At 46.6% G+C, this 57,671-nt stretch carries 43 protein-coding genes and 1 riboswitch (1 of these 44 running past the window's edge); of the genes, 4 read left to right on the top strand and 39 right to left on the bottom strand.

Annotated features, from left to right (window positions below; genetic code table 11):
- Nucleotides 1–98: 98 nt before the first annotated feature.
- The 28 genes from yqeB (VN447_RS01250) to VN447_RS01385 form a co-directional block, all read right to left on the bottom strand.
- Nucleotides 99–881: a selenium-dependent molybdenum cofactor biosynthesis protein YqeB gene (yqeB, locus tag VN447_RS01250; RefSeq protein WP_325522000.1), complete on the bottom strand. Its 783-nt coding sequence runs from the start codon at nt 879–881 to the stop codon at nt 99–101.
- A 313-nt stretch (nt 882–1,194) separates the two neighbouring features.
- Complete coding sequence (locus VN447_RS01255) at nt 1,195–1,434, bottom strand: hypothetical protein (protein ID WP_325522002.1); 240 nt, start codon at nt 1,432–1,434, stop codon at nt 1,195–1,197.
- A gap of 44 nt (nt 1,435–1,478) precedes the next feature.
- Nucleotides 1,479–2,774 carry an amidohydrolase family protein gene (locus tag VN447_RS01260; RefSeq protein ID WP_325522004.1) on the bottom strand — a complete coding sequence of 432 codons (1,296 nt, stop codon included), beginning with the start codon at nt 2,772–2,774 and terminating at the stop codon, nt 1,479–1,481.
- A 47-nt stretch (nt 2,775–2,821) separates the two neighbouring features.
- Nucleotides 2,822–4,156 (bottom strand): NCS2 family permease, encoded by a 1,335-nt coding sequence (locus VN447_RS01265; protein WP_325522095.1) that lies wholly within the window; start codon nt 4,154–4,156, stop codon nt 2,822–2,824.
- Nucleotides 4,157–4,361: 205 nt separating this feature from the next.
- Nucleotides 4,362–4,463, bottom strand: a riboswitch (purine riboswitch).
- Nucleotides 4,464–4,523: 60 nt separating this feature from the next.
- A complete protein-coding gene (locus VN447_RS01270; protein ID WP_325522006.1) occupies nt 4,524–5,345 on the bottom strand; it encodes an FAD binding domain-containing protein in 822 nt (273 codons plus the stop codon).
- Nucleotides 5,339–5,809 (bottom strand): (2Fe-2S)-binding protein, encoded by a 471-nt coding sequence (locus VN447_RS01275; RefSeq protein WP_325522008.1) that lies wholly within the window; start codon nt 5,807–5,809, stop codon nt 5,339–5,341. The genes VN447_RS01270 and VN447_RS01275 overlap by 7 nt, the downstream gene beginning before the upstream one ends.
- Nucleotides 5,806–7,920 carry a xanthine dehydrogenase family protein molybdopterin-binding subunit gene (locus VN447_RS01280; RefSeq protein WP_325522011.1) on the bottom strand — a complete coding sequence of 705 codons (2,115 nt, stop codon included), beginning with the start codon at nt 7,918–7,920 and terminating at the stop codon, nt 5,806–5,808. The genes VN447_RS01275 and VN447_RS01280 overlap by 4 nt, the downstream gene beginning before the upstream one ends.
- A 150-nt stretch (nt 7,921–8,070) precedes the next feature.
- Complete coding sequence (locus VN447_RS01285; RefSeq protein ID WP_325522013.1) at nt 8,071–9,012, bottom strand: NTP transferase domain-containing protein; 942 nt, start codon at nt 9,010–9,012, stop codon at nt 8,071–8,073.
- Between the two features lie 107 nt (nt 9,013–9,119).
- Nucleotides 9,120–10,511 (bottom strand): dihydropyrimidinase, encoded by a 1,392-nt coding sequence (hydA, locus tag VN447_RS01290; protein WP_325522015.1) that lies wholly within the window; start codon nt 10,509–10,511, stop codon nt 9,120–9,122.
- 91 nt (nt 10,512–10,602) lie between these two features.
- Nucleotides 10,603–11,922: a nucleobase:cation symporter-2 family protein gene (locus VN447_RS01295; protein ID WP_325522097.1), complete on the bottom strand. Its 1,320-nt coding sequence runs from the start codon at nt 11,920–11,922 to the stop codon at nt 10,603–10,605.
- 99 nt (nt 11,923–12,021) lie between these two features.
- Nucleotides 12,022–13,734 carry an adenine deaminase gene (gene ade / locus VN447_RS01300; protein ID WP_325522017.1) on the bottom strand — a complete coding sequence of 571 codons (1,713 nt, stop codon included), beginning with the start codon at nt 13,732–13,734 and terminating at the stop codon, nt 12,022–12,024.
- A gap of 151 nt (nt 13,735–13,885) precedes the next feature.
- Entirely contained in the window at nt 13,886–15,208 is a 1,323-nt protein-coding gene (locus tag VN447_RS01305) for an NCS2 family permease (protein WP_325522019.1), read from the bottom strand.
- Nucleotides 15,209–15,328: 120 nt separating this feature from the next.
- Entirely contained in the window at nt 15,329–16,681 is a 1,353-nt protein-coding gene (locus VN447_RS01310) for an 8-oxoguanine deaminase (RefSeq protein WP_325522021.1), read from the bottom strand.
- Nucleotides 16,682–17,194: 513 nt separating this feature from the next.
- Nucleotides 17,195–18,022 (bottom strand): selenium-dependent molybdenum cofactor biosynthesis protein YqeB, encoded by an 828-nt coding sequence (yqeB, locus tag VN447_RS01315; protein ID WP_325522023.1) that lies wholly within the window; start codon nt 18,020–18,022, stop codon nt 17,195–17,197.
- Between the two features lie 473 nt (nt 18,023–18,495).
- Nucleotides 18,496–19,521: a molybdopterin-binding protein gene (locus VN447_RS01320; protein WP_325522025.1), complete on the bottom strand. Its 1,026-nt coding sequence runs from the start codon at nt 19,519–19,521 to the stop codon at nt 18,496–18,498.
- Nucleotides 19,522–19,554: 33 nt separating this feature from the next.
- On the bottom strand, nt 19,555–21,534 hold the full coding sequence (locus VN447_RS01325; protein WP_325522026.1) for a methyl-accepting chemotaxis protein: 1,980 nt from the start codon (nt 21,532–21,534) through the stop codon (nt 19,555–19,557).
- Between the two features lie 151 nt (nt 21,535–21,685).
- Nucleotides 21,686–23,014, bottom strand: a complete 1,329-nt coding sequence (ssnA, locus tag VN447_RS01330; RefSeq protein WP_325522028.1) for a putative aminohydrolase SsnA — start codon at nt 23,012–23,014, stop codon at nt 21,686–21,688.
- 12 nt (nt 23,015–23,026) lie between these two features.
- The gene (gene ygfK / locus VN447_RS01335) at nt 23,027–26,137 is read right to left on the bottom strand and encodes a putative selenate reductase subunit YgfK (protein ID WP_325522030.1); all 3,111 of its coding nucleotides are present in this window, start codon (nt 26,135–26,137) and stop codon (nt 23,027–23,029) included.
- 98 nt (nt 26,138–26,235) lie between these two features.
- Nucleotides 26,236–26,610: a RidA family protein gene (locus VN447_RS01340; protein WP_325522032.1), complete on the bottom strand. Its 375-nt coding sequence runs from the start codon at nt 26,608–26,610 to the stop codon at nt 26,236–26,238.
- A 24-nt stretch (nt 26,611–26,634) separates the two neighbouring features.
- Nucleotides 26,635–29,190, bottom strand: a complete 2,556-nt coding sequence (xdh, locus tag VN447_RS01345) for a selenium-dependent xanthine dehydrogenase (RefSeq protein ID WP_325522034.1) — start codon at nt 29,188–29,190, stop codon at nt 26,635–26,637.
- A 33-nt stretch (nt 29,191–29,223) separates the two neighbouring features.
- On the bottom strand, nt 29,224–30,537 hold the full coding sequence (locus VN447_RS01350; protein ID WP_325522099.1) for a nucleobase:cation symporter-2 family protein: 1,314 nt from the start codon (nt 30,535–30,537) through the stop codon (nt 29,224–29,226).
- 700 nt (nt 30,538–31,237) lie between these two features.
- Nucleotides 31,238–32,197: a carbamate kinase gene (arcC, locus tag VN447_RS01355; RefSeq protein WP_325522036.1), complete on the bottom strand. Its 960-nt coding sequence runs from the start codon at nt 32,195–32,197 to the stop codon at nt 31,238–31,240.
- 2 nt (nt 32,198–32,199) lie between these two features.
- On the bottom strand, nt 32,200–33,204 hold the full coding sequence (locus tag VN447_RS01360) for an ornithine carbamoyltransferase (RefSeq protein ID WP_325522038.1): 1,005 nt from the start codon (nt 33,202–33,204) through the stop codon (nt 32,200–32,202).
- 79 nt (nt 33,205–33,283) lie between these two features.
- Nucleotides 33,284–34,525, bottom strand: a complete 1,242-nt coding sequence (locus VN447_RS01365) for a YgeY family selenium metabolism-linked hydrolase (protein WP_325522040.1) — start codon at nt 34,523–34,525, stop codon at nt 33,284–33,286.
- Nucleotides 34,526–34,667: 142 nt separating this feature from the next.
- Nucleotides 34,668–35,888, bottom strand: coding sequence for a diaminopropionate ammonia-lyase (gene dpaL / locus VN447_RS01370; RefSeq protein WP_325522042.1), 1,221 nt, complete (start codon nt 35,886–35,888; stop codon nt 34,668–34,670).
- 524 nt (nt 35,889–36,412) lie between these two features.
- On the bottom strand, nt 36,413–38,185 hold the full coding sequence (locus VN447_RS01375; RefSeq protein ID WP_325522044.1) for a sigma 54-interacting transcriptional regulator: 1,773 nt from the start codon (nt 38,183–38,185) through the stop codon (nt 36,413–36,415).
- A 112-nt stretch (nt 38,186–38,297) separates the two neighbouring features.
- A complete protein-coding gene (locus VN447_RS01380; RefSeq protein WP_325522046.1) occupies nt 38,298–38,624 on the bottom strand; it encodes a DUF1904 family protein in 327 nt (108 codons plus the stop codon).
- 117 nt (nt 38,625–38,741) lie between these two features.
- Nucleotides 38,742–39,326, bottom strand: coding sequence for a peptide deformylase (locus VN447_RS01385; RefSeq protein ID WP_325522048.1), 585 nt, complete (start codon nt 39,324–39,326; stop codon nt 38,742–38,744).
- A 256-nt stretch (nt 39,327–39,582) separates the two neighbouring features.
- Between VN447_RS01385 and VN447_RS01390 the strand changes: the two genes are divergently transcribed.
- Entirely contained in the window at nt 39,583–40,794 is a 1,212-nt protein-coding gene (locus VN447_RS01390; RefSeq protein WP_325522050.1) for a hypothetical protein, read from the top strand.
- Between the two features lie 110 nt (nt 40,795–40,904).
- Here the strand turns inward: VN447_RS01390 and fliB are convergent, their stop codons facing one another.
- Nucleotides 40,905–41,810 (bottom strand): flagellin lysine-N-methylase, encoded by a 906-nt coding sequence (fliB, locus tag VN447_RS01395; protein WP_325522101.1) that lies wholly within the window; start codon nt 41,808–41,810, stop codon nt 40,905–40,907.
- Between the two features lie 672 nt (nt 41,811–42,482).
- Here fliB and VN447_RS01400 point away from each other — a divergent pair.
- The 3 genes from VN447_RS01400 (at nt 42,483) to VN447_RS01410 (ending at nt 45,678) form a co-directional block, all read left to right on the top strand.
- Nucleotides 42,483–44,939 (top strand): FAD-dependent oxidoreductase, encoded by a 2,457-nt coding sequence (locus tag VN447_RS01400; RefSeq protein WP_325522052.1) that lies wholly within the window; start codon nt 42,483–42,485, stop codon nt 44,937–44,939.
- Between the two features lie 25 nt (nt 44,940–44,964).
- Nucleotides 44,965–45,234, top strand: a complete 270-nt coding sequence (locus VN447_RS01405) for a metalloregulator ArsR/SmtB family transcription factor (RefSeq protein ID WP_325522054.1) — start codon at nt 44,965–44,967, stop codon at nt 45,232–45,234.
- 180 nt (nt 45,235–45,414) lie between these two features.
- The gene (locus VN447_RS01410) at nt 45,415–45,678 is read left to right on the top strand and encodes a TetR/AcrR family transcriptional regulator (protein ID WP_325522056.1); all 264 of its coding nucleotides are present in this window, start codon (nt 45,415–45,417) and stop codon (nt 45,676–45,678) included.
- Between the two features lie 266 nt (nt 45,679–45,944).
- Here VN447_RS01410 and nuoB read toward each other — a convergent pair whose 3' ends face one another.
- From nuoB to fdhF, 10 genes are all read right to left on the bottom strand, one after another.
- Nucleotides 45,945–46,670 carry an NADH-quinone oxidoreductase subunit NuoB gene (gene nuoB / locus VN447_RS01415; protein WP_325522058.1) on the bottom strand — a complete coding sequence of 242 codons (726 nt, stop codon included), beginning with the start codon at nt 46,668–46,670 and terminating at the stop codon, nt 45,945–45,947.
- Between the two features lie 11 nt (nt 46,671–46,681).
- Nucleotides 46,682–48,184, bottom strand: a complete 1,503-nt coding sequence (locus VN447_RS01420) for an NADH-quinone oxidoreductase subunit C (protein ID WP_325522060.1) — start codon at nt 48,182–48,184, stop codon at nt 46,682–46,684.
- Nucleotides 48,185–48,188: 4 nt separating this feature from the next.
- Nucleotides 48,189–49,622, bottom strand: a complete 1,434-nt coding sequence (locus VN447_RS01425) for a hydrogenase 4 subunit F (protein ID WP_325522061.1) — start codon at nt 49,620–49,622, stop codon at nt 48,189–48,191.
- 34 nt (nt 49,623–49,656) lie between these two features.
- The gene (locus VN447_RS01430) at nt 49,657–50,292 is read right to left on the bottom strand and encodes a hydrogenase (RefSeq protein WP_325522063.1); all 636 of its coding nucleotides are present in this window, start codon (nt 50,290–50,292) and stop codon (nt 49,657–49,659) included.
- 15 nt (nt 50,293–50,307) lie between these two features.
- The gene (locus tag VN447_RS01435) at nt 50,308–51,213 is read right to left on the bottom strand and encodes a respiratory chain complex I subunit 1 family protein (protein WP_325522065.1); all 906 of its coding nucleotides are present in this window, start codon (nt 51,211–51,213) and stop codon (nt 50,308–50,310) included.
- Nucleotides 51,214–51,217: 4 nt separating this feature from the next.
- A complete protein-coding gene (hyfB, locus tag VN447_RS01440) occupies nt 51,218–53,242 on the bottom strand; it encodes a hydrogenase 4 subunit B (RefSeq protein WP_325522067.1) in 2,025 nt (674 codons plus the stop codon).
- Between the two features lie 149 nt (nt 53,243–53,391).
- Nucleotides 53,392–53,967: a 4Fe-4S dicluster domain-containing protein gene (locus VN447_RS01445; RefSeq protein ID WP_325522069.1), complete on the bottom strand. Its 576-nt coding sequence runs from the start codon at nt 53,965–53,967 to the stop codon at nt 53,392–53,394.
- Nucleotides 53,968–53,973: 6 nt separating this feature from the next.
- Nucleotides 53,974–55,356, bottom strand: a complete 1,383-nt coding sequence (locus VN447_RS01450; RefSeq protein ID WP_325522071.1) for a [FeFe] hydrogenase, group A — start codon at nt 55,354–55,356, stop codon at nt 53,974–53,976.
- A 39-nt stretch (nt 55,357–55,395) separates the two neighbouring features.
- The gene (locus VN447_RS01455; RefSeq protein ID WP_325522073.1) at nt 55,396–55,971 is read right to left on the bottom strand and encodes a 4Fe-4S dicluster domain-containing protein; all 576 of its coding nucleotides are present in this window, start codon (nt 55,969–55,971) and stop codon (nt 55,396–55,398) included.
- A 42-nt stretch (nt 55,972–56,013) separates the two neighbouring features.
- A protein-coding gene (gene fdhF, locus VN447_RS01460; protein ID WP_325522075.1) for a formate dehydrogenase subunit alpha crosses the window boundary here: on the bottom strand, nt 56,014–57,671 show its 3' portion. 382 nt of this gene lie beyond the right edge of the window; only the last 1,658 of its 2,040 coding nucleotides appear in the window; the start codon falls outside the window, past its right edge; it ends in the stop codon at nt 56,014–56,016.

Raw genomic sequence — 57,671 nt, forward strand, 5'->3', positions numbered from 1 at the left:
ACTTTTATATAGATTTAGAGCTTTGATACTCTTGCTAATGGCGAGAGTATCAAAGCTCTAAAATCACTCCATAAATCCAAGCATGCACCTTCCTTTAATCACCCTAGGTGCAACAAGGCTTCCAATACACCGCCAGCCACAGCTCTTGCTTTGTCTGAGATGCTATAGCAGTGTTCTTGACGGCAACGCGGGTCCACGTCACCAATCTTCATACCCGTTTTTACCATCAATCCATCCTGAATAAGACCGCGCAATATACCGGGAATGGCTGCTTTAACTTCGGCGCCACTCACTGTTCCAACTACCTCACCGGCACAAACCTTATCCCCAATATCCCGTAAACTTGCAAATCTGCCTGTCGCCGGAGACCTTAATAACCGTTCCACCGTATAGCCCGCAATCTCGCCAGGAATTCCGGTGTTGGCAATGGCACTGCCTTCGTAATAGACGCGCCCTAAGTCATGACCGCGCATAGTCTCGACTACCGCTCCCACATCAACGCCAGCCGTAAAACCAGGTCCGACGCCAATCACTACGGGAGCACTGTTTAAGGCGGTACCAGTATTGCATTTGGCAATGATAGCGTCAACAATTGCGTAAGGTTTTAATTGTGAAACGCACTTACCAAAAGGATCGATCAATACAGGAATCAAGCCTTGAGATAAAGCTTCATAAATATCATAACTTTCAGTTCGTTTCGCTCTAACCCCTTCTACAGTAACTTCTCCGCTGAATATTGCCTGGGCAAAAGCTACCGTTCGCCTGACTACGGTAGGTTGAGCTACCTCAGTGATCACAATCGGAAAACCACTCTGAAACAAACGGTGCGCAATCCCTGTAGCTAGATCGCCACCGCCTTTTATAACCACTAAACCATTCATTATACCACCCCAAACCGAAAGACTCTGTTGAAATATTTTTCGAATGCACCAAGTCGCTTCTCTAATTACAGTAGGAGTTTCAAGGCTCTTTTGAGGGCGATTGGGGCGTGGATAGCCATCTTTTATTCCCGTTAATTCCGGTAAACTCCTTTGTTATTTACCACAAAAGCCGAGACGTATTTTCGCAATTTTTGGGAAATACTTTATTGTTACTTATATGTTTGTCCATGTCCGTGCACCATATCTTGGGCGAGCTTGGTAGCTTCCATAAGAGCAAAACCCCGCTTAAAGCTTATCGTATTAAGCAGGGTTTTTAGGTATTTACTTGCCAAACGGGCAATGTGGATACACACATTCTTACAAGATGCCCGTAATTACAGGCTGGTACTGTATGACACTTGCTGACCTGTTGTATCAGTTCCCCAGCGGCCACGATTGCCCCGGCCTCAACCACAGTGCCGCTGTGGAGCGTAGCCAGCGCCACAAATATCCCGCCCAATCCTATTCGCTTATGCCAAGGCTGCCGCTCCGCCGGGGGTTGGGGCTTGTCCAAATTCTCCTTTTTCTGTACTTAACCAAATGTCTTTTATAGTTGAGCTAAAATTGAGGTTGTTCAATTTTAGCACCAGCTATATACCTTGCAACAATATTTTTATAATCACCAATATAAATGAACCTGCTTAACCTGTCTTCTATAGAATATTGATTACACGCTGAGACCTCCAGGCAACTGTCGTCAATAACTAAGGCATCAAACTCGTACCCTTCTTCAAAGCTGCCTACTTTGCCGAAGAAACTTCCTCCACCCTTTGTAGCCATGTAAAATACTTCAGGTATAGTAAAGAATCTCTCTTTTTTATCTGTTGCCAGCCATTTCAGTTTCGAAACTTGTACTGCCATCGCCATAACCTTGGCCATAGATACCTCATGTCCGCCGGCTACATCAGACCCTAGACCTACGCTTATTCCTTTATCAATATACTTCCTGATAGGAGCTATCCCGCTTGCTAAGTTATTATTTGAATAGGGGCAATGAGCAACATGTACTTTATTTTTTGCCATCAATTCAATCTCTGCATCATCATTATAGATACAATGAGCCATTATAGTTGGTCGTTGTCCAAATAATCCGAATTCTCGATATACACTGGCATAGTTTTGACATTCAGGATGAAGCTCTTTAACCCAGGCAATTTCACCTGCATTTTCCGATAAATGAGACTGAACCGGCAAATTATACTTTTTTGCCAGCTTGGCAATACCAGTCATTAACTCCGGTGTACAGGTAGGTACGAATCTTGGCGTTATAATTGGCTTTACCAGTTGATACCTGTCAATAGTATCTTTAATATAGTCTTCCGTATCAGTTAGTGATTGTTCAGTAGTCTCAATGAGAATATCAGGCGAATTTCTATCCATATTTACTTTGCCGACAAAGCCGCCAAGACCCGTCAGTGCTAATAACTCCATTAGCTTGGCCGTTGCTTCTTTATGAATGGTTCCAAAAAGCACCACCCGGGTTGTGCCCCACTTCCAGAGTTCCGTGACTACCTTTTTATAAACCTCTTGTGCATAAGCTACATTTATAAATTTTGCTTCTTCCCGAAATGTATATCTTTCCAGCCAGGGTAAGAGTTCCAGATCAAACCCCAGCCCTCTGTTGGCAAACTGCGGTGCATGGAAATGCAAATCGACAAATCCGGGAATGATTAAGGCATCTTTATAATCAGTTACAAAAATATTTTTGTACTCTGCCGGAAGTTCACAATAACCCCCCTTAACCTTTTTCCCTTCAATAACTATAAAGCCATTTTCAAAAATCTCCAATTGCCCAAAACTGGGAGTAAAAACTATATTACCTTTTATGATTTTTATGTCTTCTTCCATCACCATCTACCAATTCCTTTCATCCTATACAATGCAATCATTACACTTGCTGCTTATTTCATATATAGATGAACAGCGAAGATTACTGATAAAACATACATTAAGGGATGTATTTCCTTAGTTCTGCCGGTAACTAGTTTGAGCAGTGTAAAAGCGATGAACCCGAATGCCATTCCCTCAACGATACTGCAGGTTAAGGGCATGAGAATAATAGTTAAAAACGCCGGCAATGCATTGGTGAAGTCAGTAAAATCAATATGGACAATTTCACCGATCATTAAAGCGCCGATGATAATCAAAACCGGTGCAGTTGCCGCTCCCGGAACTAACCCCGCTAACGGCGTTAAGAACAAAGTAGCTAAGAATAATATGCCTGTAGTGACTGAGGTTAACCCAGTCTTGCCGCCTGCAGCAACACCGGCAGCACTTTCTATATAAGAAGTTACCGTACACGAACCGAAAAGACCGCCGATCATCGTAGCAACAGAGCCGGCCAACAAGGCTTTATTAATATCAGGCAAATTGTTGTTTTCATCAAGCAACCCGGCCTTACCCGAAATGGCAATCAAAGTCCCGATATTATCAAACAAATCAACAATTGTAATAGTAAAAATAATGGATATCAAGCCATACCCTACTGCAGCACCAATATCCAATTGACCAAGTGTGTCAGTCGGCATAGGTGGAACAAACGAAATTATGTCACCCATACTGGTTGGTACCTTAGCAACCCCCATAAACATACCTAAGATTGTCGTCGCTAAAATGCCTATTAAGAAAGCACCTTTTATATTTTTTGCTATCAATAAGCTGGTAATGATTAAGCCGATTACGGCTAACAAAACGCTTGGTTGCTTTAAACTGCCTAAGGTTAGAATGGTACCCGGTGCGGGAACAATGATCCCTGCACCTTTAAAACCAATATAGGCAATAAACAAGCCCAAACCAACGCCTATGGCCGATTTTAAAAGCGTTGGAATAGCCTCAATTACTGCCTTTGTTATATTGGTAATCGCCAAAATAAAAAACAGAACCCCGGAAATAAAAACCGCCCCTAACGCTGTTTGCCAACTTAACCCCATACTGCCAACCATAATAAAAGTAAAAACAGCACCGAGCCCCAGACCTGAGCCCATAGCAATCGGCAAATTAGCATAGATGCCCATAAGTAAAGTTGCAACAGCGGTGGAGAGAATGGTAGCAGCAGTTGCACTTGCCTGTGGTATTCCGGCTGCAATTAAAAACTGACCGGGAATAACAAAAATCAGATACGCCATGGCAATAAAGGTGGTTAATCCAGCCACTACTTCTGTCTTCAGACTGGTTTCTCGTTGTGATAATTTGAAATAACGATCTAAAAAACCATTTTCAACATACGTTTGTTTCATTTCTGTTTCCAACAAGATAAACCCTCTCCCTTATAAATAGTATTTGGCTTTTATCGGTGGAAAATAAATCTTTCATCCTGTGTTAGTATTTTTCCGGCATGCTTGTCCCTATATTGCCAATAAAGATTTACAGGCAGGATGTTAGATAAAGCTACAGTCGATTTCATATAGCAGCAAAAAATAACCTGACTATGAAAAATAGGTACAACAAAGAACCTATTCTTATAGTCAGGTTATTTACGGTAACCTGGTAGAGACTCTTGACCCATATCGTCAATAATATACAAGAACAATTACTTTTATTCAGTTCATTACTTTTCAAGCGCTGCTGTAATCTACCGGTAACCAACAGCATCTATGCGTAAGGTCATATCCCCTTACTTGCAAGAAAATCCCGCAACAAATTCATACAGACAGCTTTTCTGTATTCTGACGAAATTCTGCCCCTGATGGGAACAATGGCCTGATCATAGGCGGCAAGATACTCTTCCTTAACAGCCTTGGCCTCGGCAAGCGTCTTGCCGGTCAACATGGCATCAATATCGGCCCTTTTGATTATAACATCACTTACCGCACCGAAGGCAGTCATGCAGTTAACAATTTTATCTTCTGCTATAGTAAGTACAGCCGCAAAGGATACCCGGGAAATTGCCAACGCATCTCTGGCCCCTACCTTTTTATAGTAGTAATTGCTAAGGCCGGTTTTTTTTATAAGAACTTCAACCAGCAGTTCGTCTTTAGCCAAAGCCGTCTTCTTCCTGCCAAGATAAAACTCACTAATGGGAATCACCCGCTCGCCCCTGCTGCTGACAAGGCGAAGTTTAGCGTCTGTCGCCACAAAAATCAGAGCACTGTCTGCCTTAGGCGAGCCGTTACAAATATTGCCGCCAATGGTACCAAGGTTGCGGATGGCCGGTGCCGCAATTTGTGATACGGCTTCTTTTAACAGGGGAGGAGCCAGTTGACTTTCCATAACTTCAGTAAAGGTGCAGGCTGCGCCAAGACGGATATAGTCAATATCTTCTGTAATCTGTTTCAACTCGGGAACTTTACTAAGAAACAAATAAGTGGCATTGTCATCTGCTTCAATCATCAAATCAGTCCCGCCGCCGTAAGGAACTATCGAGGTATCCCTGCCCAGGATATCCAACGCTTCTTGCAAAGATGTTGCCTGATAACCATTTACCATAAGCCTTTTCCCTCCTTTGCAGCGATACCAATGGCTTCCACGATAGCATTATAACCGGTGCAGCGGCAAAGGTTACCCGAAATACCCACCCGGATTTCAGCCTCGGTAGGATTTGGATTCTTGGCAAGAATACTTTCAGATGCCAGCATCATACCTGGAATACAGAAACCGCACTGTACCGCACTGACAGCAGCATAAGCTTTATCCAGAACAGCAAAGCGCTCTGTTTCACAATACCCTTCGATAGTCATAACATTACTACCTGCAACATGCCCCATGGCTACCATGCAGGAGTTAACTAACCTGCCATCAAGAATAATAGAACAAGCGCCGCATTCCCCTTCTTTACAGCCGCATTTTACACCGGTGAGGGCAAACTCATTCCGCAGAACGTCGAGTAAACGCTCATTTCCTTTTGCAGTTGATGTAACTTCTTTGCCATTAAGAATGAATTTTATCATCATTGATTCACCTCCTGCAAACCTTTCATGGTATCTTCCGGTGTAAATGGTATTTTATTTATACAGATATTCAGAGCATTTTCCATTGCTTCAATATAAGCCGGCGCAACACCAACAACCGGAAGTTCCCCGGCCCCCTTAGCCCCATAGGGACCATATGGATACGGATTATTTATAAATTCAGTGACCAGCTTGGGAACGTCTACTGCTGTAGGAACAATGTAATCACTGTAACTGTTATTACGAATAACCCCTTTATCATTGTAGTCCATCTGCTCCATCGAGGCATAACCCATTCCCTGAATCAGACCGCCTTGCATCTGTCCATGAAGAATATTCAAATCAATCGGCACACCAACATCATAAATACCCCATGCTCCCAGAATCTTGTGAGTGGCAGTGAGCGTATCTACTTCCAATTCAATGACATTTACAGACCAGGAGTAAGTCGGGTAGGCATCTCCCTTAAACTCTTCAAGATTAAAAGGAATAAGATAATCAGGTTCGACATAACGTTCCTCAATAAGCTGTTCCTCACCTGGGCGCCACTCTTTTTTGAGTTTCTTGGCAGCCCGCTGCAATAACCCGCCCACGGTCATTAAGGACCGGCTGGCTACGGTCGGGCCTGAGTCCGGTACTCGGTCGGTATCCGGGTTTTCAATATGCACCTGGTCAAAATCAATGCCAAGCGTATCGGCAACAATTTTGCAGAATGTCGTTTTCAATCCCTGCCCTATATCGGTATTGCTGGCAAGAACCTCGACAGTATCGTCGGTATTTTTCCGTATTTTTACCACAGCCTTGATATAGTCACGCTCACCACTGCCGGTAAAGCCACAGCCATGGAAAAACAACGACATACCAATCCCTTTACGGTAGCGCCCTGTTTGCTTCTTGTATAACTGGCGTTTTGCCCGGTAACCGGTAAGTTCATCCATCCGCTGTATCATTTCGGGTAACGGTACATGGAAATGATATTTGCCGCTTGTAGAAGTTGTATCTCCCTGTTTAACCATGTATTTTTCTTTCAGTTCAAGAGAGTCTACTCCCAGTTCCCGGGCAATGTGAGCCATCATCAATTCGGCGGCAAAGAACGTTTGTGGTGCGCCAAAGCCCCGGTAGGCGCCTGACGGCACAGTATTTGTCTTGACTGCGCGTCCGGCAACCTGAAGGTTATCTATGCGGTATACACCGTTTGCACAAATCAGGCCACGTTGTAAAACAACGGGAGACAGTGTGGTATAGGCACCGCTGTTGTATAAAACATTAATGTCCATACCGGTAATCTCACCGTTTTTAATGGCTACTTTATAGGTACAGATGGATGGATGGCGTTTAGAAGTAAACTCCATATCCTCCCGGCGGTCGTAGATAACCTTAACCGGCTTGTTTGCCTTTTTGGCAGCAACTGCTGTCTGACAAGCAAGTATGGAAGGAAACGCTTCCTTACCGCCAAACCCGCCGCCGGTAACATCCTGAATAACCTGAACATCCTTGGCATTATAGCCTAATGCCTTGGCAACAGCACCATGCACATAATATGGGCATTGCATTGATCCGTGTACCGTCATACGTCCGTCATGGGGATAGGCAATAATCCCCTGTGTTTCCAGATACGCCTGTTCCTGATAGCCTGTCTGAAAGGTCTCGATTACTACCCGGTCAGCTTCTGCCAGCGCTTTTTCGATATCGCCTTTGGCATAATTGTAATTGAAAAAAACAACATCTGATTTACGCATATCCAATAGTGGTTCCTGTTCTTCATATACAACAACAATCTCGTGCAAAATTCTTTCCACTTCTTTGCATTCCGGACCAACCACCATCAAAATCGGCTCGCCGACGTACTCCACCGTATCCTCAGCATAAACCGGGGTATCATCAAGCACAATGTGAACACGATTTGTACCAGCTACATCGCTCTTATCAACAACAAAATACCCATCAGGCAATTCAGGCAGTTTAATTTCAGCAATACGTGCTTTTGCCTTGACGGAGTGTAATAACTTGCCATGAAGCATTCCGTCTATTACATGATCATCCACATAAAGAGCACGACCGCTTATTTTTGCTGCATGGTCTTTTTTCTTGGTTGATTCACTAATCTTCTCCATATCGCGCCTCCCATACATTAAGTAATAAGAGTTGATCTTTATGTTAAACAGAACAACCTCCTATTCCATAATATTTCAACAATTCTGTGTTAAAACCATTATAGAATGGAGGTTGTTTTTTCGGCAAATTCTTTGTCAAAGGAACTTGCACTATATCAAAGTATTGTTTATAAAGCATCTGTTAAATTCATCTTTCGCATACTGTCGCACATTTTCTTCAAACTGCTGGAACTTCTCCAAAAATTGGGCGCCTTTTCTCGTTAAGTACGTCTTCCCGCCTTTACTGCCGCCATGTTTTCTTTCAACCACGTCATAGCCTAACTCTTGTTCCAGCTGGTTGATCATATTCCAGGCTTTACTATAAGATAATGCAATGTGCCGGCAGGCACTGCGAACAGAGTGTGTATCCTGAATCAAAATCAACAGCAGCTTTGTGCGCGAATTAAAAAACAAAGACTCATTTTCAATACTTACCCTAACAAAGGGATGCAGAATTTGCTGATTATGCTTTTTTGTAAGTTGTTTCAACCTTTCAACATTATCCATGTCAGGGAGAATACCCTCGTCCTCTACATCCAGTCTGTATCTCTCGATTCCAAGAGCTTGAATGGCTCCCCGCATGCCCATATCCCCGCCGTATTCCAGAATGCCTGGAATCAGTTCACAAGAAATCAAGAGCGGATGTCCGGATTTTCCATGATATGAGGGTGAAATTAGTTTCTTACCACATTCCAACATCTTTTGTAGCGTTAGGGGAGTAAACATTGAAGTAGTAACTGGGGTGAATATTACCTGATCACATTTATTCTGGATGAAGTCCAGTCCAATCTTGGCAGAATCGAACTTCCGGGAAGTTTCATATTCTTTATTTCGTAAAAATATAACCCCATAATCTGCTAAGTCATGTTCAATTTCTTCAGCTTTATCGCCGGTAATGACCACAATCGGCGAAATATTAGCCTGCTGAAAAGTTAAAACAATTCGTTTTACAACCGTGATTGAGCCAATCTTAAATAGTGGATTTGGGTCTCTTACGTCTTTGGTTTTTCCTGCCGCAACAATTATGCCGCCTGTTGTCTTATTTTCTCTCATATCCCTACCTCTTACGCCGTCCAGGCAACGTCAGTTTTTGCATGTTCTTGTTCATTTGGCTTCATGGAAACTCCGGACCATTCTCTCCTCCATCGTTCCCGGATATACTATGCTTTGTCCTGTGGAAATTGCTTACGGAAGAGATACTGACCTTGGGGACTCTCGACACATACTACCCCGTTTCTCACCACCTGCCGGCCTCTCAGGAAAACATGGATAGACTGCCCTTGCTGCTCTATCCCTTCATAAGGGCTATAATCCACGTTGTGAGCATGCGAAGCAGCCCCAATGGTAAAGCGGCGATTTTCGTCCCAAAGTACTAAATCCGCATGACTGCCCGGAGCAATGGTGCCTTTTTGAGGATAGATGCCAAAAAGCTTTGCCGGCTTGGTAGCCATTTTGTCAACAAACTGGGTAAGGCTGAGTTTTCCGGCCTGGACACCATAGGTATATAAGAGCCCCAGCCTATGCTCCACACCGGGAGCACCGTTGGGTATCTTACTGAAGTCTTCTCGTCCTAGGTCTTTCTGCCCCCGGAAGTTAAACGAGCAATGGTCGGTTGCGACAGTATCCAAGATACCTGTTTTCAGCCCGTTCCATAAGTAGGCTTGGTTTTCCTTGGCCCTAAGCGGCGGTGACATGACATATTTTGCACAGGAAAAAGTGGGGTCCTGATAAACACTGTCTTCCAGCACTAAATATTGCGGACAGGTTTCGGCAAATACTTTTACCCCGCGGGCTTTAGCCTGAGCTACCGTCTCCATGGCCTCCCGGCAGCTTAAGTGGACAACAAACACAGGCGCATCTGCCAGTTCTGCCAGTACCATCAGCCTGTTAACGGCTTCCTGTTCTACGCGAGGCGGACGGGATAAAGGATGGTAAGCAGGCGCTGTTTTACCTTGCTGGCGAAGCTGCCTTGTCAGATTATCGACAATATCGCCATTCTCACAGTGGACACAGGTTAGAATACCGCAGTTCCGACTGCGTTCCAACACTTGAAAAAGGGCACTGTCATCAACCTGCATAATATTCTTATAAGCCATATAGAGCTTAACGGAAGTTACACCGGCCTCCTGACTTAACCAGGGCATTTCCCGGGAAACATGCTCATTCCAGTCAGTAATAGCCATATGAAAACCGTAGTCTGTATAGCAATTGCCGCTGGCCCGCTGATGCCAGTTGGCCAAACCCTGTTTTAAGGTTTCACCTTTAAATTGTGTGGCATAATCAATAACTGTAGTAGTGCCGCCTAAGATAGCAGCCCTGGTGCCGCTGGCAAAATCATCGGCAGTAGACATAGTGCCAACCGGCAGGTCAAAATGGGTATGAGCATCAATGCCACCCGGAAATATATAATATCCCTCTGCAGGCAGTACGGTATCATCCTCATGCGCTACCTGGCTGCCAATAGTGGCAATGACCTCTCCTTGAATACGAATATCGGCATGATAACAGTCAGTGTCGGTGACAATGGTGCCGCCGCGCAAAACAATGCCCATAAGAACCTCTCCTTGCTATATAAACCGTCGTAACCTGGTGTCCGTTGAAGACACCAGGCGACGCTAATCCAGTTATGTTGTTGCTTTTCTTCTACCCTTTTGCCGAAACTCCTTTCTTATCGGCAACATTCTCGGTTACATCATGTTCTGCCGCATTACCGTTCAAGAGCAGGTTCAGGAGAATAGCCGCCAGGCTGCCGGCTGTAATCCCGCTATGCAAAATAACCTGCAGCCAGTTTGGGAAGCCATGATAGAATTTGGGAACTGCTAAGGTAATCATACCTATACCAATACTGATGCCTACCACCATAATGTTATGAGTCCCGTCAAAGTTGACTTTAGACAGAGTTTTAATGCCGCTGGCTGCCACCATCCCAAACATGACAATACCGGCTCCGCCCAGCACCGGATGCGGTATAGCAGCGATTACAGCCGCCAGCTTGGGAATCAGGCCCAGAGCAATTAAAATGGCACCGGCAGCCGCCACGACAAAACGGCTTTTTACGCGGGTCAAGCCTACCAACCCTACGTTTTGGGCAAAAGCAGTATAGGGGAAGCTGTTTAAAATCCCGCCAAGCATGGTTGAGAAACCATCGGCGCGCAAGCATCTGGCCAAATCGTCCTTATGAATGGGTTTTTCAATAATTTCACCAATGGCGATACAATCACCGGTAGTCTCGGTCATAACAACCAGCATAACCAGTACCATGGCCGCAATGGAGGCTGCATCGAAGGTCGGCAGCCCAAACCAGAAGGGAGTGGTAATGCCAACCCAGCTTGCTGAACTTACCTGGCTAAAGTTGACCATCCCCAGGGGTATGGCTATAATGGTGCCGCTGATTAGACCTAAGAGAACGGCAATATTGCTTAAGAAGCCGGTGAAATACTTATAGAAAAACAGTACGAGAATCATCACCACAAACGCCAGTGTAATGTTTTCCGGGCTGGCAAAATTGGGGGCTGTTGGATTGCCGCCTGCCGCCCACATGACCGCAACCGGCATCAGGGTAACCCCAATAATGGTAATAATGGTACCGGTAACTACCGGCGGGAAAAAACGAATCAACTTACTAAAATAAGGTGCCGCCAGATAGGTAATAAACCCGGCTACGATAATGGCTCCGTAGATAGCTGTCATGCCATGGGTTTTACCGATTATAATCATGGGCGTAACAGCTGCAAAGGTAACGCCCTGGATCATGGGAATTTTGATTCCCATGTTACCAAAACCAAGAGTCTGAATCAGCGTGGCGATACCGCAGGTAAACAAATCGGCATTAATGAGGAAAATTAACTGTTCTTTTGTTAAGCCAATAGCATTGGCAATAATGAGAGGAACGGCAACAGCACCGGCATACATGGCCAATACATGCTGTAGACCATAAATAAACAACTGCCCTTTTGGCAACATTTCATCGACTGGATGACGCGTATTCTCAGTCACTTTAACATCCCCTCGCGTTTATATTTGCATTGTGTTCACCATTTGCTCCCAATAATGTCTCCCGGATTACACTGACACCGGTACATGTTGAAAGGCCGTAACATCTACCAGTCCCTCGTCCGTCAACTTTAAGGCGGGAATAACCGGCAGACTCAAAAAAGCCAGGGTCATAAAGGGATCATATTCTTCTTTTACCCCAAGACTGCGGGCAATTTTGTGAAGGGCTGCCAGCTTTTGCTGTACCTCACCGATATCCTGATCGGTCATAAGCCCGGCCAGTGGTAAAGGCAGGGTACCAAGGATATCATCTTCACCAACAATCACCAAGCCGCCTTGAATATGCTCAATCGCCTTTACAGCCAGCATAATGGCTGCATCAGCTGTCCCCACCACCACCAAATTATGAGAGTCATGGGCGATGGTTGATGCTATGGCTCCCCGCTTCAGGCCTAAACCGTGTAACAGTCCCACGCCTACATTACCTGTGCCCTTATGCCGCTCCCAGACCACCAGTTTCAGAATATCCCGGGTGGTATCGGGAACAAATTCTCCCTGGACAACAGGCATAGGCAATTCCAAAACCTTTGTTACCAACTGATGAGGTACTAAACCAATCACTCTTGCTGTTGCGGAATGGGCCGGTAGACTGAGTTTATCCCGGCTAATTTCTCCCAGACAAAGGGTATTGCGTACCGCTTTATCATCCACGAAGAAGTTCATAAACAGGGATTTTCCGTTTTCCGCTGCCAGTTGGCCATCTTTGAATACCATAACCGGACGCCAGTCTTCCAGATTGTCAAACACCAGCAAGTCTGCCCGGTACCCGGGAGCAACCGCGCCCAAATCGCTAATCCGGAAATAATTTGCCGCATTTATGGTAGCCATTTGTAGTACCCAGGCCAGATTGGTGCCTGCCCCTATGGCTACACGCACCATATGGTTAATGTGGCCCTGTTCAATCAAATCCTCCGGATGACGGTCATCAGTAGCAAACAGACAGCGTTTTACCGTATACTGGTTTACCGCCGGCAACAGACTTAAAAGATTTTTGGCGGCCGAACCTTCCCTAAGCATGACATGCATGCCTTGCGCAAGCCGCTCTGTTGCTTCTTCAGGGGTAACGCATTCATGATCAGAACAAATCCCTGCGGCAATATACCCGGTCAGATCCTTTCCTGTTAAGCCAGGGGCATGTCCGTCAACCAGCTTGCCCTGGGCCATACGGATTTTTTCAAATACGACCTTAGACTTGTTAAGTACACCAGGATAATCCATCATTTCTCCCAGCCCGAGTACCCGGGGATGATGAATAAACTCCTCTAAATCTGTTGCCGAAAGCATGGCACCTGAGTGTTCCAAATGAGTAGCCGGCACACAGGAAGGCAGCATCACATATACATTTAAAGGAAGCTGTCCGGTCGCATTGAGCAAATAGCGAATGCCATCCAAACCTGCCACATTGGCAATTTCGTGTGGATCAGCAATAACGGTTGTCGTACCGTTAGGCACTACAGCACAGGCAAATTGCGCGGGACTTACCATGGCGCTTTCTATATGGACATGTCCGTCAATAAAGCCTGGTGTTATGTATTTTCCTGCCACATCCACTTCTTTGCGTCCACAGTACTCTCCAACCCCGGCAATATAGCCATTGATAATGGCTACATCCCCCTTGACAAAAGTACCTGTAAAAACATTAAATACATTGGCATTTTTCAGCACCAAATCCGCAGCCGATCGTCCTAAAGCCGCATCCACTAATTCGTGTACCCGCTTCACGCTTCCATCTCCTTTTCCGGTCACCTATATAGTATCCAAAAAAGATTTACAGGCAGGATGTTAGTATAAGCAAAAACCAAGCGCTAGCGATGGAACCTTACTGGCAGCCTGCCTAAAAAACCTCTTTTGGATTGGCTATATATAAAGAGAATTAATGCAGACGCATATAGAAGTTAGCTAGGAAGGCCAAGCTGACCAGCCACATAATGAGGCTAACCTCTTTGGCTCTGCCCGACAAAACCTTGACAAAAGTGTAGCTTACAAAACCGAAGGCAAAGCCATTGGCAATACTGAAAGTTAAAGGCATCATAATAATAGTCATAAAAGCCGGAAAACCATCGGTAAAGTCAGCAAAGCTTACATGGACGATTTCCGCCATCATCAGCGCCCCCACCAAAATCAGGGCCGGTGCAGTAGCAAAGCCGGGCACCAAACCGATGAGCGGAGCAAACAACAGGGAAACAATAAACAATCCGGCAACAGTCAGGGCTGTCAGACCGGTTTTTCCGCCTTCAGCAATACCAGCAGCACTTTCTATATAGGAGGTTACCGTAGAAGTACCAAAAACAGCACTGCTAAGCGTTCCTACTGCGTCGGTAGTCAGGGCTTTGTCGAGATTCTCGATGTCTCCCTTGTCATTCATCAGTTTGGCTTTACGGGTCAAGCCAATCAGTGTTCCCATGTTGTCGAAAAGTTCTACAATGGTAAAGGTAAAGATAATCGAGAATATCCCAAATTGCCAGGCACCCATCAGGTCTAACTGCATAAAGGTAGGTGTCATACTAGGAATATTAAAGCTAATAATATCATTTAACCCTTTGGGAGCTGGCACCGCACCACAAATCATGCCTAAAATGGTCGTGGTAATAATCCCTATGAGCATAGATCCTTTGACATTTCTGGCCATTAGAACTGCAGTAAAAACCAAGCCAAAACAGGCCAATAACGGTTCTTTATTTACCAAGTGACCTACTGTTACAAAGGTCGCCTTATCTGCAATAATAATGCCAGCATTTTTTAGTCCAATAAAGGCGATAAACAAACCGATACCTACGCCGATAGCACATTTTAAGTTCATAGGCACAGACTTGATAATGGCTTGCCGAATGCCGCCGATGGTTAAGATTAGGAACAAAATACCGGAGAAGAACACGGCTCCGAGCGCTACCTGCCAGGATAGCTGCAGCACTCCTACTACATAGTAAGCAAAGAAAGCATTCAACCCCATACCAGGTGCTACAGCGATAGGGAAGTTGGCCCATACGGCCATAAGGGTTGTAGCTAGTGCAGTGGCCCAAATGGTTGAAGCAATGGCTGCTTCTTTCGGAATTCCCGCATCTGCCAAAATGTTGGGATTGACAAAAATGATGTAGGCTAAGGCCACAAAGGTGGTCAAACCTGCCAGCATTTCTGTCTTGACATCAGTTTCTTTTTGAGTGAGTTTAAACATCCGGTCGAGTATACCTTGGTCCATTTTATCCCTCCTCAAAATTACCCGGTTTTCACCGGCCTATGGATTTTAGACTGCCTCTCAGCTCCTTTCATAAATTAATCTACCCTGTTTTTATTGATCGAAGGAAGCCTTTAATGGTTCCTATGTAAGCAATTTGTTCACCAATGCATTGGCCTGGGCTGTAACTCTTTCTTCGTCTATGGTGCAAAGTTTACCGTCTTTTACTACCACTTTTCCGTTGACAATGGTATAGGCTGCCGGCCGGGCCACCCCCACAGTCCCCGGTAAAGATTTAGGATCAAACTGTGCCCCCACATACTCTAATGTATTCACATGTATTAAAAATAAGTCAGCGGCTTTGCCTACCTCCAGACTGCCAATATCCTCTCGTCCCAGGATTTCGGCGCTGCCTCTGGTAGCCATTTTTAAAATGTCATAGCCGGTTGGTGCCTTGGCACTCGAGTTTAAACGATGCAGTAAAAAGGCAGTCCGGATTTCTCCCAAAAGATTGGAACCGTCATTGCTGGCACTGCCATCCACCGCCAGGCCTACCGGCACTCCCAGCTCCAGCATACGGGGAATTTGCGCAATACCGGAAGACAGTTTTTGATTGGAAACCGGACAATGAGCTACACCTGTTTTGGTAGCTGCCAGCAGTTGCAATTCCTGTTCATTAAAATGAATGCCATGCGCAAACCATACATCAGCGCCAATCCAATCCAGGCTTTCCATATAAGCGAGCGGCCTTAAGTTAAACTTCTGCAGACAATACTCTTCTTCGTCCCTGGTTTCAGCCAAATGAGTATGGAGCCGCACTTTTTTTCCTCTGGCCAAAGCTGCGGTCTCTTTCATCAAATCGCCGGTAACACTGAAAGGAGAACAGGGAGCCAGCACAACTTGCCGCATGGAGTACCGGCTGTCATCATGATACTGGTCTACTAAACGTTCACTGTCCTTTAAAATTTCATCCACTGTCTGGACCAAATCATCGGGTGGCAGTCCACCACTGCTCCTACCTCTAGACATGCTCCCCCGTGAGGCATGAAAGCGTATGCCTAACTGGTCAGCTGCCATAAATTGCTGATCGATAAACTGCTCAGAGTTAGTCCTGGGAAAGACATAATGATGGTCAAAGCAGGTAGTGCAGCCATATTTCATTAGTTCACCCATACCTACTATTGAGCTGTGATAAATAATCTCCGGTGTCAACCCCCGCCATATTTCGTACAAAGTGCACAACCATGGAAATAGTTCCAGGTTCTGCACCTGAGGTAAATTCCGGGTAAAGGTTTGGTATAAATGATGGTGAGTGTTAATTAAGCCGGGATAAACAATCATGCCGGAAGCATCAATTACCTCTGACGCTACAGGGCTTTCCAGCCCCATATATTCAATACGGCTGTCACGAATAAAAATATTCTGGTTTTCTAATACCCTGTCAGTATTATCCAATGTCACTATGGCTTTGACATTCTTAATCAGCATGGTTGTCATTTAACATCCTCACCTGCCTTTTTGATGATTAAAAACCCTCCCAGGCACCTGGTATCTTTAAACATTCTATCCCCCATCCAGGTAATACTTCGCTATTTGGCCGATCCCTGGATCTCCTTCTGTCATTTGGTCCGTAACCCATTAAATCTTGGATTCTTGCTAGTACCGCGCTTGTGCTTCACATTTGTCATTACCAATATCTTGCAAAAACCATGCCAAAAGTTTATCTGGATACATAGAAACCAACTTGTTCCGGACAGGTGGCGGCCCCGGTATAGGCCGAATATAGTCCGGAGTGGCTGAAATACAACATCTTTTCTTCGCCTTAAAATTCTAAAAAATCAGTTTAATTTCTTGAGAATTATAGCTTTGCCCCTTATCAAAACGATAATTCCTATCATTTTGATAAGGGGCAAAGCTACCCTGTCACATTTTATCCGGTCTCACAAATCAAGCTCTTTTTTAGCTTGTCAAATACCTGTATCTAATCATATTACATTATCAAATTGATAATTATGAAGAAAGTTTACTTTGGTCAAGATATTTGTTTTCCAAACAGTTGCCCATCATAAAAAGTCCTTCCAGTACACCGCCAGCCACCGCCCGGGCTTTATCTGATATAGTATAGCAATGCTCAGGTACGCAGCGTGGATCAATATCGCCGACTTTAAGTCCTGCCGTTAAAGCCAGTCCATCCCGGAGCAAGCCACGCAAAACACCGGAAATAGCTGCCCTCACAGGCTGTCCGTTTACCTGCGCCACGACCTCTCCTGCCTTTACCTGCCGGGTAATCCGGCACAGCGATTGAAAAATACCAGTACAGGGAGCCCGTAAAATGCGCTCTTGGGTATAGCCGCCAATCTCGCCTGGGATACCACTATCGGGTAAAGCCTGCCCCTGAGTAAGGACCTGCCCCAAAAAATGGCCGCGCTTAGTTTCCACAACAGCATGCACATCCACTCCGGCAGTAAAACCAGGCCCCACACCAATAACAACAAGAGCATCTCCGATGCTTGTTCCCATATTTCGCTTGGCTAAAATGGAATCTATCACACCCCAGGGCTTACACATCTTAACAATGGCGGCCTCCGCATCAATCACCACAGCAATTTTTCCTTCCGCGGCTATCTGCAATGCCTTATTGGGCTCTGTTTTTTCCGCCCTTATCCCTTCCACAACCGCCATTCCGGTAAATACCGCTTCCGCAAAAGCCACCGTCCGCCGAATTACTGTGGGCTTGTCTAACTCTGTCATAATGATTTGAAAACCGCTGCGAAATAACCGGTGCGCAATCCCGGTTGCCATGTCACCCGCACCTTTTATTACTATTAATCGGTTCATAATATCCTCCAGTTCTATAAATCCGGCTTCAACTCACACTACACGCGCCTCTCGTTACTGATTATCTTTGCAAAAATCATACCAAGGTCATCTGTCAGGCAAAAATAATCTTTCAAGATAGTAACAAAAACTATCTCAACCGGCTGTACATTCCAATTGCTCTTTTGGTGCACTTATCCATGCGAATTTTATATTTTCTAGCCTAATAAATAGATTCTCATTGTTGATGGTGCTTACCTAAAACACAAATGTCTATCAGAATAAAAAAAATCGCCTAAACCAAAGTCTAGGCAAATCTACCCGGAAACCACACTTGCCTTATTTCAATACCTACAGAGACAGTACACGCTCCTATACCCGCAGATCCGCTCGTTTTCCAGCTCCGCCCCGTTGCTGTTTAGGTCAGTTGCCATAATTGTCTGGCACTGAAATCTGCGGTATTACTATGATTATGGAAACGGGCGAATTTTTATTTACTTACCAAACGGGCAATGTGGATATACACATTCTTTACAAGACTTACACAAACCACCGTGCCCTAAGGCAGCAAAGTCGGCCTTGGTAACCGGAATATCAGCCAATACGCGGGGAAACACCAGATCAAACACAGTTGTCCGCGCATACATGCCACAGGCAGGCATACCCATGATTATCGTGCCATCAAACTCGGCCAACATAAACATGGCACCAGGCAACACCGGCGTGCCGTAGGTAATAACTTTGGCTCCGGTTGCGCGGATGGCATCAGGCGTGACATCATCAGGATCAACCGACATACCGCCGGTTGCAATAACAATATCAGCACCCTGCTGTTTAAAGCCAAGGATACTGGCCGCAATCTTGGCACTATCGTCAGGTTGGTAGACAGTTCCTAAGAGCGTAGCACCATATTTATCAACTTTACCCGCAAAGACCGGTGCATATTTGTCAGTAATGCGTCCGTAATAGACCTCATTGCCGGTAATAATTATACCCACCTTTTTATTCTTCATGGGTTTTACTGAAACTACCGGCTGGTACTCCCGGGCCCCGGCTTCCACCTGGCGTATTAGTTCCTCGGCAATCACCAGCGGAATAATCTTGGCTCCGGCTATCGATGTTCCTGCTTCCACTACCGTACCGCCATGAAGGGTAGCCAGCGCAACATTGTCAGTCATGTTGATAGCTGTAACAGCGGCGCTGTTAACCGCTAAGATTCCGTTAACAGCCGCTTTAAGATTAACCCTTCCTTCCCCCGGTGTGTCAAGCACAACTCCCGGCCCGGCCACTGCTTGACCTAGCCGTAATGCGGCCTGATTCTCGTGGAGTTCCTCTGGTCCTAATTCAAACAGAAATATGTGGTCTTTGCCAATATTTTTGAGATGAACAATATCTTCAGGCTGAATAATGTGCCCTTTTCTAAACGCCGGCCCTTTGTACTCGCCGGGAACAATTTTGGTTAGCTCATGCCCAAGCACCATGCCAACAGCTTCTTCTACCCGTACTTTACGCATTGCCATATTTACATTCCTCCCATTGGACTTGGTATGGCACTAAATTCTGAATTTTTCTACCAAATGTTGTAAATCAGCCGCCATATCAGCAAGTTTTTGGCTTGATGCTGCTATTTCTTCCATGGCTGCCGATTGCTCCTCAGTAGCCGCTGACACGGTTTGGGTTTGGCCGGAGATGTCTTTGCTAATGATTTCAATATGATTGACCGTGCTGGCAATATTACCGCCGTAGTCAGCCATTTGCCCAATGGCTACGGCAATGGTTTTTATCCCGGCTGATAACCCGGTTATCTGTTGGATAATTTCATTAAAGGCACTACCTGCGGCGGTTACTACTTCTGTGCCTGATTTTACAGCAACCGTACCACTCTGCATAGCCTGAACAGCCAATTGAGTGTCTGCCTGAATTTCGGCAACCAAGCTGGTAATCTGCTGGGCAGCCGCCTGTGACTGTTCGGCTAATTTACGGACTTCGTCAGCAACGACGGCAAAACCCCGCCCCTGCTCACCGGCTCGGGCAGCCTCAATAGCAGCGTTCAGCGCCAACAGGTTAGACTGTCCGGCAATACCCGAGATAGCACCAACAAATTCGCCAATTTCCTTTGACCTTGTCCCCAGCTTCAAAATAATTCCCGCTGTGCCGGTTACAGTGTTTTCAATAGTAGCCATTTGGCTTACTACCGAGGTTAAGAGTTTTTCACCTTGTTGTGCCGCGTCAGTAGTCTTTTCTGAGGCAACAGTAACGGCTGCCGCTGTTTGCGCCGTTTGTTCAATTCCAGCGGTAAGCTGCTCGACAACTTTTACCGCACCGGCCATAGCGGTGGTTTGCTCCACTGCGCCCTGCGCCGTCTGGGTAATAGCCTCTGCCACTTGGCCGGTGGCCTGAGCCGTTTGTTCAGAAGTTAAGAGCAACTGCTGTGAAGCCGCTGCTAAATGGCGCGAAGCCTTCATCACATTGCTGATGGTTGCACTCTGGCTATCCAGCATTTTATTAAAGGCCTGTGCCAATTCACCAATTTCGTCTTGGGCCTCAACTTGGATTCGTTGGGTCAAATCACCGCCGCCGGCGGCTATTTCGACAAGCCGCACGGCAACAGCCTTAATCCGCCGGAACAAATACCCGCTCAACAGTGCTATGGTTATGCTTAAAACAACAATGGACAGAGTAGAACCTATTATGATTTTTATCAACAACCCATTCAATTTGCTGGTGTACTCAACAAGCGGTACGTCCAGCAGCATAAACCAGTCGGTATTGGGAATTTGAGCAGCAAACAGTATATCATTTTCACCATTTACAGCAATTATCCTGCTGCCGCCGCCTGCTTCAATTAATTGTCTAACATACCCGCTATATTCTTGATTGGTGTCAAATAAATTCTTCAGCACTAAATTTTTGTCAGGATGGTGGAATACTATACCTTTTTTATGGATAATAAATACTTTATCGCTTTGAGCAATATGAAAATTGGTATTTTCCTGAAAGACAGTATTGACCCGGGTTGCGCCAGTCACCATGCCGGTAACTTGACCGTTATTTACCACCGGTACACCAACTGTCACGATGTACTGGCTGGGATCTTGTTTGCTGGGAAACGGGTTGGAAATGGCGATTTTTCCCTGCATCATCATGGGGAAAGTTTCTTGAGTGGCAATGTTTATAACAGAGCCGTCCTGAGTAACAAGAGTTCCTCTCGTATCTCCAAGACCTAAAGAAAAGTACATGCCATTCGAGCGGGCCACTTCCTGGCGTAAATAAGCAGTAACCTTGCTGGTATCACCGCTTTTTACGACTTCGGTGTTGGCCATTACCGAAACCTCAGCCTGTCTGGCCTGAATCCAGGTAGAGAGTTTTTGAGCATTAATGTTCACTGTCTGCTGTGCGCTTTTTTCCAGGGAGCCGATAACTTCCTCCCGGGCCTGATAGTAATTCATCCAACTAAGTAATAAGGTACAAATGGCAAAAACGCCCGACACAGCCAGTATGGCTTTCCACTTTAACGGCATACTCTTCTGCATGATTCTCTCCTCCGTTTATTACAAGTCTAAAACATTGCTCTTCTTTCACCATTTATTCGACATTTTTTCACCACTAATTCCCTATCTCCCAATACAAAAATTTAAAGCAGTGAGCCAGAGACTCCTGGCTCACTGCTCATACATTTTTACCTTACGGAAGCTTATCCATATTGTCCCACAGGCGCTGGGCAGCCTTACGGGCTTTGTCGTAAATGGGGCTGACGTCAAAGGTAAACTGTCTGTCTTCCAGCACAACTTTGCCGTTGATGATAACGGTAATTACATCGCGGGAGTCCATGCCAAAGGCAATGTGGCCACCAATGTTGCCAGGCACAAGCGGGGTGGGGGCCTGGTAATCAAGCACAGTCAAATCAGCTTTGTAGCCAGGTGCCACGCGGCCGAAGTCGGCAGCAAAGTAACGCTTTAATATCTCGTTGCCATTATATAAGAACTTAAGGTAGCTGTCAGGCCACATGGGACCGCCAGCATCTTTGTGTTTGAAGTAGGCAAACTTCATTTCTTCCCACATGTCACTGCCCATGCCGTCGGTTCCCAGAACCAGGTTTTTGTACATCGGCAGTTTGGTGCTGTAGCCAACATTGTTGTTCATGTTAGAGCGGGCATTGTGAGCCAGGAACGCGTCCTTGGCATTGACGATTTCAATATCCTGGTCTGACAGGTACACACCATGCACCAAAAGGGCTTTATCATTGACTAAACCAGCATCATTCAGGCGGACAATCACGTCTTTGCCGTACATATGGTGGCTGTGGGATACGTCATAGCGGTCTTCGGCTACATGGACATGGACACCGCGTCCGGTCTCGCGTACAGCGTCGGCCATAAGCTTAAGAGCGGCATCAGGCATGGTAACAGGGGCATGGCCGCCAATCATGGCCTCTACCAAATGATTGCCGTCTGTGGCCTGTCTATCACTTTCGCACAGTTTGGCAAAATCAACATTTTCCTGAACACCGGCTTCGACTTCTTTGAGTCCCTCGTTGCGGTCGGTGGTTTCATAGCAGGTAATGCCGCGCAGGCCGGTTTCCTCAAAAGCTTTTTTGAGGGTTTTGAGCGAGCCTTTAAGGAAGGATGGCGAAGCATGGTGGTCAATTACCGCTGTTGTGCCACAGCGAATGGCTTCCAGCGAGCATACCATACCGCTGTAGTAGAGGATTTCCTCGTCAATGGCCAAGTCAAGCCGCCACCAGAGATTTTTGAGCACCAAAACAAAGTCAGGGCTGGGAGCGATATTGGCGGTAATCCCCCGGGCCAGACCGGAGTAAAAATGGTTATGGCTGCAGACAATGCCTGGCATAACCAGTTTGCCTTGCATATCAATGACGCGGTCGGCCTGATAATTAGCAGCAGCCCCCACGCCGACGGCAGCGATTTTGCTGCCGACAATGACAATATCTACGCCGGATCGTATGGAAGCCGGATGAAATTCAACAACTGTGGCGTTTTTTAATACTAGCACAATGGTCCCCCCTTATTCCTCTACGCGACCGAACAGCGCCGTCCGGTTAGTGTATAGGTAATTAAATACCTGGGCCATCTGGGTAAAGGTTGCATTACCGGTAGCTTGGAGCTGACCGTTTTCCAGGTGGTGGGTAGTAACCTCACCGTTGATACGCACTACCACGGTGTCACCTTCTACTAAGAAGCCATTGTTCTGGCTATGGTCAAAGTCGTCACGACGGCTAAATACCGTAATCTTGTCAGTGAACGGCCGGCCTTCCCATGGACAGAAGCCAGCACAGTTGCCGCATTCGTTACAGAAGGCATCCAAGTGGATAATCTGGTTGTGGTTAGCGAAACCATCGTCTAAATAAATGGCCAGATTAGCGCGGTTGGGGCAGACTTCTACGCACTTGTTACAAACATAGTTGCACTCTAAACAGCGGCTGTATTCTCTGTCGCCTGTTGCAACGTCGACTTTACCGGGACCTTCATTCGTCAGCGGCGCAGCACCTCTCAAACCAAATTTTTTGTTGGCAATTTCCTGCGCCTGCTCGCAATGGCCTTTTCCTATTGTATCGGCTTTTACTCTAAAACCGGCAATTTCTTTTTGGCAGATGGCGTCCGCGACTCTGCGGCCATCGGCAATACTTTTAACGATTGAGGAAGCACCCTGTCTGGCATCGCCGGCTAAGTACACGTTCTCTAAGTTGGTCAATTGCTGGCCCTGAGTGGTAATGCCCAATTTGGTAAGCAGAGCTGTATTGATGTCTTCGCCAATTGAGATAATGATGGTATCGGCTGTAAAGGTCTTGTACTCGCCGGTAGGTTCGGGCTGACGGCGGCCGCCGGCGTCAGGTTTGCCGAGCTGCATGACCTGGCAGACAAGCTTGCCCTGGTCGTCAATTCTTTCCGGATTGACCAAAAAATTAAAGTCTACGTTATCGGCCACAGCCAGGTCGTATTCGGCACGGTCGGCAGGCATTTCCCTGATGGAGCGGCGGTACACAATGGCACTTGTTTCCACGCCTTTTACCCGTAAAGCCGTACGGCTGGCGTCCATGGCCGTGTTGCCGGCACCGATGGTAATAACGCTTTTGCCTAAGTTGAGGGCAGATGCATCCTGGTTAAACTGGGCCAGGAATTGTAAGGCCGGAATGATTTGCGGTTGTTTATCGCTTTCCGCTTTGAGAGTAAAGAGTTTTTCCGCGCCAGCGCCTACGGCTACGATTACATAGTTGTAGCCTTGTTGTTTGAGGCCGGCGGGAGTAAGGTCAGGGCTGGAGTTAAAAACAAACTCGACGCCATGTGCTTTGATAAAGTTGATATCGCTGTCAATTGTCTCGCGATTGATTCGGAAATTAGGAATGACATGCTTTACGGTACCGCCGGCGCTTTCGCGTGTTTCATATACTATCACGCTAAAGCCCTCACGGGCTAAGAAGTAGGCTGAGGCCAGACCAGCCGGGCCGGCACCCATCACGGCAACTTTGATGCCGTTTTTGCTCTGGGGCAGTATATAATTTTTATGGTATTCATCCCAGCCTTGCTCGACAACCAGGCGCTTAATCTCGCGAATCTGCACACAACCTTCATAATCCAGACGGGTACAGTTGTGTTGACAGGCATGGTCGCAGATGGTCCCGGTAATACCTGGCAGGGCATTCTTTTCATAAATAAGCGCCAGTGCCTCAGCATAACGCTTTTGCCCTGCCAGACGAATGTATTCAGGAATGTCCTGGTTGATGGGACAAGCCGTTTTACAAGGAGCGGCAGCACAATCAAACAGCGGCAGTTGGCTCTTGATGGAGGCTTTGGCATGGCCGCGGAAATGTTTTTGTAAGTAGTCGGCAGTCAGGGCTTTTTCTGCTAACGCTTGCAGTTTGGCAACATCAATCTTATTAACTTCCCAGCCGGAAGCTGTTTCCAGTTTGGTGGCAATGGCCGCCATGCGGGCATAACCGCCTGGTTTGAGCAGCTCGGTAGCCAAAGTGACAGGCTTAATGCCTGTGGCAAATACCTCTAATACATTATGTTCGGTAATGCCGCCAGAGAAGGAAATGGGCATTTCCCCCTGAAACTCTGCCGAGATTTTAGCAGCCAGATTAATAGACAGCGGGAACAGGGCGCGGCCTGACATATACATCTCTCCACCAGGTAGCTTGCCTTTAAAGTTGACCGAACCCAGGGTATTGGTCAGCTTGACACCAAAGAAACGGCCTTGAGCGTCTGCCCCTTTTTTGAGTCTGGTCAGCATGGGGATGGCATCGGCATATTGCAAATCATGGTCGAAGGCGTCTTCGGACAATTCGACATAGTCAAAGCCGGTGCTGTCGAGAATAGAACGCACACCTTGGTAAGTCAGCAGCGTGGGGTTAAGTTTTACATACATGTCGATTTTCTTTTCGGTCAGCAAGTATACGCAAATTCTTTCAATTTCAGCAGGCGGACAGCCGTGCATGGTGGACAAGGTAATTGACTGGCAGACATTGCCTGAGATGCGCCCCGCGATGCCTGTAAGCTGGGCCAGGCGATCTTCCAATCCAGTACCTTTCAGGAAGCCGCCCTCAGCAACAAGGGTTTCCACTTCAGCCAGACATTGCAGAAAGTACGGGTGACGGGAAGCATCCCTCAGGTTATTGAGGTAGGCGTCCATACGCGGCGATTGGATGCCTTCCAGATTATAGCCTGCGCTCATATTAAAGATAAAGGAACGTTTGCCGCTTTGGCTAAGATCAAAGACTTCCTCCACTACATGCAGCAGCACCCAGGCTTTGATGTATTCTTCATACGCTTTTTCTACCGTGAACTCACTTGACCATTCGGTGTTAAAACCTTCATCATCGGCATCAATGCAAGGTTTGGCCACAGGCGGCTCATGTTCCTGAACGGTCTTAAGCTCAATAAAGCGGGCACCGGCCAGGTATGCTGCCACAATATTCTGGGCCAGCTGGGTGTGCGGCCCGGCGGCAGGACCTACGGCAGTTTCGATGGTTTCACCAAACAGGGAAAAAGTTTTGCCATTTTGCTTATGAAAGAAATGGCTGGCTGGGTAGCCAAAGACGGAACGATCGGCCGCATATTCTTCGATAATCCGTGCAACAAGTTCAGGCAGGGGAACCGGTCTCATTAAGTCTCCCATAGTGATTCCTCCCATTTATTTCATTTATATATACGACGAATTAGTTTACAGGCAGGCTGTCAATATAAGCTTAGGGGTTGCTTATTGGTTCAGGTCGGTTAACAGAGAGCAACGGCCTCTATTTCTACCAGCACATCTTTAGGCAGGCGGGCTACTTGGACACAGGCACGAGCCGGGAAGTCCTTGGTGAAGTATTGTGCATAAACAGCATTAACGGCAGCAAAATCATTCATATCTTTTAGGAAAACGGTGGTTTTGACAACTGCTTCGGCACTCAGTCCGGCACTGGCCAATATAGCCATTACGTTTTCCAGTGATTGTTTGGCCTGGCCTTCTACTGTGGCCGCAACAGTGCCGTCAGCCGGATTTACCGGCAGTTGGCCTGATATAAACAACAGGCCGTTGGCTTTGACGGCTTGAGAGTAAGGCCCGATAGCGGCCGGAGCTTTATCTGTCGTAATAATTGTCTTCATAGGTTAATACCTCCAAATAATTAATCATTTTTTACGGCTATAGGGTGTCTGGGCAAGCGGCAAATCCGTGCGGATTTTCCCGTCCAGTCTGAAATAGGCACCGGCAGCTGCAGGAGCGGTGGGAATGCTAGTGATTTCACCTACGCCTTTGGCGCCATATGCCAGCTCAGCTTCATTTTTCTCTACCAGAAGACTTTCGATTTCAGGGATACTGCCAGCCCGGAAAAGACCCAGGGTTCCGAATTTAACTTGTGGTATCCCATTTTTCAGCGGAAAGTCTTCAGTTAGGGCATAACCCAGTCCCATAACCACGCCACCTTCAATCTGACCTTCAACCCCTATTGGATTGATGGCCTTGCCGACATCATGAGCAGCTACTACTTTGACCAGCTTGCCTGCTTCGTCCAGGATAACTACCTGACTGGCGTAGCCGTAGGCAACGTGGCTTACCGGGTTAAGTTTATCAGAACCCATGGGGTCGGTTACACCGGAATATTCACCATAAAATTCACGGCCTTCCAACTCGCTTATCTTGGCTGCTGCCAGTGCTTCCCTAAGTTTTAGCGCCGCCCGGCGTACGGCCTCACCGGTAAAAACTGTCTGGCGTGAGGCTGTTGTGGTACCGGAATTGGGTGTAAGATAGGTATCAGGCACAGCCATGGCTGTTTGGCAATATTCAAGACCTGCTGTTTCACACAAAATCTGGGTCATAGCAGTTGCTAAACCCTGACCAATGCAAGCGGCACCTGTTAGGATAACGGCTTTACCGTCCTCGATTTTTATCTTGGCCCGCCCAATGTCGGGCAGGCCAACACCGAGGCCGGCATTTTTCATAGCACAGGCAAGACCGGCATAGGGACTGCCTTCAAATGCCTCTTTAACAACCAGCAGGGTTTCTTTCAGGGCGGTACCCTGGTCGGCAATTTGACCGTTAGGCAAAACCTTGCCGGGTTCGATGGCATTGCGCCAGCGTATCTCCCATTGGGATATACCGACTTTTTCAGCCAGCAGGTTAATGTTGTTTTCCATAGCAAAGCATGACTGTGTTACGCCGAACCCCCGGAAAGCGCCGGCAGGCGGATTATTGGTATATACGCCCAAACCGACAATATCCACATTCTCAATTTGATACGGTCCGGCGGCATGGGTACAGGCCCGCTGCAATACCGGCCCGCCCAGCGAGGCGTAGGCGCCGGTATCGGCAAGCAATTGGGCTTTCATGGCAGTGATGATACCATTTTCGTCACAGGCCGTCGTAAATTCCATCTCCATGGCGTGTCGTTTGGGATGGATATTAATGCTGTCCTGACGGGACAACGTATTTTTCACCGGTTTTTTGGTCTGCCAGGCTAAGAGAGCAGCATGATGCTGTACAGACAAATCTTCTTTACCGCCAAAACCGCCGCCCACTATTTTACTGATGATGCGTACATGGTTTTCTTCCACCCCCAGCAGTGAAACAATGCCGTGGTGATCGTCGTAAACGTTCTGCCCTGCCGTATACACCGTCAACGTGCCATCAGCATTCGGGACTGCCAGGGCACTCTCAGGTTCAAGAAAGGCGTGTTCGGTGGGCGGAGTGGTATATCGCTGGGTTACGACATGTATGGCCTTGGCAATAGCTGCATCCACATTGCCACGTTTAAGCACTGTTTTGGCCAGCAGATTGCCCTTGGGGTGAAGCTGCGGCGCATCTTCGGCCAGTGCCTGGCTGGGAGAGGTTAGCGGGACTAACTCCTCATAATCGACTTTTATCAGCTTTATAGCCTCTTGGGCTATCCTTTTACTGGTGGCAGCTACTGCCGCCAGTGCGTCACCAATATAGCGGGTTTCTTCCCCGGCGGCAATAAAGGCCGGCCAATCGGGAATAATGTGTCCCTGATGGCGCCGCCCGGGAATATCTCTGGCGGTAATGACGGCTTCGACGCCAGGGAGCACCTGGGCAGCCGAAATGTCAATGCTTTTAATAAAAGCACGGGCGCTAGGTGCGCGTAAAACGGCAGCGTGCAACATACCTTCAATATACATATCATCCACGTACTCGGCCAACCCTAACACTTTGTCTTTGGCATCGATACGCGGCATTCTGTCGCCTACTTTATAGGCAATATCCGCTGGCGGGATATACCCTTCGCGCAGGGCTTTGGCAGCCATCAGCACTGCCTGCTCGATTTTGACATAGCCTGTGCAACGGCAGACGTTGCCGTGCAATGCTTTTTTTACTTCGCCACGCGTGGGGTCAGAAGTTTTATCCAGTAAAGCTTTGGTACTAATCACCATGCCTGGTATGCAGAAGCCACATTGCACAGCACCGGCAGCGGCAAATGCCCAGCTATAGATGTTTTTTTCCTGTTCGGACAAGCCTTCGACTGTTAATAGCGTTTTACCGTTGATTTTTGCAGTTGTCAGCACGCAGGCCCGCATGGCTTTTCCGTCCAGCAGCACCATACACGCCCCGCAGGCCCCCTCGGCACAGCCGTTTTTTACCGAAGTAAGGCGGGCATAATCTCTCAGGTACTCCAGCAGGTTTATATCCGTATCACAGGCAGTCGGCTGACCGTTTAGTATAAAACTATACATATTAATCCCTCCTGTTTAGGAAAGGTTTATACCTTAACAATGATGGCTGGCCGTTTCTGCTTGTACGTCAACATCATCAACTTTTTTGCCACATTCGTTAAAGAAGTAGTTGAGGGTAAGAGCGACAATACTGCCGGCGGTAATGCCACTGTGAAGAATTAATTGGGCAAATTGCGGCAGTTTATGGTAAAAACCGGGTGCGGCCAGCGGAATGAGGCCAACCCCTAAACTAATGGCTACAATCATGGCATTATGATTGCCTTCAAACTTCACTTTTGCCAGAGCGCGGATGCCGCTGGTGGCTACCATACCAAACATGGCAATGCCTGCGCCGCCAAGCACCGGGTTGGGAATGGCAGCCACCACGGCAGCCGCTTTGGGGAATAAGCCGAGAGAACCCAGAATAATACCGGCAGCAACTACCACATAGCGGCTTCTGATGCCGGACATAGCCAGCAGGCCGACATTCTGAGCAAAAGCCGAATGCGGGAAGGTATTCATAAAACCACCAAGTAAGGTAGAAAATGCATCAGCTCTAAGACCCCGGGCCAAGTCGTCCTGATTTACCGGTTTGCCGACAATCTCGCCTACAGCAATGATATCACCGGTGGTTTCAGTCATGATAACCAGGAACACCAGTGTCATTGCAATAATGGAAGTTATATCAAATATGGGCATACCGAAAGCCAGAGGGGTAACAACGGAAAACCAGGCGGCTGTTGATACTTGTGAAAAGTTAGTCATGCCGAACGGAATGGCAACCAGTGTACCAATCACCAGACCCATCAGTACAGCAATATTGCTCCAGAAACCTGTGAGTACGCGGTACAGAATAACAATAATGATTAATACGGTAAAAGCCAGGCCGATATTCTGCAAATCGGCAAAATCAGGTGCAGCCGGGTTACCGCCTCCTGCCCAGCGCACCGCTACAGGCAAAAGTGACACACCAATCAGGGTAATAATAGTGCCTGTTACTACTTTTGGAAAAAAACGAATAAGTTTACTGAAGAAAGGACTCAAGAAATAGCCAATTGCTCCAGCGGCAATAGTACCACCGAAAATTCCGGCTAACCCATGAGTTTTGCCCACCAGAATCATAGGCGCAACGGCAGCAAATGATACCCCTTGCATTATGGGGCTCTTAATCCCCATATTCCAAAAACCCAACGCCTGAATCATTGTGGCGATTCCTCCCACCACTAAGTCACATTGAATGAGGTAAATCACCTGTTCATGTGGTAGACCCAATGCATTGGCAATAATGAGCGGTACTGCCACTGCACCGGCATACATAGCCATAACATGCTGTAGTCCATAAGTAAATAACTGTCCTTTTGGCAGCATTTCATCAACAGGAGCTACTTTATTTTCCACTTTTGACTAGCACCTCTTTTTCAAATAATTCGCAAATTTAGTTGCATTCATTTACTTGCGAAGTGCGTGAACCTACCAAGTCCTTATGCTGTTGGCCATTCTCTGCCATTTGATTGACGTGCTGAGAACAGGCGCAACACCTGCCAGATACTGCATAATTCTAATATGTGCCTGATCATCACGGTTGCCCGGCTACATATTATAATGTCTGTCTAATAGCAAACTTTAAGCGGAAGACGTGTTTCTTTGCCGTAAACCCCATCCTCCGGCGGCGTTTGCTGCTTGCCGCAGCAGAGCAAGAGTGGCTTGATAACACGTCTTTTCCGCGGATTTTTCCAACCTCAATTTGGTTTTTGCCAATCAAGGCCTGATTGGCCACTGTTTTTACAGTACTTGTGAATCTTTTATTAACTAGAGGTGGTGATCGGGCAGGCGGGAGTGATTCTCACCCGCCTGCTCACGCCACCCGCAACTTTCATCTAGAGCTGACACCCATATTGGATTACATTACTGCAGAGATACTCCTAAACAGGGAGTATCTCTGCCTTGCTTTTATAAAGTAGACTTAGCTTCAGGTGGGGTTTTAACCCCATCTGAAGGTTAGTCGCACTTATCCAGAGACTTATCCGCTCTCACTCCCACTTGGGGAAGCTGGGAGTTTTAGAGCGGGTTAGTCATCGGATGAATATACGTGAGTTCCCGTTTTTCCGGCTACTGCCTCTTCTAAAGATTCAGGATTAGTGATAATAGCTTTGCTGCCGCCATTTTCCAGGAATTTAATTACCGCCTGAATCTTGGGCAGCATGCTGCCAGGCGCAAAATGATTCTCTTTTACATATTCTTTCAGTTCAGCAAGGGTAACTCTATCTAAGGCTTTCTCTTCTGGTTTGCCGTAATTTAAATATACTTTGGGTACACCGGTGGATATAATCAGTTCATCGGCTTGAATCTGCGAGGCTAGCAAGCTGGCCGCAAAGTCTTTGTCAATCACAGCATCGACGCCTTTAAAACTGCCATCCTCCTGCCGGATAACCGGGATACCCCCGCCGCCCACCGCAATCATGCAGTAGCCGTCCCGCACCAATTTATCGATAACGTCTTTCTCGACAATTTCCAGGGGCAGAGGAGAAGCCACTACCCGGCGGAAACCGCGCCCCGAGTCACTTACCATAACCCAGTCAGGATGCTCTTTTTGGATTTTTTCGGCCTGTTCCTGGGTATAGAAGGAGCCAATAGGTTTGGTCGGTTTTTGAAAAGCCGGATCGTTGCTGTCTACCACTACCTGCGTAACCAGTGTAATGGCAGCTTTGTCCATGCCTCTTTTCTTAAATTCATTATCCATGGCCTGCTGAATCTGATAGCCGATGGCCCCTTGGGTATCAGCACCACAAGCTACCAGGGGTACGAAGTGCATTCCCGCTACTTCGTTAGCAATTTCCGACCGTCTAAGAATAAAACCTACCTGGGGCCCATTGCCATGGGTTATGATGACCTCATACCCTTGTTCTATCATACCGACAATATGCTTAGCGGTCTCACAAACGGCATCATACTGGTCTTCTACTGTCTGACGTGTGTTATCCCGAATTAAGGAGTTGCCCCCAATAGCGATAACAGCTAACTTGGCCATACTTATCTTCCACCCATTAGCAGCGTCATAATAGCTTTAGCTGTGTGCAGACGATTTTCGGCTTCATCATATACAATGGAATGCGGTCCGTCGATAACGGCATCTTCTACTTCATTGTTTCGGTCGGCCGGCAGCGCATGCATATACATTACGTTTTTATCTGCTGTAGCCATTTTTGCTTGGGTACATTTCCAGGACTTCTGAGCTTTGAGCTTGTCATCCACGACGGCTACGGCGCCGGAAGCAGCCAAGCCGGTTTGGTCATTTACCCAGTTGCCCCAGTTTTTCGGAATTACGATATGAGCGCCTTCGTAGGCTTCGGCCTCGTTGTCGGTAACGGTAACGGTACCACCGTATTTTTCGGCATTGGCTTTAGCTTGGGCAATTACCCAGTCAGGCAGCTCCCAGCCTTTTGGATGAGCCAGAACAACGTCCATGCCATAGCGAGGGAAGAGCAGTACTTGGGATACCGGTACTGAGATAGGTTTTTTGTGGCTTTCGGCATAGGCCCAGATGATGGATACTTTTACCCGTTTTAAATCGCCGATTTTTTCCTTCATGGTCATGAGGTCGGCCAGGGCTTGGAACGGATGATACAGATCGCATTGTAGGTTCATAATGGGTTTTGATGACCACTTGGCCATTTCAGTGAGGTATTTGTTGCCATAGCCCCAGTTGCAGTAACGGCAGGCAATAGCGTGGCCAAAGCGGGACAATATGATTGCCGTATCTTTGGCACTTTCGCCGTGAGCTATCTGCATGCTGCTCGAATCTAGGAACCCTGCATGACCGCCTAATTGGGCAAACCCAGCTTCCATAGAGTTTCTGGTACGGGTGGATTGTTCAAAGAACATTAGAAACATAGATTGATGTAGTAAATAAGGAGTTGGAACACCCATGGCAAATTTCTTCTTCAGGTCCAATGAGACCTCAAGCATGGTATCTACTTCCTCTTTGGTGAAATCTTCCAAATTAATAAAATGTCTTCCTCTGAAAATAGATTGCATTATAAATTCCTCCCTGAAATTTTCATATTTTTATATATTAATTATGGTGTAATTACCATAACTAACGCGAATATGGAGTTTATACCAGATTTTCGGTGCGTTCCGTCATTTTGTCTGCGTATTTTCGGGTATAAATCAACGGGATAGCCGCATACATGGCAGCGCAGTTTACCAGCTCTTTCTTCCAGGTGCGTTCGTTAGGAGCATGGGCCTGGTCTTCATGGCCGGGACCAAAGCCGATGCAGGGAATGCCGTAGCGGCCCATAATGGATACGCCGTTGGTGGAGAAGGTCCATTTGTCTACTTTGGGCTCTTCCTTGAACAAGCCTTGGAAGGCATCTACCAGGGTATGGCATACAGGATGTTCGTTTTCAATCAGCCAAGTTGGGAAATAACACTCAGTTGGATATACCAAACCGGTATAAGCAGGTCTTTCATAGGTATACATAGTTACTTCGGCATTGGCTGCTTTTACCGAAGGAAGATTTTTAATTTGTTGGATGGCATATTCGCCGCTCTCGCCGGCAGTTAACCGTCGGTCGATGGAAATCCAGCAGCTATCGGCCACTGCACAACGCGAAGGAGAAGTATGGAAGATTTCTGAAACCGTCAAGCTGCCTTTGCCCAGGAAGTCATGATCCATTAAGTTTTCATGCAGAGCTTTTAAATCGCTAAGGATGGGGCCCATTTTATAGATGGCATTATCGCCCCGTTCGGGTGCCGAACCATGGCAGCTCACGCCTGTGGTTTTTACCCGGATTTCCATGCGTCCTCTCTGGCCCCGGTAAATTTTGCCGTCTGTCGGCTCAGTGCTTACCACAAACTCAGGACGCAGTTTATCCTCTTGAATAATGTATTGCCAGCAAAGGCCGTCACAGTCTTCTTCCTGTACCGACCCAACCACAACTAAAGTATAGTCGTCTTCTAAGCCAAGGTCTTTAATGATTTTACCGGCATATACCATGGAAGCCATACCGCCTTCCTGGTCGCTGGCCCCCCGGCCGATGATGATTTCTTCATCCTCATACCCTTTATAGGGATCATATTTCCAGTTTTCCGGATTGCCGATCCCTACTGTATCAATATGGGCATCCAGGGCGATAAGATGTTTGCCATGACCGATATAGCCTAAAATATTACCCATAGGGTCGATTTCCACTTTGTCAAATCCCACTTTTTCCATTTCTTCTTTGATACGAAGGATAACTTTTTCCTCCTGGCAGCTTTCACTGGGGATGGCGATCATATCGCGTAAAAATTTACTGATTTCCGGTTCATACTTTTGGGCAAGCTCCATAATCTTTTCAAATTCCAGTTTCAAATTAGTAACCCCTTTCCTTTTTTTGATTATATATTTGTCCCTGCCATAAGAAACACGGCTTGCGCCGAACCTTTGGCGAAGCGGAAGCTGATGTTGCCCTTATCCAGGCGAGAGTTATACTCTCTATCAGGATAAGGAAGTCCTATATAGCCGGGACAGGGTATTCTCCATTCCAGGTAATGCTGCGATATTTTACCGGGTCGGTATCGCCTTCGGTGCTAAACAGCAGAATTCTTGACTTTTCGTTTAGGCCTAGTTTGGCTTTGGCTTCCGCCATAGCCGGGTTAGTCATAAGCTCTGCTACAAGACCGGCAGTAACGGCTCCTGATTCACCGGAAATTACTCTGGCGTCTTTAGCCAGAGGATTGCCCAGCAATCGCATTCCCTTAGCCGCCACCCAGTCAGGGCAGGAAGCAAACATATAGCTGTAATCTCTAAGCACATTCCAGCCGATAGTATTAGGTTCGCCACAAGCTAAACCAGCCATAATAGTGGCTAAATCCCCGGCAACAATTCTTGGTTTGCCATCATTGGCCAAAGCCGATTTATATAAGCAGTCGGCCTGATCGGATTCTACAATGACAGTTATAGGAGTTTCACCTTCACAGGCCGAGGCAAAGAAACCTTGTACCGCACCGGCTAAAGAACCTACCCCTGCCTGCACAAACACATGAGTGGGTTTTTCCACACCCATGGCCTGTAGTTGTTCCAAAGCTTCCAAAGCCATTGTCCCATAACCCTGCATAATCCAGGTAGGAATTTCTTCATATCCCTCCCAGGCCGTATCTTGTACTACCACCCAACCATACTTATTAGCATTTTCGGTAGCCAGGCGCACTGCGTCATCATAGTTTAAGTCGGTAATCGACGCTTCCGCTCCTTCTGCCTGGATATTCTCCAGTCGAGTAAGAGAAGAGCCTTTTGGCATATACACAACAGATTTTTGTTTTAGCCGGTTAGCCGTCCAGGCGACACCCCGTCCGTGATTGCCATCGGTAGCCGTAGTAAAAGTAATTTCCCCTAATTGTTTGCGAACCTCATCAGAGGTCAGCCGTGTATAATCCAGTTTGTCTATGTCTACACCCAAACGCTGTGCCAGGTATTTACCCATAGCGTAAGAACCTCCCAGCACTTTGAAAGCATTCAACCCAAAGCGATAGGATTCATCTTTTACATACACACCGCCTACCCCCAAATAGCTGGCCAGCGCATCCAGGCGACGCAGCGGGGTTTCGCTATATTCAGGAAAACTCTTGTGAAATTCTCTCACCTTACGTATTTCCTGACAGCTCAAAAAATCAATAGATGCCTTCTCTTTTTTATCCATCATTTGATTTTTAACCCATTTAATCTTTTGCTCCATTCTTGTACCTCTTTTCTGGTTTAAATCCGTTGTTACTAGTTATTTATGCAAAGACCATGCCAAACTTATCTGATACCTAGAAATTTCTTATTCCTCGAGGCTGAACCGGTACTGCACACGCTGTAGAGCAAGGCGCGTTTTACTTATTTTTTTGCTTCGTCCCCCTTAGGCTCTAAAACTTGCGTCTATTTAGTCTGTATATTCCAAATATTTCATTATCAAAATAATAACTTTATCATTTTGATAAAGTTGCCTGATTAAGCACTTCTTTTGCTCGGCGAATAGGAATACAGCGCTCCTTTTGCTTTCCACATACCTGCTTTTTCTACTATTTTTTATCAATTTGATAAATCAGTGGAAAAATGGGTTGCCAATCCCAAGCCGATGTTGCCCTTATACAGGCGAAAGTTATACTTTGTGATAGGACGAAAAAAATATATGCTATCTGTCTAATCGCAAAGCAATTAGGCAGATAGCATATATTAGATAGCATTATTAATGCTTGAATCACTTATCTTTTATCGTTATGTCGATATATTTCGGGCTTCTTCAATTTCATGTAATTTCCTGTACAATGTGGCAATACCTATTCCCAGTTGTTTGGCAGCGGCCAGTTTTCCCTGGGTTGTGTCTCCAAAGCGCTGGAGAACTTGTAAAATATGTTCTTGTTCTATTTGGCGCAAAGATTTAAACTCCCCCACTCCCCGTTGAACCGGTTGAACAGCCTGATTGTCAAAAAAACTTCGCGGCAGGGTATCCCTGGTCAACCAACCATTTTCATCTGCCATGTTAATCATAAACTCGATGGTATTCTCTAATTCCCGGATATTCCCCGGCCAACTGTATTGCATCAGTATCCCCATGGTTTCGTGGTCAATACCACGAATCTTTTTGCTAAACAATCCTCCATATTTTCCCATCAGGGATTTCACCAGCGGTTCGATATCTTCCACCCGGTTGCGCAGCGGCGGTACTTCTATGGGAATTACATTTAATCGGTAATATAAATCTTCCCGGAATTTTTTTTCTTTGATAAGCTCTTTTAAGTCTTTGTTGGTAGCGGCAATGACGCGTATATCCAAAGATATCAACTGGTTAGAACCAATGCGTACAATTTTTCGTTCCTGCAATACTCGCAGCAGCTTGACCTGCAGATACAGGGGCATATCACCGATTTCATCTAAGAAGATAACGCCCTTGTTAGCCAGTTCAAATTTACCGATTTTTCCCCGGGGATCTGCACCGGAAAAAGCCCCCTTCACATAACCGAATAGTTCACTTTCCAGTAATGTGTCAGGTATGGCAGCACAGTTGATGCCAATAAAAGGCTTATCACTGCGATTACTGACAGCATGAATAGCCCGGGCCACAACCTCCTTACCGGTACCACTTTCCCCGATTATAAGAACGGTGGAATTAGAATCAGCAAGTTTCGCTAATTTGGTCTTGAGTTGTTGCGTTACCGGGGAACAACCGACAATATTATCCAGGGTGACTGGCATATCTACCTTGGTTAAGTTATAAATACCCGATTTTACATTTTTAATTTCGTTAAATATAAAAATCCGGTCATAGGAAGGCAACCCCGATGACACATCCAATAAATTACCCATAAGAAAATAGGTGGAATGATCAATGGTTACCTTGTATTCCTCCACTCCCAACAAGGAATCGCTGGTAGCTGCCATAGAAACCGTCTTGCCAATACACTCGGCAGTAAGTTGAAGTTGTTTGCAGGCACTGTCATTAATCTGGACAATTTTACTATCTCCATCCAGCACCAGTACCCCTTTGTCCACATTGTCTATAACCTGCAACAACACTTCCATCATACGCTGATTGCGTTTACTTTCCTGCCGTTCATACGCCTTGGCACTGATAAAGTCAGCAATCTGCTCCAGAAACAGCTGGTAAAAATTCAAATCCTGCAACAATTGCTTTTTTTGCGCTTCCTCAAAACAAATCAGGCCAATGACCCCAATAATCTCCTCTCCCAGAGTAATGGGAGTACATAGCTCCAGTTTTTCATCACAGCAATCCTGCTTAGGACAGATAGCGCAAAGTTCGTGCTTGCCCGGGTCCTCAATAAACTGTGGCTTGCCGGTAGCCAATACATGTTTATAGACAAACCCTTCCCGGGACATATCTTCATTAATGCCACTGTCATAAACGCCGGTGCCAGCAATACGGAATAAGTCAGCATCCACAATTTCCACATCTACGCGAATAACATGGGCAATAATCTTTGCATATTGAATGACAGTACCTTGTATTTCCTGCAAAATTGATTTTTTCATATAAAAAGAGCCTCCAACACGCCCCCTGCCCACAGTCCGGGCTTTAGCTGATAATAGCTCACTCACTTATAAGACGCCTGATCCTCCGAACAGCTTACCTGGCCAAGGCTTCTTAGTAATGTGTTTGGTTTTCGTAGTACCGGCTTTCCTCTAATACTACGAAAAAGGTTTCTACCTGACTGTAACCTGCACTCATTACGTGCCGGCAAATAATAGCTGCTACTCGGTCCTGCACCTCTTGCCCTCGGTCGAACCAGTTAACCTGGACAAACGGAGTAATCCCAGTCTGCTGACCATCCATTATAAACATACTGTTCACGGCTTCAATAGTAAAATAATCACGTGGGCAGCCGATAATCTCCTGCAGTTCATCCACAAGCGGCTTACTGATATCTTTTATTTTCTCTAATTTCATTCCTTTAATGATTAGCTGCGGCATAGCTACCTCCTGAATTCTAGTCATTATTAGCTTTAGTATTGATGCTTTGGTCCTGTCAATACTTGCTTTACCCGCATATCAACTCTGACCGGCTGCTGTTTAAAGACAAAATTATCTTTATTCCAGTGGGATATCACTATTACGGGTTGACACCGGCACATCTGCCAGCATTTTATCTGTTATTAATATACCGTCTAAATGATCGTGTTCATGTTGGACAGCAAATGCGTATAGTTGCTCTAACCGCAGCGTTTGCTTTTCCCAGTCCTCATCATGATATTCAACCAGAATGGACGAGTTGCGGTTAACATAGCCATATTGACCGGGGAGGCTTAAGCATCCCTCCAAACTTGGCACATCCTGTCCGAGTTTAGTGATCTGCGGATTTATCATAATGACGGCTTCTTCATCAATCATTACTATAAAACCGCGTTTAGAAACAGCCACCTGCGGCAGTGATATCCCGGCGATAGGCCGAACACTGTCATCAAGATAATCTGCCATTTCTATTAGCAGTTGGATTGCTTCATGGTCCTGGCGGTCAATGAGCGCCGCTTTCTGGCGCAAAACCGGATGAGGAGCTACAACAATTCTTTCTTTCACTGTAGAACCGGATAAGCTGTCACTAATCCACAAGAATGTAATTACCACAAATACAATGAGACAGACAAACAGTTTATATGCCTTTACCCTATTTCCCAACTATGTCCTCCACCATCGCTATCTGTGTCCATGCCTGTAATCAACGACAGGCATGGTTTGATTCACTACGCTTACCTGTATATTATACAAGCACCGCTGAAACTCCTTTTCAAACTGGTTGACGACAAACTGGTGTTTTTTACAGATTTTTTTAGTGGTTAAGCAACCATAAACTGCCGCGGTTGTTGCGGCCCATTTTTGAAGATAATAATTAAAACTAAATATCAAAAAACCTTGGTAACGAAAGGAGGAAAACATGACGCACACCAGCCGTAGAAAAAGTGCCAAGCGTAAGTACAAACGTTTAGTGGCCGCCCTCGCCGGTGCCGCTGTTGTAACCTCGGCTCTGTTGCCTGGTCTCCCCATCGCCAAGGTTCATGCTGCTGAAAACACCGTAACGGCCTCTCCGGCTCCAACAACTGAGGCTGCTCCTCCCAGCGATGCCACCGGAGATGGTACCAATGCGCCCACAAAAGACAGTACCACTGACCGCACCACCGAGCGTGACAAAGAACGTCCTACAGAAAATCAGACTGTTTCGGGTTCACCAGTAGCAGCCGTTAAAGCAGCTGCCTCAGCGTATGGTTTTGATGCCAGGCGGGATAGCTTTTCACTACAATCACACAGTTCAAATGAAGCCGACGTCTTAGTTCGCACAGATAATGGCAAAACCTTTAAAGTACGTTTAACTAAAGATAATGACACCTGGAAAATCGTTAGTGTAAAAGAAGTTGTTACTGGCGATAACGGCGGCGTTATCCGCGACGGCGACCCAGTCGATGTGGTCAAGGATAATGCCAGCAGGTTCGGTTTTGATGCTTATAATGACACCTTCACCTTATTGTCAGTAGCAAGCGGCAAGGCGATTGTCGAGGTAAAAACCAGTGGGCAAAAATTCAAGGTTGATTTAGAAAGAAGCAGTGGCAGATGGGTGATTACCACCATCCGGGGCATCGGCAACGGCAAATACCCGGCTACCTACCGTCCGGCCAGTCTGTATGGCTATGGTACTACCGGCCCGGTGGTTACCGCCAATGAGCGGACACTCTATGCGAACGATGCTTTTACCGGTTGGACCTGGAACCAAAGCACCTATCCAGCAGATATGAAACTGGGGGTCCTGCTTGCCCAACCGGCATCAGCTGATATCGCCGAGATTCCTGGTATCATTGTCGATAAGGTTGACTCGATTGATTTTGGCCGCCAGATCGTATTATACGCTCATATCGGTTCAGTCGCTGACAGAGGTTTTGGCATCGGTATTGAAAAAGTTGTTCAGACAGGCAATGACCTGACGGTGACCATCAGAACCAAAAGCCCGCTGGAAAACTATCGTTTATCAGCGACTAAGACCAATGATGTTATCCCGATTGACCGCTTAACCTTGAATTTCAATGACCCTATTCATATCACATTTGTTGATCAAAGTGGTACTACCTTAAGCACGTATACTGTTGTAAGACGTTAATAAAAACAAACGAGATTGCTCCGCCATCGCTCGTTTTCGACTAGTGAAGAACCTTCTTCGCTGCGTCATTGCGAACAATATGGAAGCAATCTCGCTTTTTATATCCATTTTTATCGTAACAGAGCCTGCCGGTCGTGGCCATATTGAAATTCAAGTTTCATAATTGTCTTAGCAATATCATCGGCATTCATGATGTGCTGCCACATATGGTCAAATAAACGCAGCGTTTTTTCAAAGCCGTAAATATAGAAAGGCTTTTTAAACAATAAACTGACAAAGAAGTTTTCAAGTAAACCTATACCAGCCTCAGGCTCAGCAGGCGTCCTGGTCACAGCCAGCGCATCCAGCCAATCATAATTGCGATTGAATAATGCCGTTAACTTCCGGGCGATTGTGCGGTCCTGAGATAGGCCGTTTACCGCCTTGGCTGTATCGGCAAGAAACGCCAGACGTTCGCTAAGCGGCATGGTTCGGCACTGTAAAAGGTCAATAAAATGGGTTTCCAGCTCAAAATAGTAGCGAAGCGGCTGCATGTCCGGCTGCTGCTGCGGATAAATCTCAGCCGCGTAGTTATTATCGACTAAGTCAATCGGCTGGGTTTCTGATCTAACAATACGCAGTGGCTCATCCCGGTCGGCCAGTTTTAACACAGCCGGGCAGCTAAAGCTTAGTGTTATTTCAATCCCCCGCGCCGTATTCATCGGGTAACGGGGAAAAGTGCGGCAAACAGCGTCAAGATGGCTGTGTCCAGCCTCTTTGTGCAGCAGGCACATGTTGCTGTTATCCAAAAACCAGCAGCCGCCCCCAGCCTGTTTGGCAATATAGGCGTATTCACCATAGCCGCCCTGGCCATCAAGTGCAATAAACGCCTGAGCAAACTCATTCTTACGGCCACTGGCAGTAAACAGCGCCTCATTCCGGCGGTAACTGGCTTCGTCCATAGTTACCTGCCAGTGATTGCGGCAGCAGGTTCCGCACATTTGACAGGAAAATTGTTCGCATAGGTCTATATAGATATACGTAAAAACACCTTCTTACTTAACAAATACCGTGTTGTAGCATTATTTTATGATCACTTTCAGCAGTTCCTCGCGAAAAGCTGGTCTACGCATATATTCAAACATCAACTGTTAACAAATCAGCCGCAATACTACTGCCGTCGATTTTTACCTTTAACCGCAAATGAGCGCAGATGCGCTGGTATTCAGACCTCCACATATGCCTACCTTTATAGTATCATATTTGATACTATAAAGGTAAATAAGATCTTTTTTATTCACTATTATCACGCTGTTTTAGCTTGAGGCTGTCTAACTCCCCTCCCGCCTCAATGATGTTAGTTTTCTCTTTAGTGATAGTAGTTTCATCGACAAATTTATTTTTTGAATGGTATTGCAGAAAATGTGGGGTCAGAACACATGGGTTACGATCATCCTCCTTAACTCTATCTTACAAGGGACAGATGCGTATTAGCACGGTCCCCCTGTCCCCTGACATGTGACAATGCGGTATATCTTCTTTTTCATCACATTCCAAGCAAATAAATTTGATTGTACTTGGAGGCGTTAGCTTCCCGCATTTTTATTTGGAATTTATTTGCCTTCGAAAGCATTTTGTGGTTGCATATCACATCCATATATCGTAATATACAGATATATGGATATACGGATGTATGAGGAGATGATGGTATGAAGATATTAATCGTTGGCGGAGTTGCCGGTGGTGCCAGTGCAGCGGCGCGTTTAAGACGTTTAAATGAAAAACATGAAATAATTCTTTTTGAAAAGGGAGAACATATCTCATTTGCCAATTGCGGCCTACCTTATTATGTAGGAGAAGTGATTAGAGAAAAAGAAAAGCTTGTAGTGCAAACTCCTGAAGCTATGAAAGTTAGATTTAATATCGACATACGCACTTTTAGTGAGGTTGTAGGTATTGATGTTGAGAAAAAAGAGGTCGAAGTAACCGACCTTAAGTCTGGTACTACTTATAGAGAATCTTACGATAAACTAATTCTTTCTCCAGGTGCTGCTCCTATCAAACCTAATATTTCTGGCTTAAACGCAGATAACGTTTTTACCATGAGAAATATTCCGGATACCTTCGCTATAAAAAATTTTGTAGACAATCGCCAACCCAAAAGAGCAGTTGTAGTAGGTGGCGGGTTTATCGGAATTGAACTGGCAGAAAATCTGGCTGAAAGAGGTATTAAAGTTACCTTAGTGGAATTGGCCAACCAAGTTATGGGACCCATTGACTTTGAAATGGCTGCCTTATTACATCAGCATTTGAAAGAAAAAGGCGTTGAAGTTTATTTAGAAGATGGTGTTAGGTCGGTAAGACATGAAGAACGATATTCAGTTATTTCCCTTAATAGCCAAACAGAAATCAAAACAGAGATGATAGTCTTAGGTATTGGCGTAACTCCTGATAATAAATTGGCAAAAGCAGCCAAATTGGAACTAGGTGAACGAGGCGGAATTAAGGTCGACAAAAGTTTAAGAACTTCCAATCCGGATATTTACGCTGTCGGAGATGCCATTGAAGTGATAGATTACGTAAATGGCAGGCCTGCTCTCATCCCGCTAGCAGGTCCGGCTAATAAACAGGGCAGAATCGTAGCTAATAACATCTGTGGCATATATGAGGAGTATGCTGGAACACAAGGAACTTCTGTTTTAAAAGTATTTGACTTAACAGTGGCCTCCTCAGGAAATAATGAAAAAACATTAAAGAGATTCAATATTCCCTATGAGAAATCATATACCCATTCCTTATCTCATGCAGGCTACTATCGTGGGGCCACCCCCATTTCCTTAAAAATTCTATTCTCACCGGCAGACGGAAAAATACTAGGCGCACAAGCAGTCGGCTATACAGGCGTCGAAAAAAGAATTGATGTCATCGCTACGGCCATTCGCGCCGGAATGACAGTACACGATTTAGAAAAATTGGAACTATCCTACGCCCCTCCCTATTCATCCGCCAAAGACCCTGTAAACATGGCAGGCTATGTTGCGTCTAATATATTAAAAGAAGACTGCCGGGTTATTCATTGGGATGAAATAAATAAGTTGGATAAAGAACACTCAATTTTGATAGATGTACGAACTCCGCTAGAGTTCAATATGGGTTCCATAGATGGAGCTATAAATATTCCTCTTGATGATTTGCGCAATAGAATTGGGGAAATTCCAACCGATAAAGAAATTATTCTATTTTGTCAGGTAGGTTTAAGAGGATATTTGGCGTATAGAATATTAATTCAAAATGGCTATCAACATGTGAAAAATTTAAGCGGGGGATATACAACTTATATAGCGACTGTGCAAGAACAATCAAACAGGGGCATTTTTCAAGAAATATATGAAGATAACTTATCTCAGGATTCCTCTTACAATTCCAAAGACATACAAGCCGATGTAAAAATCGATGCCTGCGGTTTACAATGTCCTGGTCCTATCATGCAAGTTTATAAAGAACTCAGTTCAATGCAATCCGGCAATATCTTAGAAATAAATACCACAGATCCGGCTTTTGGTCGTGATATAAAAGCTTTCTGTGACCGTACAGGGAATCAGTTACTTGAGGTAAAAAAATCAGCACAGTTTATAACAGCCTACATTAAGAAAGGCAGTGAATTGCAAGTGGAAAATAAACTGATAAGTTCCACAGGCAATGATAAAACCATGGTTGTATTCAGTGGCGATTTAGATAAGGCAATGGCCGCATTCATCATAGCTAACGGAGCAGCAGCCATGGGTAGAAAGGTGACCATGTTCTTTACGTTCTGGGGATTAAACATCTTAAGAAAACCTAATAAAGTCAACGTCAAAAAGAATCTGCTTGAATCCATGTTTAGCATGATGATGCCCCGGGGTCCGGAAAAGCTCGGCATATCTAACATGAATATGGGTGGTATGGGGGGTAAAATGATCCGCTATATAATGAACAAAAAGAACGTTTCTTCCCTGGAAGATTTGATCATTCAGGCCAAAGATCAAGGGGTCAAAATTATTGCTTGCAGCATGTCTTTAGATGTAATGGGACTAAAAGAAGAAGAGCTTATTGACGGAATAGAAATTGCGGGTGTCGCCTCCTATTTAAGCGCGGCAGAATTAGCTGATACTAATTTATTTATCTAATCTCTTGTCAGATGAAGGTGATAAAATGCAAGATATGAAAGACTATATACAAAAAAGCGAACTGCTTAAGGCAATAGCACACCCTGTAAGACTTTGTATAGTCAGAGGATTACTTAACAATGAATGCAACGTAACAAAGATGCAGGAATGCCTTAATTTGCCACAATCGACGGTATCTCAACATCTAGCTAAATTAAAGTCGGCAGGCATTATTGAAGGGGAAAGAAATGGTTTGGAAATTTGTTATAAGGTAGTGAATGAACAAGTTAAAGATATAATAAAACTAATGTTTTAGATAAAGAGAGTCGTATTACAGGCGTATGAGAAACAGCCTCCTATGTAGTCATTTAATCTGACTATAGGAGGCTGTTTCTTTTCATCTTCCCTTTTTAGGATTTATGGGTAAAATATTTATGGACGCTTTTCGCTTAATTATTATATAATTTGAACCGAGTCAATTAATGAGGTGATAGCAATGTCTCGACCGCCACAAGATCCCCAAATACGTATCACTGAAATTTTAAATGCTGCAGAACCACTGTTTTATTCAAAGGGTTATCATGAAACGGCAATTAGTGACATCGCCAAAATGCTGGGAGTCGCCCAGGGGACAATTTATTACTACTTTAAGTCTAAAGAAGAATTATTAGAGGCTTTAATTAACCGAGATCTATCTAACTTGATGCAAGCCGGGACGGTTCTTGCTTGCTACTTTCTGCCGATTTTAAAATCCGGCTAACTCTGGATTCACTCAACTCTACTAACCTCCCGATTTCTTTCAAAGATAAATTGGAGTTACACCGAAGTTCTTTTACTAATCGATTTCTCGCAGAGTTTTCTTTTCCTCTTCCTCCAGTCTACTCTAATATTCTACATATTCGGCATTTTTTCTGTTTTTTTATCTGAATAAGCATTCCTTCAGTCACGATTGGCAAAAAATTAACCCATAGGATGCGGCGCCCGCTCTCTATGGGTTATATTACTTATAACAATATTTTGTTCGATTTATAAACGGTCAAGCGCCAGCATAATACCATGAATAAGCGCCTGTGGCCGAGGTGGACAGCCGGGAACAAAAATGTCAACAGGAATTACAGAATTGACTGCACCCCGTATGGCATAACTATCCCCAAAAACCTGTCCGCTGCAGGCGCAGCTGCCAACAGCCATTACCAATTTCGGGAATGGTGCCGCCTCATAAGTCATCTGCAACGCTTGCATAGAATTGCGGGTCACTACCCCGGTCACCATTAACAAATCAGCATGGCGTGGCGAGGCTACAAAGTCGACCCCGTACTGCTGTATATCATAAATCGGATTGCAAAGATGTGTCATCTCGAAATCGCAGGCGTTGCACGAGCCAATATCTACATGCCGGACATGAATTGACCGACCAAGGACCATACGGATTTTCTCCTTCAGTGCGGCCTCGTCCTCCCCCAGAACTCCTCCCAAAGTAGCCAGTTGATACTGATTGGTCTGTTGAAAACAACCTTCCGGGCATTTTTCTACACAGCACCCGCAAAAAACACAGGCATTGGTGTTAATTGTCGGTGATCCGTTATCCATCTTAATTGCCCCGGTCGGGCAAATAGTGCCGCAGCTTTGGCAATTCCGGCAATTACCCTTTTGGATTATCACTTTTCCCCGGAAGCGTACCGGAGGCAACGCAGCGTCCCATTTCTCCGTCACGGTTCCAGTTTTGATAATTTTCCGCATAACGTTCAACATATTTTTCCCTCCTAACGGTCTAAGCAGGCATAGGATAATTCGTAACTTTTGTTGATAAGGGGGAAATCGGGAATAATATTGCCTGGAGCCGCCACCGTGAGCGCAGGCCAGTTGGGGTAAGCCGCAGCCCGGGCAAAAAGCCGATACACGGTATTGTTTTCCCCAACCATCAGCCAGTGGATATTACTGCCCTGGGGAGACTCGCTCCAGCCAAACCCACTGCTAAAGGGCTTTATCTCCGATATAGTGACTCTAAGCTTCCCGTTCGGCATTGTATCAAGAATCTGCCGAATCAGCCCAATAGTTTGATAGACCTCGTCAACACGTACCCATAGGCGGGCCGCGACATCACCAGTGGTATATACAGGGACATCAAACTTAAGATTGGCATAGCAACCATAGGGATAATCACGCCGGAAGTCGGTATCCACCCCCGATGCCCTGGCACCCACGCCCACCACTCCAAGGTCGATAGCGGCTTGACGGGGTACTACTCCGGTGAAATTGACCCTGTCCAAAAACTCATCATTACGCTGGAACAATCCAATCAGTTCCGAAAAGTCAGGCTCCAGATTGCTTAGCAAACTCCTGATCTGGTCTGCCAAATCATCAGTAATATCAAGACGCACGCCGCCAGGAACTACCATGCCCCGCAAGAAGCGGTTGCCAGTCAGCGCCTCATTTACTCGCATAATGGACTCTTTCATACGGGCGCCGGCCATGATGGCCACGGCAAAGCCCATACCGGCGCAGAGATTGCCGATGTCTCCTATATGATTGTATAGCCGTTCAAGTTCAGCCACCAACGCCCGCAAATATTGAGCTCTTAGCGGGACCTTCGTCTCTGCCAGCGATTCAATAGCTTGACAGTAGGATAATGAATGAGCAATTCCACAAACCCCGGAAATCCGTTCAACCTGATAGAAGGCTTTTTCCAGAGGCTGACCTTCTATTGCTTTTTCAATTCCACGATGGACAAAAAACATCTTAGCGTCCAAGCGGATAATTCCCTCGCCGGATTGACTGAACCGGAAGTGCCCAGGTTCGATGATACCGGCATGAATAGGGCCGACGGGGACCTCAAAGACCCCTTCTCCTTCTACGCAAGCCATAGGATATTCCTTATTGGCAGTAGGAACAGGTGTCCGAACATCAAAGTCCTTACGTAACGGATACAGATTATCCGGCCAGTTTTCATGAAGCACCAGCGGTCTCAGGTCAGGATGCCCGACAGGCTTCAAACCAAACAAATCGTTAATTTCCCGTTCGTACCAGGCCGCTGCCGAAATCTTCGGCGTGATGGAAGGAAACTCCAGCGGCCCTGTTGTATCCAGTAGCGCTTTCACCACTTGTATCCCACCCCAGAGGGAAAAAGCACAGTAGATGGCGTAGCTGCCATTCACCGGGCGTTCATCGTTGGCAAACATGGAAATAAGTCCATTTTGGCCGTCTTGATATATCGAGTAAGCGGTATCTCGCAGATTATCTGCTGAAATAGTTAGCTGTTCATACATAAAATCAACCCCCTAAGACGATTTCCGCCGCTCGCACTAACACGTTATTTACCAGCGGGGGCAAATAAATTCCGCCAATGATAATGATCACCAGGGACAGAGCCATGGCAGTCATAGCTGAAGAAGCGACAGTCACTTGATGCATTCCGTCGGATACTGCGCCGTAACTCATTTTTAGTGAATAGCGCATCATTCCGGCAAAAATACATGTCAACAGTATCAGGGTAACTCCACCAACTAACCATTGCTGATGCTCAAACAACGATTGAATAATCATAAATTTGGAGATAAAAATGTTGAACGGCGGTGATCCAGTGATGGCCAGAATCCCGATAATGAACATCGTAGTCACCAGCGGCATTACCTTTACAACGCCCTGGATCTGGTCGATATTTTTAGTCTTGTATTCCTGCGTAATTAGTCCGGCTATGTAAAACAACGAGGATTTGGCAACAGCGTGATTAACGATATGCAGAAGCGCAGCGTAAATCGCCAGTGGAGTACCTACCCCTAGCCCGAGGGTAATGATGCCCATATGTTCGACACTGGAATAGGCCAGCAGCCGCTTGACATCATGTTGGGCAAGAATGAAGGGGATAGCAATCAAAACGGACAGCAGCCCGATTCCCAACAGCAGGTATTGAGGAAACTGCGTACCAATCGCACCTTGTACAATAATCATGTTACGGACCAGGGCATAGAGCGCGCAGCTTAGTAAAGCCCCTGACAGCAACCCGCTGACTGGCGATGGTGCCTGGCTATGGGCATCCGGTAACCAAGTGTGCATCGGCGACAGGCCGGCTTTCGTGCCGTAACCGATGAGAATAAATATAAACGCTATTTTGACTACCGACGGATCCAGTTTTCCGGCGATACTTTTTAACGTAACCCAATTGAGAGCCTGACTGTCACCGCCGGCTGTCACCTGTGCATAATAGAGGATCATCGTTCCCAGTAAAGCCAGACAAATTCCCACGGTGCAAATCATGACGTACTTCCATGCCGCTTCCAAGGCTTCACGGTTGAAATAAAAGGCGACAAGCAGCGCGGACGCCAGCGTCGTTCCTTCAACCGCAACCCACATTAATCCCAGATTACCGACAATCAGCACACTGATCATGGCAAAGCTGAACAGATTAAGCAGCCCATAATACCGAGGCAACATCTGCTCGGTAATATTTCCTTCTTTCACTTCCTTTTCCATGTACGACAGCGAAAACAAAGTTGCTGTAAAAGTGAGCAAAGCGACAATGAACAGCAGCACCGCACTCAAATGATCAACATAGAAATATTCTGCACTATACACGTTTCCCTGGGTGATATGATAGATGATGGAAAATAAAACAGCGGTAGTTCCCGCACTGCCCAACAGATTGATGGCGCGTAAGGCTCTTGGCCTTGCCTGTACCAACGACAGCAATCCAGTGACGATCGGCACTACCAGCGCCAACAGGATCAACTCATTCATGATATCACCCTTTCAACTTCTTCAGTAGGCTTATGTCGGTCGATTCCAGCGACAGTTTTAGCCGGTACGTAAGAATCACCAGCACCACTACCGCCACCAAAACGTCGAGAAAAATGCCCATTTCGATGATCAACGGTAGACCTTGCGTAATGGACAACCCAAACAGGTATAAACCGTTTTCCATCGTGATCAGGCCGATAATCTGCATGACAGCCTGACGGCGGGTCATGATGAACAGCAGGCCAATAAGCACAAGCGAGACAGCCGCCGGCAAAGCGGACACCACTGCCACTCCCGGCATAAATGTCGGACTAATCAAGCCATACGCCAAAATAATCGACAGGAGTGCCGAAAAAGTCGAGAAGTTAGCCCGCATGATTTCTTTGGTAACAATTTCCCGCTCTTCCCTCAGGTAGGGTAACACACGGTACAGAGCGTAAGGGATCAGACCAACTTTAATTACCGCGGTCAACAGCGCGGCAACGTACATATGAACCTCATTGGTTTGTATGCCGATGATGGCACAAGCCATCGCGACAAGGACTGATTGTGCCAGGATAATATTGATCGCCAACCTTAGATTTGATATCCTGGTTTGCAGAATGGCGGCCAGCAAAAGCATAATTGTTAGTAACTCCATGGTCGTTCCCTCCTTCTACTGAGCTATTAACGCCAGCAGCGAAAAAACTCCGGCTGCGGCCATAAGCCCTGGCACGCGGAATAGACGTATTTTGTTGGTACTTGTTTCGATACAAGCCAGCAGAACAGCGGCAAGCACGACTTTGACAAACATCCAGGGGGCGATAAACGGCTGTGAGTCAAATCCCGGCAAATTCCACGGAATAAAGAGATTGACCAACAACAAGACAAACACTAGCTGTTTGATGGCAGATGCCCAGAAGATCAGCCCTACCGGCCGACCGGAATACTCTAACACCATGCCTTCGTGAACCATGGTCAATTCCAGATGGGTATCGGGATTGTCAACCGGGATACGGCCTGTTTCCGCTACAGTTATGATGATGAAAGCCACGGCCGCCAAAAGAGCTGAAAATGTAATAGGCGCAGATGTTACAGCACTGGCCATTGTCGACAAAGAATTCGAATTCGCGCTAAAAGTCACTGTAAAGAGAGCCAGCATCAGGGGGGGCTCCACCAAAACACTTATAAACATTTCCCGGGAACCGCCCATGCCGCCGAAGCTGCTGCCGGCGTCAAGAGATGCCGCTGCCAGAAAAAACCGTCCGAGAGCGAATAGATAAACAAGAACCAGCAAGTTGTCAAACTTCACTCCGGCATTGGTGACAACGGTTGGCACCAACGCTGCGGCGCCAATGGCTGTTGCAAAGTAGATGTATGGCGCAAAATGAAATATCCAGGATACAGTGGGTGATACGACACTGTCTTTTTTGAGAAACTTTACAAAATCATAGTACGGCTGGAGATAGCCTGGACCCCGCCGACTCTGGAGGCGCCCCTTGGTATTCTTAATGATGCCCTGGATTAAGGGTGCCAAAAACACAATGACTATGGCTTGAGCTAGAATTGTTAATATAGCCATGTTATCACCACCTTGTCCCGATGATTAGAACTACTACCGTGACTGCCATGATATATCCGATGTACAACTGGAGACTGCCAGCTTGAATGCCTTTTAGGTAGTTGGCAAAAGCCATTACACCCTCGTACAACGGTTTATACAACATTTCGTTTACATAGTGAGTAACATGCACATGTAAAGACATCTTTACGCCGTGATAAGGGTTGAGCGACTTATCGGCGTTCACTTGATCCACCGGGTTCAGTACGCTGCCGAAGGTTCGCCGAATAGGTTGGGCAAAGCCGGTCGCAGTGTACTCCATCCGGGCATTGGGGATGATGCCGCAAGTCCAGGTCTCGCCCGTTTTACTCTGGGGCAATCCATAGAAGCGAGCAAAAATAAAGGCTGAAACCAAGCCGGCGATAATGATAACAAGAACTATCGGCATAGCGAGAGTGCCGTCCGTCTGCTGCACTTGGAGCGCAACAGCATACCACTGACTATCATCCAGTAAACTAGCAACACTGATACTGCCATAGCCAGAAACTACATTCTTCAGAATACCGATCATCCACTGCGGCCATACACCAGAAACCACGCATACCAAGGACAAAAACGCCATCCCGGCAAGCATCGGCCAGGATACCTCTGTGGCCTGCTCGGCATGCCTGCTACGCGGCTTGGCCAAAAAGGTCACACCGAAGGCTTTCACGAAACAAGTGGCTGCCAATGCACCGGTCAAACCCAACAGGGCAATGAGCGTAATGGCCCAGAATTTGCCCAGCATACCCGCCACAGCCTTAGGCAGGAAAAACAACGCCTGAAAAGTCAGCCATTCGCTGACGAAACCGTTGAGCGGCGGTAAGCCGGAAATGGCTGCGGCCCCGATCAGGAAGTACAACGCGGTATAAGGCATCTTCTTAATAAGCCCGCCAAGATGTTCCACATCTTTGGTATGGGTGGCACTTAGCACCGCGCCAGACCCCAGGAACAGCAATGACTTGAAAACTGCGTGATTGAACACATGATACAGTCCGGCCATCCAAGCCAGTCCTGCCAACCCAGGCATCCCTTTGCTCATAAACACCATGCCGGCCCCTACTCCAAGCAAAATGATGCCGATATTCTCTACACTATGATAAGCGAGCAAGCGCTTAAGGTCATGCTCCATGAGGGCATAAAGCACTCCGAAAACCGAAGAGATTATCGCCAAGGCCAAAACCAAGTGACCCCACCATTCCGGGCCAACGCCCAGAAATTCCAGGAAGAAGCGGCTCATTCCATAGATGGCCGTTTTGATCATAACGCCGGACATCAGTGCCGATACATGACTGGGCGCAGCAGGATGCGCCTCCGGCAGCCAAATATGAAGGGGAATAATCCCGGCCTTGGTCCCAAACCCAATCAAGGCGCAAAGGAACACCGAATTACGCAAAAGTTCGGACATTACACCGGTTCGCAGTGCCGCGAAATCCAGAGAGTTTGCCGACATCGCCAGCAGCAAAAAAGCGATAGCGATAAATGCCGTGCCGACATGTGTCATCAAAATGTACAGATATGCCGCTTTAGTGTTATTCGTTTTTTCATATTCATGATTGACAAGGAAGAACGAAACAACCGTCATTAGCTCCCATACAACAATAAAAGCAATAATCTGGCCGATGGTCAATACGAGCACTATTGACAACAGAAACAGATTATAAAGAGCCGCCAACTGTGCAAATCTGCAGTCGTAATACTCGCGGGAGTAACCGATAGCGTAAACGCTGGCCGCGGTTCCCACTACGCCGAAGGCAAACAAAAAGAAGGCGGCAAGGTAATCGAGCCGGATAGTAATAACCCCCAAGGGAGCCCCAAGGGAAAACGAAAGAGTCTGTCCTCCTGTGACGAAAATAGAAATCGCCAATGCAATGGTCGCAATACATCCCAGGGCAGCCAACCCATGGGAAAGAACATTGGCCCCTTTCGGACTATCTTTAGTGACAAGAGTAGATACTGCACCCAACCCGAATAAGACAACAACCAAAATATATAGTTGATCAATCGGCACTAAAAATCACCGCCTTAATCCTAATAGTATTTTTTGAACCACTTTACTTGTAAAACTAAAGGCTTGGCCTTGCAAAATGAGCCGGCACCGGCCTCAGCGAATCCCCTAAATGCTTTGGGGAGCTTGGATTTTGAAACGCAAATCTAGCCTTATCTTTTGGTTCTGGCAAATTCAAGAGCACTGGAAATCCGTTTCTCACAAATATTAGCCTTAGACAAAGTAGGATTTACTGTCACAAACGCTTCTGCTGGACAAACCTCCTTACAGGCTGGTCCCTTCTCGCGTCCGGCACAGAGGTCGCATTTATGAGCAATAAGTACTTCTTTGATCTCCTCTTCGCCCTCCGCATTCTCCACTTTAAGAGCTGCCTGTTTCAAAGGTTCCCCCTTTTCCCATTCAGGAACCATGTCCATAGCGCCGAAAGGACACGCCAGCATGCAGGTCTTGCAACCAATGCACCGTTTGGTGTTGACGATTATCGTGTTGTCTTTCTGGGTTATTGCTTCCACCGGGCATACATTAGCGCAAGGCGCATCATCGCACTGACGGCACTGAATCGGCATGGTTACCCGCGATGTTCGGATCAGATTAAGCCGCGGAAGAAACGGAACCTCGGTTGCCCCTGCGGTTACTACGGTGGTATCAAGGTGCGCAATGGCGCAGGCAATTTCACAGGCCCTGCAACCAATACATTTATTGGGATTGGCGACGACAAATGTATTCACACACCCCTACCTCCTTGCAATGTATTTAGTATGTAGCAAATGATGTGATTCATGGCCGAGCGGTTCCCCCAGGAACTCATCATATAACTTTTGTACATCGGGATTATCGTGAGACTTGCGCATGGCAAGAGTTTCGTCGTGCACATAAGTATTGCAGGTTCTGTTGGTATAGGCAATTTGCTTGTCTGACGGCATCAGCACCTTGGGCTGCCCGCCGCCACTTACGCAACCGACAGGACAAGTCATTACCTCCATGAAATGGAAGTCAGCTGTTCCCGCCTTTACCTCTTCCAGAACGGTTCTAACATTAGCAAGCCCGGATACAACAACTACTTTGAGATTAAGCTCACCGACTTTTACGTTGGCCTTCCTTATGCCTTCGCCACCACGAACAAAGTTCAATTTTACTTCGGGGATGGACTCCTTGGTAATCAATTCATAGCCGGTACGCAAAGCGGCTTCCATTACCCCGCCGGTGACACCGAAGATATTTCCGGCTCCGGTATAAGTACCCAGCGGTTTGTCAAATTCCTCTTCCCGCAAACTGACAAAGTCAATACCGGCATCCTTGATTAATTGAGCCAGTTCACGGGTCGTAAGAACCATATCCACGTCGCGGTAGCCGCTGGCCTCCATCTCCGGCCTGTCACATTCAAACTTTTTGCACGTGCAAGGCATGACCGACACGCTGCAGACTTTAGCCGGATCTATTCCGTCTACTTGCGCTCCATAGGTCTTAAATAAGGCGCCAGCCATCTGTTGCGGCGATTTACAGCTTGACAGATGAGGAATCAGTTCCGGGTAGGTCTGTTCAACATATTTTACCCAGGCGGGGCAACAGGAAGTGAACATCGGCAAAATGCCACCTTCGGTCACACGCTCAATAAGCTCGGAGCCCTCTTCCATGATCGTGAGGTCGGCGGTGAAGTTGGTATCATATATTCTGTCAAAACCAATTTTTCTTAAAGCCGCTGCCATCTTACCGGGCGTAAGGCTGCCAAGCGGCATCCCGAAATCTTCAGCAAGAGCCACGCGCACAGCAGGAGCACATTGCACCATCTTGAACAGGCTGGTATCGGCAAGCGCTTCTTTTACTTTCTGAGCATCACCGCGGTTATAAGCCGCAAAAAGCGGTTCCTTTACCGTAGGGAGCAAACCTCGTTCCGCAATTTTTTGCTCCCTGGAGGCGATGTCATCATCGAAAATAGACGCATACGCGCTGCAGATTTGCACGCACTGACCGCAGACGACGCAGCGATCCTGATTGATGGTCTGAGGTTGTCCTTTTTCACCTTCGATAGCGTCAACCGGACATACTGTCGCACACCGACGGCAACCAGTACACAACTCTTGGTCGATATTGATAATTCGGGAAGTATCAGTGGTCATTATGAGCGCCTCCTATCGTCTTTGAAATACACCTAACCGTCAGCCAATAAATTTTTTCAAGCTGAGCGCTGCTTCTATGTTGCGCTTTTTCTTTTCTTTTTTGGGAGTAATCACTTCCAGCGCCTTTTCCGGACACGCTTCCACACAAGCTGGGCCATTCACACGCCCCGCGCACAAGTCGCATTTATTGGCTACAACCATCTCTTTCTCGATCAAGCCTTCGGTGGTTTCCACTCTCAGAATGTTTTGTATAACGGCAGCACCTTCTTTAAAAACAGGCGCGAGATCAATTGCGCCAAACGGGCACGCCATCATACACGTTTTACAGCCAATACAAGTTGTCTCATCAATAAGAATTTTGTTGTCGACCTGCTTTATCGCTGAAATCGGGCAAACATTGGCACAAGTTGCATCCTCGCAGTGACGGCACTGAATGGGCATTGTAATCTCTGCCGTTTTTACCAGGTACAGTTTCGAAATAACCGGTGTTTCAAATGTTCCCGCTGTAGTGATCTTCCTGTCGGAATGGGCCATTGCACATGCCACTTCGCAAACCTTGCAGCCAATACATTTATGTGGATCTGCCACGACAAACGTATTTAATTGAGTATTCATGCCATTTGCTCCCTTCATCGTTAATCCTGTTATCTTGCTCAATTAGCCTGCCTTTTCCACCTTAACGGCACATACTTTGAATTCAGGCGTTTTAGTAATCGGATCTGAGGCGCTGTTGGTCAACAAATTGCCCGGGCTCTCAGTGAAATGGAACGTGATGAAGGTAAGTCCCGGTGGAACACGATCTGTAACCTGCGCTTTCGTCGCCACCGTTCCACGCCGCGAAGAAACCAGAATATCATCGCCGTCTTCGATTCCAAGCTTGTCAGCATCGACCGGGTTAATCTCCAGCGATTCTTCAGGGTAAGTACCGTTAAGGCCCCAGCTCTTTCTGGTCATAGTACCGGTATGGTAGTGAGCAACAACTCGTCCGGTAGTTAACATCAGCGGGTATTCCTCGTCAGGAAGTTCCGCTGGAGGCCTCCACTCAACTGCCGAGAATTTCCCCAGGCCACGATTAAACTTACTGGTATGCAAAATCGGAGTTCCCGGATGATCGGTGGTGGGACAAGGCCACTGCAAACCGCCTTTTTCCAGCCGCTCGTAAGTAATACCGGCATAGCTGGGCGTAACGCCCCGTATTTCCTCAAAAATCTCTTCAGGGGATTGGTAGTCAGAAGGATAGCCGAGAGCTTTCATAATGTCCGCTAAAATTCTCCAGTCAGGCTTGCTATTGCCTATGGGTTCGATAGCTTTACGGATCCGTTGTACCTTCCGCTCGGTATTGCTAAATGTGCCGTCCTTTTCGGCGAAAGTGGCTCCGGGGAGGACAACATCGGCAAGCTCGGCGGTCTCAGTCAGGAAGATATCCTGGACAACAAGGAATTCCACATGCTCAAGACAATGCTTAACATGATTAATGTCGGGATCACTGCGCATGGGATTTTCGCCGAAGACGTAGAGAAACTTCACCTGATCTTCTTCGATAGCATGGAGAACGCCCGGGATTGTCAACCCCACTTTATCGCTGAGCTTAGCGTTCCATACCTTTTCAAATTTTTCTTTTACCGCCGGATCAGTGACGGCTTGATAGCCTGGATAAACATTGGGGAGAGCCCCCATATCGCAGGCACCCTGCACATTGTTTTGCCCCCGCAGCGGATTAACTCCGCCCTTTGCCTTGCCAAGGTTTCCTGTTACCAGAGCAAGGTTAGCTACACTCAACACGTTATCAACGCCGGTAGTATGCTGGGTAATACCCATCGTGTAATAAGATGCCGTGTTTTCCGCCTTGCCGATAATTCTTGCGGCTTGGTAAATCTTAGCCGCAGGAACATCCGTGATGGTGGCCGCATATTCAGGGGTATACTTCATTACCGTTTCTATAAAATCGTCAAAGCCTTCGGTCCGCGTTCTAATAAAATTCTTATCTGCTAAATTCTCGGTCCAAATTACATTAGCTAATGCGTTAAGCAAAGCCACATCAGTACCAGGTTTATGCCGTAACCAAACATCAGCATGCCGGGCCAAATCTATTTCCCGTGGATCGGCAACAACCAGTTTGGTACCTCGTTCATGAGCTTTTAGCATCCCTACGCCAATCCAGGGATGACATTCTGTCGTATTGGTGCCAATAGCAAAAATTGCGTCTCTCGGGCCCATAGTGTCGAGTTCATTAATGGAATTAGTCATCGCCCCACTGCCAAACGCTGTGGCCAGACCGGCCACCGTAGGAGCGTGTCAGAGACGGGCGCAATGAT

This window comes from Sporomusa sp. (assembly GCF_035561155.1).
GTDB lineage: Bacteria > Bacillota > Negativicutes > Sporomusales > Sporomusaceae > Sporomusa.

What these genes read in the sequence shown, in the direction of transcription:
- yqeB (WP_325522000.1), bottom strand. Translation starts at nt 881, where the DNA reads ATGAATGGTTTAGTGGTTATAAAAGGCGGTGGCGATCTAGCTACAGGG.
- VN447_RS01260 (WP_325522004.1), bottom strand. Translation starts at nt 2,774, where the DNA reads ATGGTGATGGAAGAAGACATAAAAATCATAAAAGGTAATATAGTTTTT.
- VN447_RS01265 (WP_325522095.1), bottom strand. Translation starts at nt 4,156, where the DNA reads ATGAAACAAACGTATGTTGAAAATGGTTTTTTAGATCGTTATTTCAAA.
- VN447_RS01270 (WP_325522006.1), bottom strand. Translation starts at nt 5,345, where the DNA reads ATGGTAAATGGTTATCAGGCAACATCTTTGCAAGAAGCGTTGGATATC.
- VN447_RS01275 (WP_325522008.1), bottom strand. Translation starts at nt 5,809, where the DNA reads ATGATGATAAAATTCATTCTTAATGGCAAAGAAGTTACATCAACTGCA.
- VN447_RS01280 (WP_325522011.1), bottom strand. Translation starts at nt 7,920, where the DNA reads ATGGAGAAGATTAGTGAATCAACCAAGAAAAAAGACCATGCAGCAAAA.
- VN447_RS01285 (WP_325522013.1), bottom strand. Translation starts at nt 9,012, where the DNA reads ATGAGAGAAAATAAGACAACAGGCGGCATAATTGTTGCGGCAGGAAAA.
- hydA (WP_325522015.1), bottom strand. Translation starts at nt 10,511, where the DNA reads ATGGGCATTGTTTTGCGCGGCGGCACCATTGTCACCGACACTGACTGT.
- VN447_RS01295 (WP_325522097.1), bottom strand. Translation starts at nt 11,922, where the DNA reads ATGTTGCCAAAAGGGCAGTTGTTTATTTATGGTCTACAGCATGTATTG.
- VN447_RS01305 (WP_325522019.1), bottom strand. Translation starts at nt 15,208, where the DNA reads ATGGACCAAGGTATACTCGACCGGATGTTTAAACTCACTCAAAAAGAA.
- VN447_RS01310 (WP_325522021.1), bottom strand. Translation starts at nt 16,681, where the DNA reads ATGACAACCATGCTGATTAAGAATGTCAAAGCCATAGTGACATTGGAT.
- yqeB (WP_325522023.1), bottom strand. Translation starts at nt 18,022, where the DNA reads ATGAACCGATTAATAGTAATAAAAGGTGCGGGTGACATGGCAACCGGG.
- VN447_RS01320 (WP_325522025.1), bottom strand. Translation starts at nt 19,521, where the DNA reads ATGGCAATGCGTAAAGTACGGGTAGAAGAAGCTGTTGGCATGGTGCTT.
- VN447_RS01325 (WP_325522026.1), bottom strand. Translation starts at nt 21,534, where the DNA reads ATGCAGAAGAGTATGCCGTTAAAGTGGAAAGCCATACTGGCTGTGTCG.
- ygfK (WP_325522030.1), bottom strand. Translation starts at nt 26,137, where the DNA reads ATGGGAGACTTAATGAGACCGGTTCCCCTGCCTGAACTTGTTGCACGG.
- VN447_RS01340 (WP_325522032.1), bottom strand. Translation starts at nt 26,610, where the DNA reads ATGAAGACAATTATTACGACAGATAAAGCTCCGGCCGCTATCGGGCCT.
- xdh (WP_325522034.1), bottom strand. Translation starts at nt 29,190, where the DNA reads ATGTATAGTTTTATACTAAACGGTCAGCCGACTGCCTGTGATACGGAT.
- VN447_RS01350 (WP_325522099.1), bottom strand. Translation starts at nt 30,537, where the DNA reads ATGCTGCCAAAAGGACAGTTATTTACTTATGGACTACAGCATGTTATG.
- arcC (WP_325522036.1), bottom strand. Translation starts at nt 32,197, where the DNA reads ATGGCCAAGTTAGCTGTTATCGCTATTGGGGGCAACTCCTTAATTCGG.
- VN447_RS01360 (WP_325522038.1), bottom strand. Translation starts at nt 33,204, where the DNA reads ATGCAATCTATTTTCAGAGGAAGACATTTTATTAATTTGGAAGATTTC.
- dpaL (WP_325522042.1), bottom strand. Translation starts at nt 35,888, where the DNA reads ATGGAGCAAAAGATTAAATGGGTTAAAAATCAAATGATGGATAAAAAA.
- VN447_RS01375 (WP_325522044.1), bottom strand. Translation starts at nt 38,185, where the DNA reads ATGAAAAAATCAATTTTGCAGGAAATACAAGGTACTGTCATTCAATAT.
- VN447_RS01380 (WP_325522046.1), bottom strand. Translation starts at nt 38,624, where the DNA reads ATGCCGCAGCTAATCATTAAAGGAATGAAATTAGAGAAAATAAAAGAT.
- VN447_RS01390 (WP_325522050.1), top strand. Translation starts at nt 39,583, where the DNA reads ATGACGCACACCAGCCGTAGAAAAAGTGCCAAGCGTAAGTACAAACGT.
- VN447_RS01400 (WP_325522052.1), top strand. Translation starts at nt 42,483, where the DNA reads ATGAAGATATTAATCGTTGGCGGAGTTGCCGGTGGTGCCAGTGCAGCG.
- VN447_RS01405 (WP_325522054.1), top strand. Translation starts at nt 44,965, where the DNA reads ATGCAAGATATGAAAGACTATATACAAAAAAGCGAACTGCTTAAGGCA.
- VN447_RS01410 (WP_325522056.1), top strand. Translation starts at nt 45,415, where the DNA reads ATGTCTCGACCGCCACAAGATCCCCAAATACGTATCACTGAAATTTTA.
- nuoB (WP_325522058.1), bottom strand. Translation starts at nt 46,670, where the DNA reads ATGTTGAACGTTATGCGGAAAATTATCAAAACTGGAACCGTGACGGAG.
- VN447_RS01420 (WP_325522060.1), bottom strand. Translation starts at nt 48,184, where the DNA reads ATGTATGAACAGCTAACTATTTCAGCAGATAATCTGCGAGATACCGCT.
- VN447_RS01430 (WP_325522063.1), bottom strand. Translation starts at nt 50,292, where the DNA reads ATGGAGTTACTAACAATTATGCTTTTGCTGGCCGCCATTCTGCAAACC.
- VN447_RS01435 (WP_325522065.1), bottom strand. Translation starts at nt 51,213, where the DNA reads ATGGCTATATTAACAATTCTAGCTCAAGCCATAGTCATTGTGTTTTTG.
- VN447_RS01450 (WP_325522071.1), bottom strand. Translation starts at nt 55,356, where the DNA reads ATGACCACTGATACTTCCCGAATTATCAATATCGACCAAGAGTTGTGT.
- VN447_RS01455 (WP_325522073.1), bottom strand. Translation starts at nt 55,971, where the DNA reads ATGAATACTCAATTAAATACGTTTGTCGTGGCAGATCCACATAAATGT.